Origin of the sequence: Streptomyces sp. NPDC127068 (genome assembly GCF_042724695.1) — a bacterium.
In the GTDB taxonomy this organism is placed as follows: domain Bacteria; phylum Actinomycetota; class Actinomycetes; order Streptomycetales; family Streptomycetaceae; genus Streptomyces.
The window spans coordinates 67,166-124,836 of the sequence record NZ_JBHXEN010000020.1; the positions used below are offsets into that span (position 1 = coordinate 67,166).

General features: G+C 72.9%; 49 protein-coding genes (1 of these 49 cut by a window edge). 33 read left to right on the forward strand and 16 right to left on the reverse strand.

The genetic code is table 11. The features are described from left to right. Nucleotides 1-144 precede the first annotated feature (144 nt). From ACFWIA_RS15070 to ACFWIA_RS15085, 4 genes are all read left to right on the forward strand, one after another. Nucleotides 145-1,974 carry an asparagine synthase-related protein gene (locus ACFWIA_RS15070; RefSeq protein ID WP_387004313.1) on the forward strand — a complete coding sequence of 610 codons (1,830 nt, stop codon included), beginning with the start codon at nt 145-147 and terminating at the stop codon, nt 1,972-1,974. 17 nt (nt 1,975-1,991) lie between these two features. After that, a complete protein-coding gene (locus ACFWIA_RS15075; RefSeq protein ID WP_387004316.1) occupies nt 1,992-2,249 on the forward strand; it encodes a PqqD family peptide modification chaperone in 258 nt (85 codons plus the stop codon). Next, nucleotides 2,246-2,671 (forward strand): lasso peptide biosynthesis B2 protein, encoded by a 426-nt coding sequence (locus ACFWIA_RS15080; protein WP_387004319.1) that lies wholly within the window; start codon nt 2,246-2,248, stop codon nt 2,669-2,671. The genes ACFWIA_RS15075 and ACFWIA_RS15080 overlap by 4 nt, the downstream gene beginning before the upstream one ends. A gap of 64 nt (nt 2,672-2,735) precedes the next feature. Beyond that, nucleotides 2,736-3,896: an LLM class flavin-dependent oxidoreductase gene (locus ACFWIA_RS15085; protein WP_387004322.1), complete on the forward strand. Its 1,161-nt coding sequence runs from the start codon at nt 2,736-2,738 to the stop codon at nt 3,894-3,896. Here the strand turns inward: ACFWIA_RS15085 and ACFWIA_RS15090 are convergent. Next, complete coding sequence (locus ACFWIA_RS15090) at nt 3,893-4,294, reverse strand: DUF5997 family protein (RefSeq protein WP_387004325.1); 402 nt, start codon at nt 4,292-4,294, stop codon at nt 3,893-3,895. The two genes, ACFWIA_RS15085 and ACFWIA_RS15090, sit on opposite strands and share 4 nt — an antisense overlap. A 58-nt stretch (nt 4,295-4,352) precedes the next feature. On the opposite strand from ACFWIA_RS15090, the gene ACFWIA_RS15095 reads away from it, so the two are divergent. After that, the gene (locus ACFWIA_RS15095) at nt 4,353-5,168 is read left to right on the forward strand and encodes a LysR substrate-binding domain-containing protein (protein ID WP_387004328.1); all 816 of its coding nucleotides are present in this window, start codon (nt 4,353-4,355) and stop codon (nt 5,166-5,168) included. A 79-nt stretch (nt 5,169-5,247) separates the two neighbouring features. Next, on the forward strand, nt 5,248-5,901 hold the full coding sequence (locus ACFWIA_RS15100) for an HAD family hydrolase (RefSeq protein WP_387004331.1): 654 nt from the start codon (nt 5,248-5,250) through the stop codon (nt 5,899-5,901). Nucleotides 5,902-5,934: 33 nt separating this feature from the next. Here ACFWIA_RS15100 and ACFWIA_RS15105 read toward each other — a convergent pair whose 3' ends face one another. From ACFWIA_RS15105 to ACFWIA_RS15120, 4 genes are all read right to left on the reverse strand, one after another. Further along, the gene (locus tag ACFWIA_RS15105; RefSeq protein WP_387004446.1) at nt 5,935-7,395 is read right to left on the reverse strand and encodes an MFS transporter; all 1,461 of its coding nucleotides are present in this window, start codon (nt 7,393-7,395) and stop codon (nt 5,935-5,937) included. A 234-nt stretch (nt 7,396-7,629) separates the two neighbouring features. Beyond that, on the reverse strand, nt 7,630-8,262 hold the full coding sequence (locus ACFWIA_RS15110; RefSeq protein WP_387004334.1) for a GNAT family N-acetyltransferase: 633 nt from the start codon (nt 8,260-8,262) through the stop codon (nt 7,630-7,632). Further along, nucleotides 8,255-8,878: a hypothetical protein gene (locus tag ACFWIA_RS15115; protein WP_387004337.1), complete on the reverse strand. Its 624-nt coding sequence runs from the start codon at nt 8,876-8,878 to the stop codon at nt 8,255-8,257. Before ACFWIA_RS15115 ends, ACFWIA_RS15110 begins: the two co-directional genes overlap by 8 nt. Then, nucleotides 8,868-9,467 carry a TetR/AcrR family transcriptional regulator gene (locus tag ACFWIA_RS15120; RefSeq protein WP_387004340.1) on the reverse strand — a complete coding sequence of 200 codons (600 nt, stop codon included), beginning with the start codon at nt 9,465-9,467 and terminating at the stop codon, nt 8,868-8,870. The genes ACFWIA_RS15115 and ACFWIA_RS15120 overlap by 11 nt, the downstream gene beginning before the upstream one ends. Nucleotides 9,468-9,980: 513 nt before the next feature. Here ACFWIA_RS15120 and ACFWIA_RS15125 point away from each other — a divergent pair. Then, nucleotides 9,981-11,453 (forward strand): tetratricopeptide repeat protein, encoded by a 1,473-nt coding sequence (locus ACFWIA_RS15125; RefSeq protein ID WP_387004343.1) that lies wholly within the window; start codon nt 9,981-9,983, stop codon nt 11,451-11,453. Continuing rightward, a complete protein-coding gene (locus ACFWIA_RS15130; protein ID WP_387004345.1) occupies nt 11,446-16,575 on the forward strand; it encodes a hypothetical protein in 5,130 nt (1,709 codons plus the stop codon). Before ACFWIA_RS15125 ends, ACFWIA_RS15130 begins: the two co-directional genes overlap by 8 nt. Before the next feature lie 34 nt (nt 16,576-16,609). Here the strand turns inward: ACFWIA_RS15130 and ACFWIA_RS15135 are convergent, their stop codons facing one another. Further along, the gene (locus ACFWIA_RS15135) at nt 16,610-17,530 is read right to left on the reverse strand and encodes an S-4TM family putative pore-forming effector (protein WP_387004348.1); all 921 of its coding nucleotides are present in this window, start codon (nt 17,528-17,530) and stop codon (nt 16,610-16,612) included. Nucleotides 17,531-18,261: 731 nt separating this feature from the next. On the opposite strand from ACFWIA_RS15135, the gene ACFWIA_RS15140 reads away from it, so the two are divergent. The 9 genes from ACFWIA_RS15140 to ACFWIA_RS15180 all read left to right on the forward strand — a co-directional run bounded on the left by ACFWIA_RS15140 (nt 18,262) and on the right by ACFWIA_RS15180 (nt 25,316). After that, complete coding sequence (locus ACFWIA_RS15140; protein WP_387004351.1) at nt 18,262-18,891, forward strand: hypothetical protein; 630 nt, start codon at nt 18,262-18,264, stop codon at nt 18,889-18,891. Next, nucleotides 18,888-19,496, forward strand: coding sequence for a toxin (locus tag ACFWIA_RS15145; RefSeq protein WP_387004354.1), 609 nt, complete (start codon nt 18,888-18,890; stop codon nt 19,494-19,496). Before ACFWIA_RS15140 ends, ACFWIA_RS15145 begins: the two co-directional genes overlap by 4 nt. Further along, on the forward strand, nt 19,493-20,680 hold the full coding sequence (locus ACFWIA_RS15150) for an MAB_1171c family putative transporter (RefSeq protein ID WP_387004357.1): 1,188 nt from the start codon (nt 19,493-19,495) through the stop codon (nt 20,678-20,680). Before ACFWIA_RS15145 ends, ACFWIA_RS15150 begins: the two co-directional genes overlap by 4 nt. Continuing rightward, on the forward strand, nt 20,673-22,073 hold the full coding sequence (locus tag ACFWIA_RS15155; protein WP_387004359.1) for an FAD-dependent oxidoreductase: 1,401 nt from the start codon (nt 20,673-20,675) through the stop codon (nt 22,071-22,073). Before ACFWIA_RS15150 ends, ACFWIA_RS15155 begins: the two co-directional genes overlap by 8 nt. A 60-nt stretch (nt 22,074-22,133) precedes the next feature. After that, the gene (locus tag ACFWIA_RS15160; RefSeq protein WP_387004362.1) at nt 22,134-22,502 is read left to right on the forward strand and encodes a VOC family protein; all 369 of its coding nucleotides are present in this window, start codon (nt 22,134-22,136) and stop codon (nt 22,500-22,502) included. Between the two features lie 3 nt (nt 22,503-22,505). Continuing rightward, the gene (locus ACFWIA_RS15165; protein ID WP_387004364.1) at nt 22,506-23,039 is read left to right on the forward strand and encodes a kinase; all 534 of its coding nucleotides are present in this window, start codon (nt 22,506-22,508) and stop codon (nt 23,037-23,039) included. 211 nt (nt 23,040-23,250) lie between these two features. After that, entirely contained in the window at nt 23,251-24,105 is an 855-nt protein-coding gene (locus ACFWIA_RS15170) for a metallophosphoesterase family protein (protein ID WP_387004367.1), read from the forward strand. A 51-nt stretch (nt 24,106-24,156) separates the two neighbouring features. Then, a complete protein-coding gene (locus ACFWIA_RS15175; protein WP_387004370.1) occupies nt 24,157-24,561 on the forward strand; it encodes a hypothetical protein in 405 nt (134 codons plus the stop codon). A gap of 110 nt (nt 24,562-24,671) precedes the next feature. Further along, nucleotides 24,672-25,316, forward strand: a complete 645-nt coding sequence (locus ACFWIA_RS15180; protein ID WP_387004372.1) for a dihydrofolate reductase family protein — start codon at nt 24,672-24,674, stop codon at nt 25,314-25,316. Between the two features lie 24 nt (nt 25,317-25,340). Here ACFWIA_RS15180 and ACFWIA_RS15185 read toward each other — a convergent pair whose 3' ends face one another. The 3 genes from ACFWIA_RS15185 to ACFWIA_RS15195 all read right to left on the reverse strand — a co-directional run bounded on the left by ACFWIA_RS15185 (nt 25,341) and on the right by ACFWIA_RS15195 (nt 29,270). Next, nucleotides 25,341-26,300 carry a threonine/serine dehydratase gene (locus ACFWIA_RS15185; RefSeq protein ID WP_387004374.1) on the reverse strand — a complete coding sequence of 320 codons (960 nt, stop codon included), beginning with the start codon at nt 26,298-26,300 and terminating at the stop codon, nt 25,341-25,343. 156 nt (nt 26,301-26,456) lie between these two features. Continuing rightward, complete coding sequence (locus ACFWIA_RS15190) at nt 26,457-26,831, reverse strand: hypothetical protein (protein WP_387004377.1); 375 nt, start codon at nt 26,829-26,831, stop codon at nt 26,457-26,459. A 195-nt stretch (nt 26,832-27,026) separates the two neighbouring features. Further along, nucleotides 27,027-29,270, reverse strand: a complete 2,244-nt coding sequence (locus ACFWIA_RS15195; protein WP_387004380.1) for an MMPL family transporter — start codon at nt 29,268-29,270, stop codon at nt 27,027-27,029. A 256-nt stretch (nt 29,271-29,526) separates the two neighbouring features. Here ACFWIA_RS15195 and sigJ point away from each other — a divergent pair, with 256 nt between their 5' ends. The 3 genes from sigJ (at nt 29,527) to ACFWIA_RS15210 (ending at nt 33,509) form a co-directional block, all read left to right on the forward strand. Further along, nucleotides 29,527-30,399, forward strand: a complete 873-nt coding sequence (gene sigJ, locus ACFWIA_RS15200) for an RNA polymerase sigma factor SigJ (RefSeq protein WP_387004382.1) — start codon at nt 29,527-29,529, stop codon at nt 30,397-30,399. A 70-nt stretch (nt 30,400-30,469) separates the two neighbouring features. Beyond that, nucleotides 30,470-31,624 carry an NAD(P)/FAD-dependent oxidoreductase gene (locus ACFWIA_RS15205; protein ID WP_387004385.1) on the forward strand — a complete coding sequence of 385 codons (1,155 nt, stop codon included), beginning with the start codon at nt 30,470-30,472 and terminating at the stop codon, nt 31,622-31,624. Between the two features lie 262 nt (nt 31,625-31,886). Then, a complete protein-coding gene (locus ACFWIA_RS15210; protein ID WP_387004388.1) occupies nt 31,887-33,509 on the forward strand; it encodes an ABC-F family ATP-binding cassette domain-containing protein in 1,623 nt (540 codons plus the stop codon). 5 nt (nt 33,510-33,514) lie between these two features. Here the strand turns inward: ACFWIA_RS15210 and ACFWIA_RS15215 are convergent, their stop codons facing one another. After that, nucleotides 33,515-34,198, reverse strand: a complete 684-nt coding sequence (locus ACFWIA_RS15215) for a TetR/AcrR family transcriptional regulator (RefSeq protein ID WP_387004390.1) — start codon at nt 34,196-34,198, stop codon at nt 33,515-33,517. Nucleotides 34,199-34,292: 94 nt separating this feature from the next. Here ACFWIA_RS15215 and ACFWIA_RS15220 point away from each other — a divergent pair, with 94 nt between their 5' ends. After that, on the forward strand, nt 34,293-35,030 hold the full coding sequence (locus ACFWIA_RS15220) for an NAD(P)-dependent oxidoreductase (RefSeq protein ID WP_387004393.1): 738 nt from the start codon (nt 34,293-34,295) through the stop codon (nt 35,028-35,030). 77 nt (nt 35,031-35,107) lie between these two features. On the opposite strand, the gene ACFWIA_RS15225 is transcribed toward ACFWIA_RS15220, so the two are convergent. Then, entirely contained in the window at nt 35,108-35,239 is a 132-nt protein-coding gene (locus tag ACFWIA_RS15225) for a hypothetical protein (RefSeq protein ID WP_387004395.1), read from the reverse strand. Between ACFWIA_RS15225 and ACFWIA_RS15230 the strand changes: the two genes are divergently transcribed. The 3 genes from ACFWIA_RS15230 to ACFWIA_RS15240 all read left to right on the forward strand — a co-directional run bounded on the left by ACFWIA_RS15230 (nt 35,226) and on the right by ACFWIA_RS15240 (nt 37,534). Continuing rightward, entirely contained in the window at nt 35,226-35,873 is a 648-nt protein-coding gene (locus ACFWIA_RS15230) for a sensor histidine kinase (protein ID WP_387004397.1), read from the forward strand. The genes ACFWIA_RS15225 and ACFWIA_RS15230 overlap by 14 nt on opposite strands. Nucleotides 35,874-35,979: 106 nt before the next feature. Continuing rightward, entirely contained in the window at nt 35,980-36,456 is a 477-nt protein-coding gene (locus ACFWIA_RS15235) for a response regulator transcription factor (protein WP_387004449.1), read from the forward strand. A gap of 190 nt (nt 36,457-36,646) precedes the next feature. Next, nucleotides 36,647-37,534, forward strand: coding sequence for a DUF4190 domain-containing protein (locus ACFWIA_RS15240; protein ID WP_387004400.1), 888 nt, complete (start codon nt 36,647-36,649; stop codon nt 37,532-37,534). 27 nt (nt 37,535-37,561) lie between these two features. Here ACFWIA_RS15240 and ACFWIA_RS15245 read toward each other — a convergent pair whose 3' ends face one another. Next, nucleotides 37,562-38,323: a metallophosphoesterase family protein gene (locus ACFWIA_RS15245; protein WP_387004402.1), complete on the reverse strand. Its 762-nt coding sequence runs from the start codon at nt 38,321-38,323 to the stop codon at nt 37,562-37,564. A gap of 228 nt (nt 38,324-38,551) precedes the next feature. On the opposite strand from ACFWIA_RS15245, the gene ACFWIA_RS15250 reads away from it, so the two are divergent. The 4 genes from ACFWIA_RS15250 to fabV all read left to right on the forward strand — a co-directional run bounded on the left by ACFWIA_RS15250 (nt 38,552) and on the right by fabV (nt 43,772). Then, nucleotides 38,552-39,439 carry a phosphotransferase enzyme family protein gene (locus tag ACFWIA_RS15250; RefSeq protein WP_387004405.1) on the forward strand — a complete coding sequence of 296 codons (888 nt, stop codon included), beginning with the start codon at nt 38,552-38,554 and terminating at the stop codon, nt 39,437-39,439. Nucleotides 39,440-39,571: 132 nt separating this feature from the next. Beyond that, a complete protein-coding gene (gene tap / locus ACFWIA_RS15255; protein WP_387004408.1) occupies nt 39,572-41,746 on the forward strand; it encodes a telomere-associated protein Tap in 2,175 nt (724 codons plus the stop codon). Between the two features lie 10 nt (nt 41,747-41,756). After that, entirely contained in the window at nt 41,757-42,314 is a 558-nt protein-coding gene (tpg, locus tag ACFWIA_RS15260) for a telomere-protecting terminal protein Tpg (protein ID WP_387004411.1), read from the forward strand. Between the two features lie 234 nt (nt 42,315-42,548). Then, entirely contained in the window at nt 42,549-43,772 is a 1,224-nt protein-coding gene (gene fabV, locus ACFWIA_RS15265; protein ID WP_387004414.1) for an enoyl-[acyl-carrier-protein] reductase FabV, read from the forward strand. Between the two features lie 23 nt (nt 43,773-43,795). Here fabV and ACFWIA_RS15270 read toward each other — a convergent pair whose 3' ends face one another. Beyond that, nucleotides 43,796-44,404: a hypothetical protein gene (locus ACFWIA_RS15270; RefSeq protein ID WP_387004417.1), complete on the reverse strand. Its 609-nt coding sequence runs from the start codon at nt 44,402-44,404 to the stop codon at nt 43,796-43,798. A 318-nt stretch (nt 44,405-44,722) separates the two neighbouring features. Here ACFWIA_RS15270 and ACFWIA_RS15275 point away from each other — a divergent pair, with 318 nt between their 5' ends. After that, a complete protein-coding gene (locus ACFWIA_RS15275) occupies nt 44,723-46,168 on the forward strand; it encodes an FG-GAP and VCBS repeat-containing protein (protein WP_387004420.1) in 1,446 nt (481 codons plus the stop codon). A 72-nt stretch (nt 46,169-46,240) separates the two neighbouring features. Here the strand turns inward: ACFWIA_RS15275 and ACFWIA_RS15280 are convergent, their stop codons facing one another. Beyond that, nucleotides 46,241-47,572 carry an MFS transporter gene (locus tag ACFWIA_RS15280; protein WP_387004423.1) on the reverse strand — a complete coding sequence of 444 codons (1,332 nt, stop codon included), beginning with the start codon at nt 47,570-47,572 and terminating at the stop codon, nt 46,241-46,243. Between the two features lie 71 nt (nt 47,573-47,643). Between ACFWIA_RS15280 and ACFWIA_RS15285 the strand changes: the two genes are divergently transcribed. Next, a complete protein-coding gene (locus ACFWIA_RS15285) occupies nt 47,644-48,690 on the forward strand; it encodes a GlxA family transcriptional regulator (protein ID WP_387004426.1) in 1,047 nt (348 codons plus the stop codon). Here ACFWIA_RS15285 and ACFWIA_RS15290 read toward each other — a convergent pair. Beyond that, complete coding sequence (locus tag ACFWIA_RS15290) at nt 48,687-49,682, reverse strand: GlxA family transcriptional regulator (protein WP_387004427.1); 996 nt, start codon at nt 49,680-49,682, stop codon at nt 48,687-48,689. The two genes, ACFWIA_RS15285 and ACFWIA_RS15290, sit on opposite strands and share 4 nt — an antisense overlap. Before the next feature lie 72 nt (nt 49,683-49,754). Between ACFWIA_RS15290 and ACFWIA_RS15295 the strand changes: the two genes are divergently transcribed. Next, nucleotides 49,755-51,113, forward strand: coding sequence for an MFS transporter (locus tag ACFWIA_RS15295; protein WP_387004430.1), 1,359 nt, complete (start codon nt 49,755-49,757; stop codon nt 51,111-51,113). Here the strand turns inward: ACFWIA_RS15295 and ACFWIA_RS15300 are convergent. Further along, complete coding sequence (locus tag ACFWIA_RS15300) at nt 51,040-51,522, reverse strand: GNAT family N-acetyltransferase (RefSeq protein WP_387004432.1); 483 nt, start codon at nt 51,520-51,522, stop codon at nt 51,040-51,042. The two genes, ACFWIA_RS15295 and ACFWIA_RS15300, sit on opposite strands and share 74 nt — an antisense overlap. Nucleotides 51,523-51,790: 268 nt before the next feature. Between ACFWIA_RS15300 and ACFWIA_RS15305 the strand changes: the two genes are divergently transcribed. Continuing rightward, nucleotides 51,791-57,373: a glutamate synthase-related protein gene (locus ACFWIA_RS15305; protein ID WP_387004435.1), complete on the forward strand. Its 5,583-nt coding sequence runs from the start codon at nt 51,791-51,793 to the stop codon at nt 57,371-57,373. Nucleotides 57,374-57,378: 5 nt separating this feature from the next. Next, on the forward strand, nt 57,379-57,671 hold the 5' portion of the coding sequence (locus ACFWIA_RS15310) for a sulfite reductase subunit alpha (RefSeq protein WP_387004452.1). 1,477 nt of this gene lie beyond the right edge of the window; only the first 293 of its 1,770 coding nucleotides appear in the window; the start codon lies at nt 57,379-57,381; its stop codon lies off the right edge, out of view.

A 57,671-nucleotide genomic window follows, 5' to 3' on the forward strand; every position in this document is an offset into this window, starting at 1 on the left:
GCGGCGGGGCCTGTTCCCTGGCCGCCTCCCCCGCCGCCGGGGCGGCCGGGGCCCACACCCGGGCGCACGGGACGGCGGCGCACCTCGCGTTGCGGTCCCGCCCCGGTGGGACCGCAACCGCCCCGCTCGGAGAAAGGCAGCCCCATGCCGTTCGTCATCCTCCCCGACAGCCCCGCGGGCGCGGCCGTCGGAGAACGTCTGACCACCCCTCAGGGCCTCGGTGCGGACCAGCAGGTACTGGCCCACGCCTCGGGCCGGCCCTGGATCGTGGGGGAGTGGGACCCCGGCGACCTCGTCCGTGTCCAGGCCGGACCCCGTCAACTGGTCCTGCTCGGCTGCGCCACGTCGGACACCGGCCCCCTCAGGGGCGCGCTCCGCGGCTACGACGAGCCGTCCGACCTCGACCGCCTCGCCCGCACCCTGCCGGGAGCCGCGCACCTCGTGGCCTCGTTCGACGGACACGTCCGCGCCCAGGGCACGGTGTCGGCACTGCGGCAGATCCACCACACCACCTGGTGCGGGGTCAGCATCGCCGCCGACCGGCCGGACCTGCTGGCCCGGATCACCGGAACCGGGATCGCCCACGACCTGCTCGCCCGCCATCTGCTGGCCCCCGTGACCCCCTGGCCCCTGGGCGAGGCCCCGCTCTGGCAAGGAGTCTCCTGCCTCCCCGGTGACCACTACCTCCACCAACTCCCCGACGGCACCCACCGCACCCGCCGCTGGTGGTCCCCGCCGGAGCCCCACCTGTCCCTGGCCCGGGACGGCGCCGCACTGCTGCGAGTACGGATCGCCCAGGCGGTGTCGCTGCGCACCAGGGCCGGCGGCACCCTCAGCGCCGACCTCTCCGGAGGGCTCGACTCGACCAGTCTGTGCCTGCTCGTCGGGGACCGGGGCCCCGCCCGCCTGGTGACCAACCGGTGGGAGGCGATGGACCCGGCCAACGACGAGGACGACGGTCACTGGGCACGCGAAGCGACCCGTGCGCTCCCCGCCGCCGAGCACGTCCTCACCCCCCACGACTCCGTGCCCTCGTGGTACGAGGACGTCACCACGCCCGCGTACGAACCGGAAGGCCCCTTCCCGTCCGTCCGCACCCAAGCCCAACAACTCGCCCAGGTGCGGCTGATGGCCGAACGGGGATCGACCCGCCACCTCACCGGACACGGCGGTGACGAACTGTTCACCGCGCTCCCCGCCCATCTGCACGCCTTCGCCCGCACCGATCCGCTGGCCGCCCTCCCTCACATCCGGGCCACCGCCGCCATGCACCGCTGGCGGATGCTGCCCACGCTGGCCGCCCTGGGGAGGGCCCCCTCCTACGGCGACTGGCTCGCCGGACTCGCCGACACGGTCACCGCCTGGCCGCCGCGGCTGGGCCGCCCGGAGTTCGGCTGGGGCACCCCCGTCCGCATGGCGCCCTGGGCGACCCCGGACGCCGTCGAGGCGGTCCGCACGGCGCTACGGGAACCCGGGACGGAGCCACTGGCCCCGAACCGGGCCCAGCACATGACCCTGGAACTCGCCCGTGAATGCGGCCGGACCATCCGCCGACTCGACCAGCTCACCTCCCGGCACGGCGTCCCCTGGCACGCCCCGTTCCTCGACGACCGGGTCCTGGAAACGGTCCTGTCCCTCCGGATCGCCGACCGCGCCGACACCTCCCGCTACAAACCGCCGCTGGCCGCGGCGATGCGCACGGTGGTCCCCGACGGGCTGCTCACCCGGGCCTCCAAGGCCGAGTTCAGCCGAGAGGCGTACGCCGGCCTCACCCGGCACAAGCACGCCCTCGCCGCACTCTGCGACGACCTCCACCTCGCCCGACTCGGCCTCGTCGACGCCGAAGCCGTCCGGACCGCGATCCTCGGACTGCACCCCCGCTCCCTCACCTTCGTTCCCCTCGACCGGACGCTCGCCTGCGAGACCTGGCTGCGCTCGCTGCCCGCCCGCTCGCGGCTCGCCCCGGCACCCTGACCCGCAGGAGGCGCACGATGTCCCTGACCCTGGCCGCACGGGTGACCCGCACCCACGTCGAAAACGGCAACGCGGTCCTCCTCGACCGCGGCAACGGCCGCTACTTCCAGCTCAACCCGACCGGCGCCACCCTCCTCACGCTCCTGCTGGAGCACGACCGGGCCACCGCGGTCGACCTCCTGGCCCGGCGCCATCCGCAGGCCGCGACCCGGATCGCGGACGACGTGGACGCCTTCGTCGCCCTCCTCGTCGCCCGCCGCCTGGTGACAGCATGAGCATGTCGACCGGCTTGGAGCGCCCGGCACACCGCCCACCGCCGACCCACCGGGCAGCCGCCCGCTGCGCCGTGCTTGTCGCCGCCGTACTCGTCCGGCTCTCACCCCACCGGATCGACGCGGTGCTGCGGTTGCTGCGCCGGGGCAGCCGGCCCGCCACCCGGAACCGGGCCCGCGCCGCCCGCGACGCGGTCGTCCAGGTCAGCGTGCGCTGTGCGGGACAGGGCTGCCTGCAACGTTCCGTGGCGACCGTGCTGCTGTGCCGCCTCACCGGAGCCTGGCCCACCTGGTGCACGGGCGTGCGCACCGAACCGTTCCGTGCCCACGCCTGGGTCGAGGCCGAGGGCGCGCCGGTGGGGGAGCGGGACGACATCCGGCTGTTCCACGTGGTGCTGACCGTCCCGCACCGTGACCCGGTCTGACCTCCCCGCCGCCCCGGCCTCCGCCGACGACCGCCGGCAGCTCCCCTCCACTTGGACGGCTCCCATGACCGACCTCCGCACGCCGACAGACCCCCGCCCGCCGCGCTTCGGCCTGCTGTTCAGCAGTGCCCGGAGCACCGGACAGTCCGATGCGACGGTGTTCACCCGTACCCTCGCCCTCGCCGAGGAAGCCCAGTCCCTGGGCCTGGACGACCTGTGGGTCACCGAGCACCACTTCTCCCGGACGACCCTCGCCCCCTCCGCCCTCGCCCTGGCGGCCTTCCTCCTGGGGCGCTGCCCCCGCATCCGGGTCGGTACCGCGGTCACCCTGCTTCCGCTGCACCCACTGGTCCACGTCGCCGAACAGGCCGCGCTCCTCGACCAGCTCTCGGGAGGCCGCTTCACCCTCGGCGTCGGGCGCGGCGCACCCACCACCGCCTACGAGGTCTTCGCCCGTGACCGCGAGCGCCCCGACCTCGGGGACTGTCTCGACCAGATCCGTTCCGCCTGGCGGTCCGGGAGCCGCCCGGGGGGAACCGCCCACCCCGCTGACCGGGTCACCCCGGCGCCCCTGACCTCCGGCGGACCCCCGCTGTACGTGGCGGCGGGGTCACCGGGAACGATCGCCGTCGCCGGTGCCCGAGGCATGCCGCTCATGATGCTCTTCGACAAGACGCCCGAGGCCAAGGCCGAGATGGTCGCCCTGCACGCCCGGGCGGCGGCTGCGGCGGGCCGGGTCGCCCACGGTCACGACCACGCCTTCTCGCTGCTCGTCCACGTCACCGACTCGCCCCGCCGGGCCCGGGAGCTGATGCTCGACCGCGCCCGCCGTCTGCTCCGGGCCCGCCCCCCGTCGGGGGCCGACGGGGGGCCCGAGCGGAACGAGGAGGGGGTGCGGCGGATGGCCGAGCGGCTCCTCGCCCACCAGGCCGTGGGGGACGTGGACACCTGCACGCGCCGGTTGCTGGGACACCTCAGGACCAGTGGCTGCGGCCGGGTCCTGTGCCAGGTCGAGGCCGCCGACGACGACGCGGCGACCGTGCGCCGCCTGCGACGGCTCGCCACCGAAGTGCTTCCCCGGGTGCGCCGTGCGCTCGCCCGGGACGCGCAGGACGCGTCGCCGGTGCACGTGGCGCGGGCGGACGCACGGGCGGACGACGGGGACGCGGACGGCGCGGGGGCGGATCGCGCGGGGCACGGGTGCCCAGCCAGGGAGGTCAGCTAGGAGAGGTCACCCTCCGCCGTCGCCTGCTCGCGCTGCTTCTCCTTGATCCGGGCCGTCTCCTTGCGGACCTCGGCCTGGGTGGAGCGCTCCTTCTGGAGCCATTCGGGCTGTTCCTGCTTCAGGGCGTCGATCTGCTCGGTGGTGAGCGCCTCGCTGACGCCGCCGCGTGCCAGCCCGGAGATGGACACGCCCAGCTTCGCCGCGACCACCGGCCGCGGGTGGGGCCCGTCGCGCCGCAGGTCCCGCAGCCACTGCGGCGGATCGGCCTGGAGGGCGTTGAGCTCCGTACGGGAAACGGAACCCGCGCGGAACTCGGCGGGCGTGGCCTCAAGGTAGATGCCGAGCTTCTTCGCCGCGGTCGCGGGCTTCATGGCCTGGGGGGTCTGGTGCGACGTCATGGTGTCCAGGGTAACCAGCGGGCGAGGCGCCCCTGACCACGGCCGTTATCCTGGCCCGGTGACAGACTCGCAGGCCCCCTCCTCCTTCCGGCTCGCCTACGTGCCGGGAGTGATCCCCGCCAAGTGGGTGCGGGTCTGGACCGAACGGCTCCCCGACGTTCCGCTGACCCTGGTCCCGGTGTCCGCCGCCGACGCGCCGGCGCTGCTGCGGAACGGCGGTGCCGACGCGGGGCTCGTGCGGCTGCCCGTCGACGGGGAGGACCTCAGCGCGATCCCGCTCTACACCGAGACCACGGTGGTCGTGGTCCCCAAGGACCACGTGGTGACCGCGGTCGACGAGGTGTCCTGCGCCGACCTGGCCGATGAGCTCGTCCTGCACCCCCAGGACGACACGCTCGACTGGGAGCGGCTGCCGGGCCGCGCCGCGGAGGAACGTCCGGCCACCACCGCGGACGCCGTGGAACTGGTGGCGGCGGGTGTCGGCCTCCTGATCGTCCCGCAGTCGCTCGCCCGGCTCCACCACCGCAAGGACCTCACCTTCCGCCCGGTCCCGGACGCCCCCGAGTCGCGCGTGGCGCTGTCCTGGCCGAAGGAGGCCACGACCGACCTGGTGGAGGAGTTCATCGGGATCGTCCGCGGGCGCACCGTCAACAGTTGGCGGGGGCGCGGCGGCGCCGCGCGGACCCCGGAGGAGCCGTCCACCGGGGGAACGGCCCGCCGCGGTGCCGCGGCGGGGAAGCCCGCCGGCCGGGGCACCCGCACGGGCTCCGGCAGCAAGGGCGGCAAGGGGACCAAAGGCGGCGGTCGGGGCAGCCAGGGGGCCAAGGGCAGCCGGGGCGGCGGCAAGGGCGGCCGGCCCCGTCGACGGGGCTGACCGTCCACGGCTCCGCCCGCCCCCGACCGTGAAACGAAGGCGCCTACCGGGAACGGGAGATCGCTGATAGGTGTACCGCATGGCGAACACCCCAGCCGTCCCGTCCGACCGCGCCTTCGACGCCGTCCTGTGCGACCTCGACGGCGTGATCCGCTTCTTCGACCACTCCGTGGTGACGCGCTTGGAACGGGAAGCGGGACTCCCCGAGGGCACGACGGCGGCCGTCGGATTCGCACCGGAGCACGACGAGCCGCTGCTGCTCGGCCGGATCACCCGGGCGCAGTGGGCCGAGTCCATCGCCGGTGCGCTGGCCTCGCGGGTGCCCCGCCCCCGGGCCGAGGCCCTGGCCACCGCCTTCACCGAGGCCGACTTCTGGGCGGACGAGCAGGTGGTGGGAGTGCTGCGGCTCCTTCAGGGGCGGTGTCCCCTGGTCCTGGTGACCAATGCGACCGTCTGGCTCGACGGCGATCTGACGGCCATGGGGTTGACGGACCTCGCGACGTCCGTGGTGAACAGCAGCCTGGTGGGCATGGTGAAACCGGACCCGGGCATCTACCGGCTCGCCGCCGAGCGGGTGGGCGCTCGGCTGGACCGTTGCCTCTTCGTGGACGACCGGTCCGAGAACGTCGACGCCGCGATCGCCCTGGGCGCGACGGGAGTGCTCTACCGGGAGGTGGCCGACCTGGAGCAGGCGCTGGCCCCGTTGCTGCGCGACGCCCCCTCCCGCCCGTAGGCGAGTGCCTCCCGGCTGACGCACGGGAGCCCGTCAGTGGCTGCCGGTGGCCCTGAAGTTCTTGGGCACCAGCCACAGCACGAGTACGGTCACCACGGCGACGATCCCCGCCGAGACGTACGCGGTGGTGGTGAGCGCCTGGTCGAAGGCGCTCCGCGCCGTTTCCAGCAGCCGGCTGCCCACCGGACCGCCGAGTGCGGCGGCGGACTCCGCGGCGCCGCCGATCGACTCGCGCGCCGCCTCGGGCGCGGCCCCGGGCATCAGATCGGCGTAGAGCGCGCCGTGGATCGACCCCAACAGCGCGACCCCGAGGCCGACCCCCAGTTCGTAGGAGGTCTCCGAGACCGCGCCCGCCTGCCCGGCCCGCTCCGGGGGCACCGCGGAGACGAGCACGGAGGCGGAGGTGGTGATCGCCAGACCGTCGCCGAGGCCCAACGTCACCAGGAACACGGCGACGTAGACGTACGAGGTCGGTTCCGGGGAGAGCGCCAGCAGCAGGAACCCCGCGAGCATGCCGAGCAACCCGGCACCCATGACCGGCCGCACCCCCACCGCGTGCATCAGCCGGGGCGCGGCCAGCGATCCGACCAGGGTGGCCAGGGCCACCGGCAGGGTCCGCAGGCCCGCCTCGAACGGCGAGTAACCGTGGACGTACTGGAGCCACAGGGAGACGAGGAACAGTGCGGCACCGGCGGCCAGCATGGCCATGAGGGTGGCCAGCGCGGCGGCGGTGAACGGATGGCTGCGGAACAAGCGCACGTCCAACAAGGGGTCCGGTAGCCGGAGTTGGCGGAGCACGAAGACGGTGAGCACCAGTGCTCCGAGAATCAGGATCACCACCCCGGTGGCGGCCGGTCCGTTCTTGGCGACGTGTTTGATGCCCCAGGCCAGCGCCACGATGCCGACCACGGAGAGCACCGCACTGGCCCAGTCCAGCGCATGCGTGCCGGCCGCCTTGTACTCGGGCAGCAGCCAGATCCCGGCGGCCACGGTGACCACGACGACGGGGACGTTCACCCAGAAGGCGGCTGACCAGCCGTACTCCTCCACCAGGAGGCCGCCTACCAGCGGGCCGATCGCGGCGCCCGCGCCCGCCACGGCGGCCCAGAAGCCGATCGCCAGGGCCCGCTCGTGGGGGTCGGTGAAGATGTTGCGGATCAGGGACAGCGTCGAGGGCATCACCATCGCCCCGCCCACACCGAGCAGCACCCGGCCCGCGATGAGCTGGGTGGGGCTGTCGGAGGTGGCCGCCAGTACCGAGGCCACGCCGAACAGCACGAAACCCGCGAGGAACAGCCGCTTGCGTCCGAACCGGTCACCGATGGCACCGGTGGTGACGAGCAGACCGCCGAGCACCAGCCCGTAGACGTCGATGATCCACAGCTGTTGGAGGGCGGAGGGGCGCATGTCGTCGATCAGGGACGGCAGGGCCACGTTGAGGATGGTGGCGTCCATCGCCACCAGGAGCAGGCTGGCGCACAGCACCGCGAGCATCGCCCACCGGGTCGACCGGGAACGAACCGGCCCGCCGGCGTCAGCAGGATCACCGGGGTCAGTGGGGTCAGTAGGGTCAGCCACGGCACGTGCCATCCCTTCACGGCCCGGAAGCGTCCGGGTACGGACGTACCCGGACGCGACGGCGAACGTTCGAGACGGAACGCTCCGCTTCCTCCTGATATAGGTCGATCGGGATCACTGCGCAACGCGAGCCCCGTGGGGTGAGGCCGCTCAACCGCCGTCGCGGAGGTGCGGTCGCCACATGGCCACCGTGGTGAGCGGGCCGACGCCCAGGTGTCGCAGGGTGGTGAAACCGAAGCGGTGGTACAGCGACTCGTTCGCCGGATCGGCGGTGGTGAGGAAGACGCCGTCCGGCGCGGGGAGCGTGCTGAGGACGTGGTCGAGGAGGCGCCGGGCCGCCCCCCGGCCGCGATGGTCGGGCACCACCCCGATGAACTCCAGGGTCCACGCCCCGGCGGGCGTCTCCTCCTCGGTGACCTGGAGGTACTTGAGCGTGCGGCCGAGCGCTGCCGGTCCGCAGCGCAGCGCGGTGCGCGCCACCCAGGCGGTCCGCGCCCCGACGGAGGGCGCGGTGTGCGGGGCGGTGAGGACCGCCGCGGCCACCGGACGTCCCCGCTCGTCGACGAGGGCGAGCCGCCGGGCGCCGGGCAGCGTGGCGTGCGTGGCCAGCGTCGAGGCGAACCAGCGCTCCCGCACCGGTGTGGAGGTGCCGCAGATCCAGTGCGTCGCCGGTTCCCGGGCGAACGCAGCGGCCAGGACGGAGACGCAGTCGCCCACGGTGGCGGAGCCGTCGAGTTCCCGGCGCGCTCCCTCCTGCTCCTGGAAGGTGTCGCCCTCAGCCATCACGCCTCCGCAGCGGAGCCTCGGGCACCAAGTGGCACACCAGCAGCTTGAGGAAGAACAGCGGCGCGAACCACAGCAGCGCCGCGGGCACCGTGAGCCAGAAGACGTTGACGAGCACCGCCGCCATCCACGCCCCCATCGCCACCGGGCGTTTGAGGTGCACGGGGGCGAACTCGACGGCAGCGGCGCCGGCGAGGAGCAGCGCGGCGTTGCCCAGCATCCAGCCCGCGTCGCCCTCCAGGACCACCGTGCCCAGTACGGCCAGGTGCAGCAGATGGGCTCCGACGAACAGGAGCCGGGCCCGCCGGACGCCCGGTGCCTGGCGGTGGTACCAGCGCTTGGCGGCGTTGGTCGCGTTGGTGAGGACGCCTCCGACGAGGTCCAGCCCGGCGAGCGCCACGACGACGAGTTGGACGGTGGACCAGGACTCGCGGAGGCCGGAGGCGGCAGGGGACCAGAGGCCGGCCGCGAGCAGCACCGCGCAGAGCGCGCCCCCGCCGAGCTCCACGGCCGATTCCGAGCGGGACTTCCCCGGTCCCATGAACCGCTCCAGCCACCCCGCCGCGCCCTCGGGCGTGGGCGGGATGTGCCAGTCGGTGTCGAGGTCAGTGCGCACGTCCGCCCGCCTCCCGTCCCCACAGTCCCCGCAACAGGGTCCACACCTGTGCGCGGTCGGGTTCCCGGCCGGCCGCCAGCCCGGTGAGGGTCCACTCGTCAGCGGCCGAGAAGGTGGCGATGGTCAGGGTGACCAGCAGGTCCTGGTCGACGTCCGTGCGGATCACGTCGAGCCGTTGCCCGTCGGTGACCAGTGCGCCGAACCAGTCCCGCCAGGCCGTTCCCCCGTCCTGGGCGACCGCGGCCGGCGCGAGCGCCAGATCGTCGGGGTGCTCGACGAGGTGTCGGGAGAGCGTGTCCGCGTCCACCTCCAGTCGTGCCCAGAACGCCGGGGCGTCCGCGACGGGCGTCCAGGCGCCGAGGGCCCCGAGCAGACGTGCCAGCACGTCGTCGAGCACGGCCGTGAGCAGGTCCTCGCGGCCGTCGAAGTAGTGGTAGGCGGCGGTCTTCGAGATGCCCGCCGCTTCGATGATCCGGTTGTACGAGGCGTTCTGCGGCCCGTGCTCCGCGAAGTGCCGGCGTGCGACGGCGAGGATCGCGGCCCGCTGTTCCGGGGGTAGGCGGTGGAACCTGGGAAGGGGTGGAGTCATGAGATCAACAGTACACACCATGGGGGTGTACTGCCAGTACACCCCCATGGTCTTTCGAGGTGGACGGACCCCGGGACCGCTGTCGTGCCCTCCTCCGCCGGGCTGCCGCGCACCGAGGGCTCCGTGCGACCGCGGGCGGGCGCCCCGCCCACCGGGCCGCGCCCGTGCACCCTGCAACGGCACGTTAGGGACGTCGACGCCTGGGTAGCACCCCACAACCCGGCGGGGACACGACCGGCGTCCCGCACCGAGGGACCCGGGGACAGGGGGACGACAGTGGCCATGGGCACGCCTGGAAAACGCGGAGACGGCGGGGGCGACGAGGACAGCGGGGGGCGACCGGGGGCCGCCGAGCCCGCCCGGGAGGGTGCGAACAGGGCAGGGGATCTCGCGACCAGAACGGCGGCGGCGGAGCGACTGGGGCAACAGGGCGAGACCGCCCGCGCGGTGCACGAGTTCGGTGCAGTCCTCGCGGAGTGGTTACGAACCGGAGACCCCCTCCACAAGGACCCGGTGAAGATCCGTCTGCGCCTGGTGCACTGGCTGGTGGCGCACCAGGAACACGACCGGGCCAGGGCACTCCTGGAGGAACTGCTCTCGCTCCAGATCCGGGCGAAGGGCGAGACCAGCGGTGAAGCGCTCGCCACCCGCGGCAGGATCGCCGACCTCCTCGTCCACACCGGTGACTCCACCCGGGCCGTGACCGAGCTGCGCGCGATGCTCACCGCCCACCTCGACACGGTGGGCCCGGACCATCCACGGACCCTCGCCACCCGACGCAGACTGGCGCACGCCCTGCACGACATCAGTGCGCTCGTCGAGGCGGCGGCGCAACTGGACGAACTGAGCCGGGCGTACGGCCGCGCCGGCAACCGCGAGAAGGAAGCCGCCCTGCGCGCCCGCGCGGAGCGCGTCGCGGCCGAGGCGTCCGGCGGCGTCACGCCGCCGGCGCCGGAGGACGGCGCCCCCGCCCCCGACGACCTGGTGGCCGCGCTCGCCGCGCTCGCCCCCGACGACCCGCAAGCGGACGACCTGTTACGGCGGTCCGCCGACGCGACCGGGGCCGCACCCCCCGTCGTCCGCGCCCTGGACGACCTGGTCGCCCGCTGGAGCGCCGTGCTCCCGGTCCACACCCCGCTCCTCGTCACCGCCCGGCTCGCACGCGCCGAGGTCAAGGGCCAGTTGGGGCAGCGGTCCACCGCCGCGGAGGAAATCGCCGACCTCGCCGACGTACTGCGGCAGCACCCCGAGGTCGCACCGACGCGGCTCGCGGCGGTCCGTCGCCGTCTCGCCCACTGGCAGGAAGCGGCCGGAGACCACCGCGGCGCGTCCGCGACCATCGAAGCCGCCCTCGAAGCCCAACTCCGGACGTCCGACCCGGCACACCGCAAGGTGCTGTCCCTCCGGGCCCGGCTGGCCACGGTCCGGACCGCGAGCGGGGACCACGTCGGCGCCGTCGTCGAGTACCGCATCCTCATCGCCGCCGCCACGGCCGCCCACGGCCCGACCTCCCGCATCGCCCTCGACTTCCGGACACGGCTGGCGACCGCGCTCACGGCGGTGGGGGACTCCGCGGGGGCGCTCACCGTACTGCGGCAGGTCCTGGAACACCGGACCGCGCTGCGCGGCCCGGACAGCAGCGAGGTCGCTGCGGCCCGCCGCAACCTGGCCGTCGCCCTCGTCGCGGCCGGTCGGCGCCCCGAGGCGGTGACCCTGCTGGCCGACACCGCCACCGAGTACGAACAGCGACTCGGCCCCGCGCATCCGCACTCCCTCGCGGCCCGACAGCAGTTGGCCGTCGTCCGGCACGACGGGGGAGACCTCCCGGGCGCCCTGGCCGACCTCACCCTGGTCGTGGCGCGCAGACAGCAGGTCCAGGGCGGTGCACACGCCCAGACCCGGACCGCCGAACGGCTGCTGACCGAGTGGACGGCGACGGCCGGGGGCGCGGCCCGGGCGAGGACGCAGGGGAGGCCCCGTGGATGACCTCAGAGACCCCGGTGACGCCGGACTGCGTGAACTCCTCACCGAGGGGGTCGCCCGGAAACTCAACGAGTACTGGGCCGAACGGGGCGCCACCGTCCGGGCCCGCGCGGAACGCTGGGACCGGTCCGGCTTCAGCGGGGCGGTCCTCGTCCAGATCGTCGTCACCCACCGGGACGGCCGCGACGAACGGCTCGTCGTCAAACTCCTGCCGTCCCCCCGGCAGGCCACCGAGGCCCAGCGGCACGACGAGGCCCGACGGTCCGTCCCGGAGGAGTTCGCCGCCGCACACCTCGTTCCGCAGCCCTACCCGTCCCTCGACGTCGGGGACGGCAACTGCCTGATGTTCCAGGGGTTCCCCGCCAGCACGGACGAGGTCGTGCCGCTCGGCGAGGTCGACCCCGCCTTCCTCCCCGACACCTGTGGGGAACTGGTCCGCCTGCTCCTCGGCGGCTGGAACCCGACGCCGGGGTCGCTGAGGTTGCGCTCCACCACCGTCGGCGCCTACCTGGCCGAGGAGTTGGCCGAACTCCTGCCCCTGGCGGTGCGGGAACACCAATGGCCGGACGGGGTGGGAACGTTCGCCCACACCGGCCCCTGGGTACGGGAGCACGACGGCAACACCATCCTCCCCAACCCCTGCCGCCTCATCGAGCAGGGCAGCGAACCGGGCGCACGGGGCCTGGACTTCCCGGCCGGACGCTCACACGGAGACCTCCACCTGGGCAACGCCCTGGTCGCCGTGCGCGGTGGCCGCCCGCTCGCCGGTCAGCAGTGGCTCATCGACCTGGCCGACTACCGGGAGGAAGCCCCGCTGGGCCGTGACATCGCCGCCCTGGTGCTGTCCGTGGCACTGCCCAGGGCGGCCCGGATCGACCCCACCTCGGGCGAGGCCGACGAACTGATCCGGCTCGTCGTGGACCCACTGGGCGAGCCCGCCACGAGCGTCGGCCGCGGCATCGACACCACGATCCGCGCGATCACCGAGGAGTGCCGCACCCTCCTGCGCGGCCGGGTCGACCTCTGGACCGGCTCCTACCTGTGGTCGATCGTCGCCCGGGCACTCGTGCACACCTCCTTCACCTCCCTGGGCCCCGCCCGGTGGTGGTTCGCCCGGCTGGCCGCGCACGCCGCCGGCGCCGCCCTGGCACGCCACCCGGAGCCGAGCACCCCCGGTGACCTCGTCCAGGAGGTCACCCCGTCCGCACGGGCGACGGCACCCGTCCGCCCACGACTCCTGCACCGGCACGCCGAGGTCGTGGCAGCCGTGCGGGGCCGCATGCTCCTGGAAGACGAACTGCCCTGGCTCTCGACGGGCAAGCTGCCCGGCCCGCAGGACCTCGTCCCTCCGCACACGACCACCGGGCTGCCCACCGGCGTGCTCCTCATCGGAGCCGGCGGCACCGGCAAGACCCGATGGTGCCTGGAGGCCGCCGCCCGCGCCGAGGACAACGGCGTGCCTGCGTTCTACCTGGGCGGCGCGGACGGAGGCATCCCCGCCCAGGCGGCCCTGTCCACCGGACACCTGGTCGACGAACTGACCGACCGGGTCACCCGGGCCTGCGCCGCCACCGGGGCTTCCACGGCCCTGCTGGTCATCGACGGCATCGACCGGTTCCCCAGCCTCGACCTCGTCGGACTCCGCGACCTCCTCAACGAACGGGCGTACGGCGGACTCCGGGTGACCCTCCTCGCCGCCACCCGCCCGGGCGGCATCGTGTACCAGGCCAACCGCCGGGGCATCGACGTGCTCTTCCCGCGGCAGCACCGCATGCCCTCCGAACCGGCCTTCCGCAGCCGCTTGCTGCGGCACGTGCTGAACGGGGCCGTCGACCCCACCACCCGCCAGCGCTACGGAGGCACCTCCGCACTGCGCGCCAGGCTCCACGACTCCCTCGGCGACCCGCTGCCGCCCGCCGTCCCCCTCGTCTGGGCCCCGCTGCTCACCGCCGCGCGCTCCGCGGACGAGGTGCCGGACTCCCTGTTCGACGCCCTCGGCGCCCATCTGTCGGGCCGCCCCGGCGACCCGGTGGCGTCGCTGGCCGCCGTGCTGCCCGCGGGCGCGGCCCTCGCCGCCGCGCCCCTGGCCCGCGACCGTCTCACCGCGGTGGTGGCCACCGCCCTCACCGCGACCGCCAGGGGTCTGGGCACCGCCGCCCCCACCAGCGCCTCCGCCCTGGTCTCCGCCCTGCTCGACTGCGGCCTGCTGCACCAACAGAACTCGGCGGAGGGCCAGGAGTTCCTGGTCACCCCGCACCGCACGGCCGCCGACCAACTCCTCACGCAGATGGCCCGCACCGGGCCGGGCGGCCCCGGCCTGGGCATGGCGTTGGACGCCGCGGCGGCGGACCCGGTCGCCGTCGCCCACACGGCCTGGTCCATCAGCGTGTCGCACGCCACCGCCGACGAAACGACCCGTGGGCACATGGTGGAGCAGTGCACCGGGTGGATGGACGAACACGCCGCTGCCCTCGGACACCTGCTCGCCGCGTCGACCCTGGCCGCCGCGGGCGCCCTGGAGGTCCTGCTGTACGTGCGGCCCTGGCACCGCATCACCAAGGTCTACTGGACCCAGCTCGCCCAACCGTGGTTCGCCCGCGAACAGTCGACCCCGGCCGACCCGCTGCTCCTGGCCCGCGGCCTCTACCAGGACCGCAACGAACTCCGGGAGACCCTGGTCGACACCGCCCTGGGCTGGCTGGAGCAGCACGCCGGTGAACCCGCCGCCGAACAGGTCCTGCGCTGGCTGCTCCGCCGGCACCGGGAGATGCGGGGCCCGCTCCGGGACCAGGGCCTGAGACATGCGGACACCTTCCTGGCAGCCCACCCCGACCTGCGCCCCAACCACGTGCTCGCCGCCGCCCTGGTCCAGACGTCGGCGGACCCGGAGCGCACCCAGCCCCTGGCCGATCGCGCACTGGAGGAGACCGAGGCGGCGCCCGGAGCGGTGAGCAACGCGCCCGTGCTGGCGGCCGTCCTGTCCCGACGCGACATCGACGAGCGCACGTTCGAGCGGGCCGTCGAACTCGGTGCCGACCACCTCGCCCGGCACCCCCTGGAGCCCACCTCCAACGAGGTCCTCAAGTGGCTGCTCAGCCGGCGTGACGTTCCCCCCGACGTGCACCGCCAAGCGGCAGGCACCGCCCGCCGGTGGCTCCTGGCGAACGGCGACAACCCCCAGGCTTCACACGTCCTGTCCGGTGTGTTCCTCGACCGGCGCGGCCGGACCGACGATCAAGTGCAGGCCGCACGGCTGGCCGTGAGCTGGTTGGAGGAGCACTACGCCCGGCGTTCGGCGATCTGGGTCCTCACCGACCTGGTGGCGGAAGCGGGCGAGCTGATACCCGACGACTGCGGGAACCGGCTGGCCGCGGCGGCCCAGCGGTGGCTGCGTTCCTGGCCCGACGAGGCGGTCACCCCCGCGACCATCAGCCGGACCCTGGACCTGGTCCGCAAGCGGAGCCGGCGACCCGCCCGGGTCGTTTGGCCGGGGCCGAACGGCGAGCCGCCGACCGCCGGGGAACGCCCGGCGTCCCGGGAACGGTCGCCGGAGGCGGTCGGGCTGGCCAGCGCCATGGGCACCTGGCTCAAGGACCACGGCTCCACCTATCCGGCGTTCGCCGTGCTCGGGTCCCTGCTGGCCCTGCCCGACGGCGCGCCGCGCACCTCCCCCTCGGTGGTCCGACGGGCCCTGGATTGGCTGGACCTGCACCGGGCGAGCCCCAACGCCACCGTGGTGCTCCAGCCGTTGCTCAGCCATGCCGACCTCCGCAGGGACGAACGGTCCGCGACCTGCGAGTACACCCTGGCCTGGCTCGACGCCAACGCGACCCACCCGACCGGCATCCACGTGACCCAACGCCTCCTCACCACCTTCAAACGCCTGCCGCCCGACGGCGAGCAGCTGAGGCGGGGCATCGGCCATGCACTGAAGCAACTGGAGCACCTGGCGAGGACGCCGAAGATCCCCCCTGCGTCCCGCAACCTCCACGTGCGCCTCCTACGGGCCTGCCTGACCCTCGAACTGGACGCGGAACAACGGGAAGAACTCCTCGCACACGGCTGGAGCCTCTACGCGCACGGGGACCTCGACGTCAGCAAGCCCCTGATGCTCCAGTCCTTCCTGTCGCTGCGCCGGTCCGCCGCCCCGGACCAACGGACGGCGGTGGAGAAGTCCCTGGAATGGCTGGGCGCCCACGGCGACGCGCCCTCCGCGGTCTACGTCCTCAAGGGCTGGGCGGCCCGCAAGGACCTCGTCACCACGGACGACGAGCACGCCGGGTTCGCCGCCGCCGTCCGCGGCTGGCTCGGGGAGCACCCGAGCAACCAGTACACCGGCGGACTCGTCCGCCTCCTGCTGGACCGGACCGACCTGGACGGGGACACCCTCGGGGCTGCCGTCGCCGCCGGGGCCGCCTGGGTCCGTGCCGAACCCCCACCGCCCGTGGAGGAGACCGCGGCCCTGCTCCAGGAGTTGCTGCCCCGGCTGGAGGGGGCCGAGGGCCATGCGGCCGTGGTGGCCCGTGCGTTCACCCTGCTGAACGGGGCGCTGCCCTGGCAACGCGAGACCCAGGTCGTGGAAGGGCTGCTGCGCTGCCCGGCCCTGGACGCCGCCCGGATCCCCACGGTGATCGACCAGGCGTTGATCACCGTGGGGGACTTTGCGGGGGAGCAGACGGTGGGACGGTTGCTCCAGCGCCTCGCGGAGCGCCCGGACCTCACCGAGCAGCAGGTGAAGGTGGTGATGGATCACGCCCGGACGTGGTGGGACCGGCACCACGCGGTGCCCTCGGCCCCCTACCTCGCGCAGGCGATGTTCGCCCGACCGGAGCACCTCACCGGTCTGCTGGGACACCGCACCTGGCAGCAACGCATGACCGACGACCTGGTGGCCTGGTTGGCCCTCAACGAGCAGCGCGGTTCGCTCCCGTGCGCGGTACGCCTGCTGGCGGGCCGGCCCCTGTCGGTCTGGCAGGTCGAAGAGACCGTACGGCGCGGCAGCGCTTGGCTGGCCACCCACGGCGCACACCGGTCGGCGCAGGACGTGACGGAGGTGGTGGACGCCCTGGGAGGCCGGGGCGAGGGCACCGAACCCGAGGGGGACTCCGCGCGCCCCCGGCCCTGAGGCGCACGGGGGCACGACGCGCGGCCCCGGCTCGTCACTCCTCGGCGCCTCCGGCGGCGGCCCGGCGCCGCAGGTCGGCGAGGTCGGCGGCGAAGTCGGCACGGTCGGCTTCCAGGAACCGCCGGAAGAACCAGTTGGGCACCCGCGCCTGACCGAGCCGGGTGTGCAGCAGGACGTCCTGGACCTGTCGCGCCCACGCCAGCAGCGCGGGCAGCTCGGCCGCCGGCGCCCCCGCCGCGGCATGGCGTTCCACCTGCTCGCGCAGGAGGGCGTAGGCGTGCTCCCGCGCGGTGACCGTGTCGCGCTGCGACCGGTAGACGTCGACTCCGAGCAGCAGCAGTCCGAGCGAGGGGACGAACCAGTCGGTGAGCACCGAAGTGATGCTCATGTCCCTGACGATGCCGACGCCCACTCCGCCGGCACACCAGAGCACGAGCACCCAGGCCACCACGGTCGCGTACCGCCGGCGGATGCGGGAGCCCCAACCCAGGTTCTGCAGTTGGCAGGCGAACACGTCCCACGGGGACGGCAGGTCACCGATCTCGTAGTAGTCGCGCAGCCGGTCGTCGGAGCCGCGGAAGCTCCGTGACAAGCGGCTGATCTCCTGGGCGGAGGGCGGTGCGCCGGCCACGAGCGGGTTCCACGGCAGTCCGAACATCTCGGTGTCGAAGAGCTCCTGGAGCACGGCCGCCCGGTGGAACTCGTTCCCGGCCCACTGGCTGGCCCACGCCGCGTAGAGGAGCGCCCACACCAGACCGGCGAGGGACACCGTGGTGCCGGCCGCCGGGACGGCCAGGGTGACCAGGGCACCCGCGGCCAGCAGGAACGACACAGTGCGGTGCCACGCCTCGATCCGTTGGGCCCGCCGGTGCGAGACGTCCGCGGCCCGCAGGAGGCGTAACGCCCCGGACTCGTTCTGACGCCGGCCGATGCCGCTCGACGCGGAAGAACCCACACTGCCCCCTGGCCTCGTCGAGGGCGGTGCTCCGCCGCTCCGGGTCGAATGGCTACCCACCCTGACCGAGGGGAAGCCGCGCGGGGCGCACCGCGTGACGGCGCCGGGCGAACCGCCGTGGCTACGGGGCCGGAAGGACCGTCCAGGAGGGTTCGCGGCATGCCGGGAGCGGCGCCGGACAGTGCCCGGGGCGGTCGGGCTCGGTCAGACGGGAGCGGATCATCGTGGTACCTCCGACGGGGCGGGCGAGGGTGGGCGAACCGGGCGCGGCGAACCGCTCCGGGATGCCGCCCCCCATAGACGGCACCCCGGGGCACGCCGACTCCACCGCGGCGGGTGCTGGGGTCACCCCGTGCGACGGCGGATCCGGCTCGGTCGTCCCGCGCGTGGCGACGCTGCCGCCACGACGGTGGAGCGGGCGCACGGCACCCCTGCGGTGCCCACCCGGGTCGGCGGCCAGCGCAGGCTGTGGTCGGTGCCGCCCGATCTCCGGGGTGTGAACAAGTGCGCATCTCCACGCGGTTGCTGCGGGACGGAACGCCGCCCGGAAGCCAACGCGCCCGGTTTCCCGGACGATTCGCTTCCACTGCCGGGGATATTGCTATGCGCCGACGCAAGGTGTCAACGATAGTTTTCGGCTAGGAAACGATCGTTGAGGGGCCTGGGGCGGCGCGGTACCGTGTCGTGTGCGCACGACACCCCTATCGATCCCGATCCCTGGGAGTACCTCGGTGGAACCAGTCCCGTCGCTCTCCGCGACGCTTGAGCGCCTGGAAGCGCTCATCGCAGCGCGGGGGTTGAAGAGGCCGGAACTCCTCGACGTCGCGGAACTGGCGGCCAGGACGGCACTGGCCGAGTCCGAGGTCCGTGTCCTCCTCGACGGCGGCAGTCCGCCGGCGGACACGGTCAACGACCGGGTCCGCACCCGGATCAGGACCCTGGCCGAGATCAACCTGCGGCGCACCGGGAGGAAGATGTCGGAACTCGTCGCGGAGATCTCCAGGCGCCTCGGCGTCTCCGAGTACTGGGCACGCCAGGTGTGCGACGGCAGGAAGGTGCCCAGCGTCGAATTCCTGCACGGCCTGGTGGAGTTCTTCGGGGTCGACGGGGGAGAGGCGTTCTTCACCGCTCAGGCCGACGAGGCGCTGAACCGGGTCCTGCAACCCCTCCTGCGCACCCTGGAGGATCCCGCGGCGGACCCCGTGCAGGCACTGATGGACCGGTACGGAGTGAAGTCCACGGACCTGCGGACGTACGGGTTCATGACCCGCGAGCAGCTGGAACGGCTCTTGGAAGGGGTCCTGAGGTCGGTGCTGCCCGAAGAACCGGAAGGAATCGACCGAGGCGGCACGGTCCGATGAGCACCAGGGCGATGAAGGCCCTCCTCGTCGCGTTGGGCAAGGAAGCGGCGAAGACGGTACGGCGACCGGCCGACCCGGAAACGGTGATGCACGAGTTCTGCCGCGCCATGAGCGTCCGCCGGGGCAAGCCGGTGCAACTCGTCTTCCGCGCCTTCCCCTCCGACATCCCGGTGTCCGGCATGCGCCTGGACTGCGGTGAACGCTCCCTCGTCGTCGTCGACGAGGGCACCGTGCCCGAGGCGCAACTCGTCATCCTCGGGCACGAACTGTGGCACGAGGAACAGGGCGACCACGGCCACGGTCACGGCCTGCCCGCCGCGGGCCGTACGCTCGGCACCGGACACGACCTGTCACGAGCCGTCCAGCGGGCCGCCGAAGAGGTGCTCGCCGCCGAGGAAGTCCCCCGCGAGGCGCTGCACGTGGTGGCGGCCCGCTCCGACTCGACCGATGAACACGAGGTCGACGCGGAGACGTTCGGCCTGCTCTTCGGCCGTGAGGTCCGCACCTGGATGACGGGCCGCCACGCGGAGGGTCCCGTCACCATGACGACGGTCGAAGGCCGGATCAACCGCTCGCTCATCAACCGCCGGGGACGCATTCTGTGACGGTCCCCGCCTTCCACATCCCCTACCTCCTGCCCACCGCCCTGCTGCTCATCGCGGTGGCCCTGAAGTTCCCCACCTTCGTGCGCGCCTGGCGGGACCCCGACATCCGGGCCACCACCCTGCTCCTCGCCCTGGCCTCCGTGGTCTACGTCATCATCACCCCGGTCAACATCCACCGGCTCAACGAGTTCACCGGCATCCCGAACATCGCCTCGCCCAGCGCCTATTCGTTCCTGACGGCGTCCTGCGCCACCAGCCTCACCATGATCACGCGATGGCGGGAGGAAGCGAGCGAGAGCCGGCAACGCAGAATGCGCCGCATCCATCTCATCTACGCCGGAATCACGGTCGCCCTCTGGGTGACCTTCCTCCTCGCCCACGCCCCCGCGGAACGCATCTACGACCTGGACACCTACTACGCCAGCACCCCGTGGATGCGCGAACACATCCTCCTCTACCTCGCCGCCCACACGGCGTCCTGCTTCGTCGCCTCCTCCATGCTGTGGAAGTGGTCGCCCGCAGTCACCAACCGCTGGCTGAAATCGGGCGTCGTCCTCCTCCAACTCGGCTTCGCCTCCGGCCTGGTGTACGACGTGATCAAGCTCTGTGCCATCGTCGCGCGCTGGTGCGGCACGGACTGGGACCATCTGAGCACCCGGGTCGCGCCGCCCTTCGCACTGCTCCAGGGAGTCCTGACGGCCATCGGATTCATCGTCCCCCAGATCGGACCCTTCCTGCTCCGGCGGGCCCGCGACCGGCGCGACCACCGGGGCCTGCTCCCCCTGTGGCGGGCGCTGCGGACCGCCACTCCCTCCGCGGCGACCGCCCGCCTCGGCCGCTGGGCACCCCTGGACCTCCGGCTGCTCCAGCGGGAGCAGCAGATCCACGACGCACTGCGGCTGCTCGCCCCCCACATCGACCGCGAACTCCACCGCCTCGCCCATCAACTGGCCCGCTCCGACCACGACGAGGACCGGGCGATCGGCCTCGCCGGCGCGGTGGCCGTCACCGTCGCCATCGAACGGCACCGTGCGGGCCACCGCTGCCCCACGGACCCCGTGCAGGTCAACGCGGACGTCAGCAACCACATCCACGACATCTCCCGAGCCATGCACCACCCCCGAGCCATCGACACCCTCCGCCGACGGGTGTCCCGCAGAGAAGGCGTGAACACCCATGCGTGACAGAGCAACGGCCCGCCGCCCCACGGCCCTCGTGATCGGGGCCAGCGCGACGGGCCTGTTCGCGGCCACCGCACTGGCCGAGTTCGCCGACGTGACGGTCGTGGAACGCGATGTGCTCCCGGACGGCCCCGAGCCCCGCCGCGGAGTCCCCCAGGCGCGCCACGCGCACGTGGTGTGGAGCGGCGGCGTCAAGGCGTTCAACCGCCTGCTGCCCGGCCTCGTCGACGACATCGTCGCCCACGGCGGCCGACTCCCGCGCATCATGGGCGACATGGTCTCCCGCGCCCCGAACGAGATATGGTTCCGGCGCTTCACGGCCACCCCCCACCGCAATCTGGTGTGCTCCCGGGACCTCCTCGACTGGGCCCTGCGGACACGGGTCCTCGCCGACCCCAGGGTGACGCTCCACCAGCACACCACCGTCCTCGGCCTGACCGGTGACCGCACCCGTGTCACGGGCCTGCGCGTGCGCAGCGCGGACCAGGAACAGGTGCTGACCGCCGACCTCGTCGTCGACGGCTCCGGCCGTGGCTCCCACGCCCCCGCATGGCTGGAGGCCCTGGGGCTGCCCACGGTCACCGAGCGCCGGGTCAACGCCGGAGTCACCTACGCCACCCGGCTCTACCGAGCCCCCGGCACCACCGCGGGCATCGCCTTCCCCCTCGTCAACGTGCAGGCCAATCCCGCCAAGGCACCCGGCCGGGGCGGCATCATCCTGCCCATCGAGGGCGGTCGCTGGATCGTCACCCTCGCCGGCACCCGGGGCGGTGAACCCACCGGCGACCCCGCCGGCTTCGTGGACTTCGCGCTCGGCCTCGACGACCCGGTCATCGGCGAACTGCTCAGGGAAGCGACCCCGCTGGGCGACGTGGACACCACCAGGGCCACCGCCAACCGCCGCCGCTACTTCGAGAAGATGAACCCCTGGCCCGACGGCTTCACCGTGCTGGGCGACGCCATCGCCGGATTCAACCCCGTCTACGGCCACGGCCTCACCGTCGCCGCGCAGAGCGCCCTCGCCGTGCGCGACACGCTCGCCAGCACGCCGCTCACCGCCCCCGGCACCGCCCGCCGACTCCAGCGCGCCGTGGTCCGCCCCGTCTCCGCCGCCTGGGACCTCGCCGTCGGGCAGGACGCCTTCTACCCGGGTGCCGCCGAAACGCCCCCCACCCCCCTCGAACGGTGCCTCGCCCGCTTCGTGGACCGGGCCGTCGCCACCGGGGCCCGCAGCCCGCGCGCCCTCGGCGCCCTGCTCGACGTGATGAGCCTGGAGCGACCGGCGACCCGCCTCCTCTCGCCCGACATGCTCATCCCCATGCTGCTCGGCCCCAAGACCCCGCACTTGCCCGGCCCCCCACTGGCGGACGCCGAACGCGACGCCGCCCTCCCCTAACACCGGACCCGCAGCGGATGTCGGCTGGCGGGCGGGGACCGGTCCACGGTAGGAAGGCGCATGCTGAGAATCGGATCCACGGTGTTGGGCGTCTCGAACGTGCCGCGTGCCGCAGCCTTCTGGACGCAAGCCCTCGGGTACGTCCCCCGGGAGGAGATGACGGACGACTGGGTGGTGCTGGTCCCCACGGACGGGAACGGTCCCCAGCTGTCCCTGGGCCGCAGCCGCACCCCGGTGCAGAGCCACCCCCGGGTGCACCTGGACCTGTACGCGCAGGACGCGGCCGACCAGGCGGCGGAGGTCGACCGGCTGCTGTCCCTCGGCGCCCACCGGGTGGACTGGGACGCGTACCCGCCCGACCCCGACTTCGTGGTGCTCGCGGACCCGGACGGCAACCGCTTCTGCGTCATCGACACCAGCCGCGACTGACCGGTGCCGGACACCTCCGCACCCCGGCTGATCGTGCTCCGCGGCAACAGCGCCTCCGGCAAGTCGTCCGTCGCCGAGGGCCTGCGCGCCCGGTTCGGCCGCGGCCTGGCCCTGGTCGGTCAGGACAACCTCCGCCGCACCGTCCTGCGGGAACCCGACCGGCCCCACGCCCCCAACATCGGCCTGATCGACCTGACCGTGCGCTACGCCCTGGACGCCGGCTACCACGTCGTCCTCGAAGGCATCCTGTACGCCGACCACTACGGCGACATGATCGCCGCACTGCACGCCGACCACCGCGGCCGGACCCACGCCTACTACCTGGACGTCCCGTTCGGGGAGACCCTCACCCGACACGCGACGAAACCGGAGGCGCTCGCCTACGGGGAGGCCGAGATGCGCGACTGGTACCGACCGCTCGACCTGCTGCCCGGTGGCATCGAGGCCCTCGTCGACGCCGACAGTTCCCTCGACCAGACGGTCGACCGCGTCCTACGGGACAGCGGCCTGGCCCGACGCCACGCCCCGGAAAGCTGACCCGAGCAGCCGTCCGGCGTCACAACGGCCCCGACGCCGCGGCCACTTCACCCGATCGGCCGCGGAGGAGGAACACGTAGAGTGTGCTGCACACCTGCCGTCCCCGCCCGGGGACGAGCGACGGGGCGGCGCGCCTGGACACCAGGACGCAGAGCGGGAACGGGGGAACGGTGTACGAGGATGCCCAACACGGTTCGATGGAGCCGCTGACATGAGCCTGCTAGCCATCAGCGACCTCCACGTGCGCTACACCGAGAACCGGGACATCGTCGAGGGACTACGGCCGGAGTCGGACGACGACTGGCTCGTGGTCGCCGGAGACGTCGCGGAGACCTTCGAGGACGTCGTCTGGGCGCTGCGCATCCTGAGCGAGCGTTTCGCGAAGGTCATCTGGACCCCCGGCAACCACGAGCTCTGGACCCCGCCCAACGATCCCGTCCAGCTCCGGGGCGAGGAACGCTACCGCCACCTCGTCGACACCCTGCGCGGACTCGGCGTGGTCACACCGGAGGACCCGTACGAGGTCTGGCAGGGCGCCACCGGCCCGGTCGCGATCGCCCCGCTGTTCGTGCTCTACGACTACACCTTCCGGCCCCCCGGCACCTTCACCAAGGCCGGAGCGCTCGAAGTGGCGCACGAGGCCGGTGTGGTCGCCACCGACGAGTACCTGCTGCACTCCGACCCCTACCCCAGCCGTGAGGCGTGGTGCCGCGCCCGACTGGACTACACCCGCGACCGGCTGGACCGGATCGACCCCGAACTGCCCACCGTGCTCGTCAACCACTTCCCCCTGGTGCGCGAGCCCACCCGCGTGCTGCGCTACCCCGAGTTCGCGCTGTGGTGCGGCACCGAGGCCACGGCCGACTGGCACACCAAGTACCGCGCGGCGGCCGTGGTCTACGGACACCTGCACATCCCGCGCACCATCCACTGCGACGGAGTGCCGCACCGCGAGGTGTCGCTCGGCTATCCCCGCGAGTGGCGCAGTCGGCCGACCGCGCCCGCCGGACTGTGCCGCATCCTCGCCGGGCCCGCACCGCGGACCGACCGCGTCGCACCCGCCTGATCCGAGCCGGCAGCCGACGCGGGACCGTGCCCCGCGGACTACCGTGAGTGCATGGAATCCGAGGTCAGAACGTTCCCTCCGCACCCCGTCCGGGGTGTCCGGGCCGTCTACGCGCGCCAGAGCAGTTGCCCCTCCGATTTCGCCGAGGTCACCGTGGACTTCGAGCCCTGGGAAGACGGCATCGTGTGCGAGGTGGCCGCCGACCTCACCACCCACGGGGACCTCGGCCCGGACGAGCTGACCGCCTACCGGACCGCGCTCGCCGCGGGCGTCCGCGAGGAACTGGCGGAGCTGGGCAGCACCACCCCGGCATTGGCGGTGGTGCTGCGCGGCATCCGGATCCACGAGGTGGATTCCCGTCCGGGGTCCTTCCGGGCGGCCGGCCGCATCGCCGTCCGCACCGCCCTCGCCCGGGCCTACGGGCCGCCCCCGCGGCCGAAGCGCCGCCGGACCTGACCCGCCGGACGCCGGCGCCCCCGATCGGTCGCGGACCCGGCGATGAGTTTTCCCGGCCCGGACGGTCTCACCCTCGTCAACACCCGCACCAGAGGAAGGCGAGCAAGAACGTGCCCCAGCTACTCAGAGTGCAGAACTTCAACGTGTCGAGCGACGGGATCGGCGCCGGTGAGGACCAGAGCCTCGAACGCCCCTTCGGCCATGTCGATCCCGGGCGGCTGTTCGCCTGGGCCGGTGCCACGGCGAGCTGGCCCATGCGCACCGACCCCGGGGGCAGCCGGGGCCTCGACGACTACTTCACCCGTGACTTCGCCCGCAACATCGGCGCCGAGATCATGGGCCGCAACAAGTTCGGTCCCCAGCGCGGCCCCTGGCAGGACCACGCGTGGCAGGGCTGGTGGGGTGACGAGCCCCCGTTCCACACTCCGGTGTACGTCATGACCCACCACGAGCGCCCTTCGTTCACGCTCTCCGACACCACGTTCCACTTCGTCGGCGGCGACCCCGCCACGGTCCTCGACCAGGCCCGGGAAGCGGCGCAGGGCAAGGACGTCCGACTCGGCGGCGGGGCGACCATCATCCGGCAGTTCCTCGACGCCGACCTCGTGGACACCCTGCACGTGGTCGTCTCACCGGTGGAGCTCGGGTCGGGAGTACGCCTGTGGGAGTCCCCCGACGAACTGCTCGACCGGTTCCACCTGGAGGTCGTGCCCAGCCCGAGCGGGGTGACGCACCACCTGTTCTGGCGCAGATGACCACCACTCGGGGTGGCCCCTGCGTCACCGCAGGTGGAAGCGGTCCGCCCAGGACATGACGTCCGTGGTGGTCGCGTTGCCGCCGCAGAGCACCAGCCCCAGCTTCGCCCCGTCGCCGACGCGGTCCAGCACCTGCCGGGCCGCCGGAAGGAGGCAGCCCGCGGCCGGCTCCGTCCAGACCTTCGCATGGTTCGCGAGATCGAGGGTGCCCTGCACCGCCTCGGCGTCCGACACCACGACTACGTCGGTGACCAGGGCGGACACATGGTCGTAGGTGAGCTGCGAAACGGCGGGCGCGCTCAGCGTGGAGACGATCGAGGACAACGCGACGGGCACGGGGCCGCCCGCGGCCAGCGCCGCGGACATGGACCGGGCGCCGTCCGTCTCCACGCCCCAGATCCGCACCTGGGGCCGCCGGGCGCGCAACGCCACCGCGACACCGGAGACCAGAGCGCCACCCCCGACGCTGACGAGGACGTCGGTCAGCTCACCGGCGTCCTCCGCGAACTCCAGACCGACCGTGCCCTGGCCCGCCACCACCACCGGATCGTCGAACGGATGGACCAGGGTGAGCCCCTCGCCCTGCAAGCGGGTCATGAGCGCGAACGCGGCGTCCATGGTGTCGGCCAGCCGCACCGTGGCCCCCGCGGCTTCGGCGATCTCCACGGCGCGTGCGGGTGCCGACCGCGGCATGACCACGGTCGCCTTCACGTCCAGCACCTCGGCCATGACCGCGACGGCGATCCCGTGGTTGCCGCCGCTCACCGCGACCACCCCGGCGGCGCGGTCCGCCTCGTCCAACGCCAGCAGCTTCGCCGCCGCTCCCCGCGCCTTGAAGGAGCCGGTGCGCTGCAACAGCTCCAGCTTGGCGGTGACCGGAACGCCGAGCAGCGCGGACAGGCCCGGGGCGGCCACGGTCGGGGTGCGCAGGACCTGCCCTGCGATGCGGCGGGACGCCTCTTCGATGTCCGAGATGTCGATCACGGCTGTGCCCTTCTGTGCGGGTCCCCGGCGGGCGACGGAAGGGGGCGACCCGGCCGGCGGGCTCGCGCGAGTCTCCCGCAGAGACCTACGGACCGTAGCACCGCCCAGCGGCGATCGAGGGCGCCCCCGACGCGCTGAGCAGCGCAGACGCTCCCTTCAGGGTCGGGACCACGCGGTGCAGCCGGTGTCCGCTCCGGCCGCGCCCGCACAGACCCGATAGGTGAGCACCGGTGCGCTGGCGCTGGTGCTCTGCTCCCCGCACCCGGTGGTGACCCCGTTGGCGTCGGCGATCGTCGCCGTCACCAGGTTCCCGGAGCTGCTCTTGAACGTGTAGTGGGTCCGTACGCCCCAGTTGTCGCTGAAGGTGTCACAGGCGTACACCCGTAGACCGTCGCTGCCCGCGCCTCCGTACCCGCGGGTCTGACCGTTGACCTGCACGGTCTGCTCGCCGGCCGAGGCCGGTGCCGCCGTGAGCAGCACGGTGCTCGTCGCGGTGACGGCCGTCAGTAGCGCTCGGGTCGTTCGTCCCATGGCTCCATCCCCCTGATCGTGCGATGCGTCACCGAGAGCTTGGCACCGGGCGCCCCCGCCGAACCCCCGGTGCCGGGCAGGTCACCCGGATCCCTGATCCGCGGGACGGTTGTTCACCTCCCCGCCGGGGTGGACATCCCGCAGTGCCCCTGGACCGTCATCACCGGCCGGCGAGCAGCGACCGGCCCGGGCGGCTCAGGTGCGGCTGCGGGGGACCACCGCATCCGGGTGGGCCCGGTGCCCGGGCGCCGGCTTCGGCGCATCGGACTCGCGCAGACCGATCCGCCCGTGCAACCGCCGCAGCGGCCCCGGCGCCCACCAGTTGGCGCCGCCCGCCGGCCGCATGAACGCGGGTACCAACAACCCCCGCACTACCGTGGCGTCCATGAGCACGGCGAGCGCCAGCCCCAGGCCGATGGCCTTGAGATAGGTGATGCCCGAGGTCATGAAGCCGGCGAAGACGATGGCGACGAGCAGCGCCGCGGCCGACACCAGACTGCCGGTGCGGCCCAACCCCCGGGCCACTGACCCGACGGGGTCACCCGTTCGCTCGTACTCCTCCTTGATGCGGGAGAGCAGGAACACCTCGTAGTCCATCGAGAGCCCGAAGGCGACGCAGAACAGCAGCATCGGGACGCTCCACGTGATCGTGCCGGTCACCGTGAAGCTGCCGATGAAGCCGTCCAGACGACCGTCCTGGAAGCCCCACACCAGAACGCCGAAGGTGGCACTCAGACTGAGCAGGTTCAGCACCAGCGCCTTGATCGGCAGCAGCACGCTCCCCGTCAGCAGGAACAGCAGGACCAGTGTGCTGCCGCCGATGACGGCCAGGGCCCAGGGCATCTTCGACGTCAAGGAGTGCAACGAGTCCTCCAGGACCGCGCCGGGACCGGTGACCTGGACGGGGAACGGCGCCTGCGCGGTGCGGATCTCGTGCACCAGCGCCCGCCCCGCGTCGTCCGTCTCGGGCTCCTTCGGGACCACCTTCAGATAGGCGGACCGCTCCGCGACGAAAGCGGCCGAGGCGGCACCCGGGGGAGTGCGGCGTTCGCCGTGCGCATAGCCGCCCGCATAGGTGTCGACCCGTGCCACGCCGTCCAGCCGGGACAGCCGCTGCGCGTAGGCGCCGACCTCGCCCACGGCCCCCGCGGGGTCGCCCACCTCGCGCAGCACCACCAGCGCGGCGTGGTTCTCCTGGGAGGCGTACCCGTTGCGCATGACCTCACCGACCTGGAAGGAACTGGCGGTCGACGGCAGCACGCGTTCGTCGGCCAGGCTCAGCTTGAGGTGCAGGAACGGCGCCCCGAGCAGCAGGAGCAGGGCGACGGCGGCTAGACCGACGGGCAACGGGAAGCGCATCACCGCCGTGGCCGTACGGTGCCAGAAGTTCTCCTCCTTCCGGGGCCCGGACCGTCCGGGCACCCGGAGGCTGTCGATGCGCGGACCGAGGACCCTCAACAGCGCCGGCAGCACGGTCACCGAGGCCAGTGCGGCGATCAGCGCCACGGGAATGCCGGCATAGGCGAAGGAGCGCAGGAAGGAGAACGGGAAGACCAGCAGGCCGCCGAGCGCCAACGCGACCGTCACCGCGGAGAACGCCACGGTGCGGCCCGCCGTGCGCACACTGGTGAGCAGGGCCGTGTCGGTATCGGCGCCGCGCGCCCGTTCCTCGCGGTACCGGCTGATGACGAACAGGCTGTAGTCGACGGCGAGTCCCAGCCCCAGCCCGGTGGTGATGTTCATCGCGAAGACCGACACTTCGGTGAACAGGGTGAGTACGCGCAGCACGAAGAAGGCGCACGCCATCGTCAGGGCGCCGATCACCAGCGGCATCGCGGCGGCGACCACGCCACGGAAGACGAAGACCAGGACCACCAGGAGCACCGGCATCGCGAGTGCCTCGGCCTTGAGCAGGTCCGCCATCGTCCGGTCGGTCATCTCGACGCCCGCCTTCGCGGTGCCGCCCTGCCGGATCTCCACCCCTTCCACGGTGCCCTGGTACGCCCCGCCGCGATCGGACATCCACCTCTGGACGTGGTCCTCGGTCCCCTTGACCCAGGCCAGGACCAGGGCACTTCGGGAGTCCGCGGCCCGCAGCGCCGCCGGCCGGCCCGCCGACCAGTACGAGTACGCCTGGTGGACGTCGGGTTCCGCGGCCAGACGTTCCGTCACCCGTGCGGCGGCGGTGGCGACCGCCGGGTCGTCCACCCCCCGTTCGTCCTCGACGAGCAGCACCAGATTGGGTTGACCCACGTCGAACCGGTCGGCCAGGAACGCCGCCGCCCGGGACGACTCGGTCCCCGGGTCCGCGTAGCCGCCGGCCGAAAGTCTCGGGAACGCGGTGGCGCCCACGGCGGCGGCGACCACGAACAGCAACAGGGCGACGCGCAGGAAGCGCCTGCGCTGCCGTAGTACGGCCCGGGCCAGTGACTGGAGCATGTCTGTCTCTCCTCGGAGTGTTCCGCCCCCGCCCACCGGATGACCGGTGCCCAGGGGCCCGTCGAGCGGGGCGCCTGTTCAGGGGGCACGGTCGTGCTCCCCTCGGGGCGCTTCCAGGAGGTCGACGGAACGAGGTCCCCCGTTCGTGACATCGAGAGCACGGGCCGCGGCTCCAGCGGCCGTTCGGGGACGTCGGCCCGCCGGACGGAACCTAGAATCGGACGGGATCACGCACGCACGGGGCAGGGGGGCAAGAGTGGAGCCGACCAGTGCGCTGGCGGACGCCGACTGGGCATCGCACCGCCCCGCGGTCTTCGGGGCGGCCTACCGGATCCTGGGCACCGTGGCCGAGGCCGAGGACGTCACCCAGGAGGTCTGGTTGCGTGCCGCCGCGGCCGACCTGTCCGAAGTGCGCGACCTACGGGCCTGGTTGGTGACCGTGGCCGCCCGGACCTCGTACAACGTGCTGAAGTCGGCCCGGGTCCGACGCGAGTCCTATGTCGGGCCCTGGCTCCCCGAGCCGCTGCTGACCGGACCCGACGTCGCCACCCAGGTGCTCGTGGACGAGTCGGTGGGCACCGCGATGCTGGTCGTGATGGAGCGGCTCACCCCCGCCGAGCGGGTGGCGCTGGTGCTGCACGACGTCTTCGACTTCCCGTTCGCCCGGATCGCCGAGGTGCTGGGCGGCACGCCCGCCGCCAGCCGGAAGCTCGCCTCCCGTGCCCGGGCACGGATCGCCCAGGTCAAGGAACGCCCCCGGGCGTCCAGAGCCGAAATGGAACGCGTCCTCGGGGCGTTCAAAGCGGCTGCCGAAGCGGGGGACATGGCCGGGCTCGTCGCACTGCTGGACCCCGGGGCGGTCTACGTCGGTGACGGCGGCGGTCGGGTCGCCGCCGCCCGCAGGCCGGTCCTGGGCGCCGGGCCGATCGCCCTGCTGGCGGTCAGACTGGTCAAGATCCGTCGCCCCGACGCGATCCGGATCGTCGAAGTGAACGGATACCCGGCCCTGGCGACCTACCGTGCAGGCCACCTGCTCTGGCTGGACACCGCGGAGATCACCGACGGGCGGATCACGGAGCTCCGGAGACTGGCCAACCCCGAGAAGCTGGCCCGCATCGGTCACATCTGAATCCGCTGTCTTGTCTCCCTGTCGAACCCTCCGAATCCTCGGAGGGGCCGGAGCGGAGAGGGACGACACGATGGCCCACGTAGTGATCATCGGAGGCGGTTTCGCGGGCGTGTGGAGCGCGGCGGGGGCGGCGCTGGTCCGCGGTGACGCGGACCTGCGCATCACGCTCATCGCGCCGAACGCACACCTGGTGTTGAGGCCGCGGCTCTACGAACCGGCGCCGGACCTGGCCAAGGTCGAGCTGAGCCGGATCCTCGAACCGATCGGCGTCGAGCACCTGCGGGCCTCGGTGAGCACGATCGACACCGGCCGTCGCGTCGTGGTGGCTGCCGGCCGGGAGATCTCCTACGACCGCTTGGTGCTCGCGGCGGGCAGCAAGCTCATCCCGCCCCAGGGCCTGCCCGGCGCCGAACGACTCTTCGACATCGACACCCTGGACGGGGCCCGCCGGCTCACCGACCATCTGCGTGACCGGGCGGACCACTCCGTCGTGGTCGTCGGCGCCGGATTCGTCGGACTGGAGGCCGCCACCGAACTGGCCGCCCGCGGACGGGTGTTGCTGGTGGATCGGTCGGAGGCGGTCGCCGAGCGACTCGGCCCGGGCCCGCGGCCGACGATCGAGTCGGCCTTGGACGAGTTGGGCGTCGAACGCCGCCTCGGAACGACGGTGACGCAGGTCGGCGACGGCTACGCCGTGCTCTCCGACGGCACCAGGGTCCCGGCGGACGCCGTGGTCTGGTCCGTGGGGATCAGGGCCAGTGAGCTCACCCGGCAGATCTCCGAGGAGTTGGACCACCTCGGCAGGGTGCCGGTGGACCGACACCTGCGGGCGCTTCCCGAGGTGTTCGTCGCCGGAGACACGGCCGCCGCGGCCTTCGACTCCGAGCACACCGTGATGCAGGCGTGCCAGCACGCCACCCCGCTGGGCAGGGTGGCCGGCTACAACGCGGCGGCCGATCTGCTCGACGTGCCGCTGCGCGACTTCACCCCGGGCCCGTACGTCACCTGCCTGAACCTGGGGAGCGCCGGTGCGGTCTTCACCCGGGGCTGGGACCGCAGGGTGATGGCCTCCGGCGCCGAGGGCGCGACCGTCAAGAAGTGGATCAACGAGCAGATCCACCCCCCGGTCGACGACGCCGCGGAGATCCTTGCCGCCGCCGACCACGTCCACCTCGACATCCCCTTCTTCCCCCTCCCCGACGAGGAGACCGCTTCCGCCGTCTGAACCCCGCACAAGGGCCGCCCGGCCCCCTCACGGCCTGCTGAGTCGTGAGGGCCGGGCTGCTAACATCGCTGTCATGGCACGAGGTATCTGGTCGCAGAAGGTTCGATCCGCCCGCTGACGGCGGCGCCTTCTCCCTGCTGAATCTGCGCTCGCCGTTCCGGTTCCCGCCGGGCGGCCCTTCCGCTTGCCCGGCTCCACTGCGAGCTGCGGAGCACCGTTGAACCTCCCTCCGACCACGTCGACCCCTCCGACCCACGAAGCCGTGTCCCTGCCCGTCGAGGCGGGCGCCGGCGCGCACATCCGCATCGAGGGCGTCACCGTCACCCGCGGCGCCCGACGCGTCCTGAACGACGTCTCGCTCACCGTGTCCGCCCGGTCGCGGACCGCCGTCGTCGGCGAGAACGGCCGCGGCAAGACGACCCTCCTCCACGTACTCGCCGGGCTGATCACACCCGACGGGGGCACCGTCCACCGGGCCGGCACGATCGGCCTGGCGCGACAGGAACTGTCCGCGCACGGCGGCGAGACCGTCGGCACCCTGACCGCCCGGGCGTTGACCGCGTCGCTGGCCGCCCTCGACGCGCTGGACCGGGCGGCACGCGCCCTGACCGCCGGTGACCCCGCCGCCGACGACCGGTACGCCGCCGCGCTCGAATCCGCCACCCGGCTCGACGCCTGGGACGCCGAACGCCGCGTCGACGTCGCACTCGAAGCCCTGGGCGCCCCCACCGACCGCGACCGTCCCCTGACGACGATGTCGGTCGGACAGCGCTACCGGGTCAGGCTGGCGTGCCTGCTCGGTGCCCGACACGACGTGCTGCTGCTCGACGAACCGACCAACCACCTCGATGCCGCCGGGCTGGACTTCCTGACCCGCAGCCTGCGCGAGCACCACGGCGGGCTCGCCGTCGTCAGCCACGACCGGGCGCTGCTGCGCGACGTCGCGAACCGGTTCCTCGACCTCGATCCGACCCGCGACGGGAAGCCCCGCCGGTACACCGGGAGTTACGACTCCTGGCAGGACGGCAGGCGCCGCGAGCGGGAACGCTGGGAACAGGACCACGCGGAGCAGCAGACCGAGCACCGTCGACTCCAGGGCGCGGTCTCGCAGGCCCGGGACCGGCTCTCCACCGGCTGGCGACCGGACAAGGGAACGGGGAAGCACCAGCGGCAGTCCCGTGCACCGGGCGTCGTCCAGGCCCTGAACCGGCAGCAGGAAGCCCTGGAGGCGCACCGGATCGACGTGCCGGAGCCGCCACCGACCCTGCGGTGGCCCGACTTCGGCATCCGTCCGGGTGCGCCACAGGTGCGGGCCCACGGTGTCACCGTCGCCGGGCGGCTGGCCGGTCCGGTCGACCTCACCCTCGACGGCGGTGACCGGCTGCTCGTCACCGGACCGAACGGTGCCGGGAAGTCCACGCTGCTCGCGGTGCTGGCCGGTTCGCTCGAACCCACGGCCGGGCACGTCGTGGTGGCGCAGGGGGCGCGGATCGTCCGGGTCACCCAGGAGACCGCCGCGCAGGACCCCCGACTCACGGCCCGTGAGGTGTACGCCGACCAGGTGGGACGGTGGGTGGCCCGCGGTGTGCTGCGGGACGCCGACGCCCTGCCGCTCGGCGGGCTCGGGCTGCTGGACGCCGAGGCCGCTCGCACTCCGGTCGGGCGGATGTCGCAGGGGCAGCAGCGGCGCCTCGATCTGGCGCTGGCGCTGGCCGGGCGGCCCGGACTGGTGCTGCTCGACGAGCCGACCAACCATCTGTCGTCGGCGCTGGTCGACGAACTGACCGACGCGATCCGCGCAACGAGCGCCGCCGTCGTCGTCGCCACGCACGACCGCCAACTACTGCGGGACCTCGCCGACTGGCCGCGTCTGGAGGTGGGCTGACCGCCCTACGCGCGGGCGTCCTCGTCCGGGTGCAGGGCGTCGAGGATCAGGGCGAGGCCGAAGGCGAACTCGTCGGCGTAGTCGTAGCCGGGCTTGAGGGCGTGTTCGATGGCGAGTTCGGTGAGGTGGGGGTAGGCGTCGGCGGGCATGTCGCGGAGGATGGCGCCCGCGACGTCCTCCAGCTCCGCCGCCCCGTTGAACGGCAGGCTCAGCTCCTGCATCACGAAGCCGTACAGGTAGCTGTCGATCAGCGAGAAGGCGTGCGCGGCCATCGCGACGGAGAAGCCCCCCGCGCGCAGCGTCCCGATGACGGCGTCGTGGTGGCGCAGGGTCGCCGGGCCGGGCCGGGCGCGGGAGTCCAGCAGGCCGACGGCCCACGGATGGCTCCGGAGCACGGTGCGTACGGAGTGCGCGCGCAGCCGCATGGCGCTCTTCCAGTCCACGTCGTGCGGCGGTAGGGCGATCTCGCTGAACACGGCGTCCACCATGCCGTCGAGGATGTCGTCCCGGCTCGCGACGTGGTGGTAGAGCGACATGGCTTCGACGCCCAGCGGCTGGGCGATGGCCCGCATGGTGAGCGCGGCCGTGCCCTTCTCGTCCGCCACCGCGACCGCTGTGCGGATCACGCGGTCACGGCTGAGCGGGGTGCGTGCCGCCCCCTTGCGCCGGCCCTGGCCCGCCTCGCGCATCTGCCGTCCCCTTCCCGACTCCTTGACTGCCTTACGGCATAAGGTTACGTTCCCTTACGACGTAAGGTCAACATTGCGGCGAAGGGGATGCGCCATGGGCACGGATCGGGTGAAGAAGGTCTGCATCATCGGGGCGTCGGGGAAGCTCGGCCAGTACCTGGTCCGACACGCGCTGGAGCGCGGCTACGAGGTGGTGGGCGTCTGCCGGGAACGCAGCGTGCCGAAGCTGGCCGGGTTCGCAGGACGGATGACCGTCGTCCCCGGACCCACGAACGACCCGGAAGTGATCCGGCGGGCGGTCGCCGGGTGCGACGGGGTGCTGACGGTCCTGGTGCCCTGGGGCGTGCAGCAGTACGCATCGGGCACGGCGCAGGCGGTGCTCGACCACGCCCGGCCGGACGCCCGTCTGGTCTTCTCCTGCGGCTGGCACATCACCCGCGACGGCAAGGACACGTACTCGCGGACGTTCACGGCAGCCGTCCGGGTCGCCGCCCTCCTGGGCAAGCTGGTCCGCGCCGTCGAGATCGACGACCAAGTGGAGGCGTGTCGCCGGGTGTTCGCCAGTGACACCCGGTGGACCGTGGTGCGCGGCAGCACCTTGGAGGAGGGCGAGAGTCAGGGCCTGCCCGTGTGGAGCCGGCGGGTGGGCGATCCCGTACTGGCGAGCAACCTCACGCGCCGGGTGGACTTCGCGCTGTTCATGGTGGCGGCGCTCACCGACGACGCGCTCGTCCAGGAGGCCCCGGCGATCGTCGGCCGCTGCACCCCGAGCGCCCTCGCCCACGGCCCCGGGGCGGGTGCGCGGGGACGGCTGCCCGGAGACCGCCCCTGACGAACCGTGCGCTGCCGCCCCCCCCGTAGCGGCAGCGCCGGGCCCCGCCCCACCGGGACGTCCACAGACCGGACGGGTCACATGCCGGCCAGTTGGCCGCCGTCCACGAGATGGGTGGAGCCCGTCTGGAAGCCGAAGTCGGCGGAGGCCATGCCGAGGGCCGCGGTGGCGATCTCCTCCGGCAGCGCCATCCGTTTGAACGCGTCCACGCTCCGCGCCGCCTTCTCCGCCTTCAAGCGCGCCCACTCCGCGTCCGAGACGCCCGCGGGCCGCCATCGCGAACTGGCCCGGCACCTGGCCGGCCGGCTCGACGAGGCGGAGGCGCTGGCGAGACTCCGCGACGAGCGGGTACGCCTGTCCGAACGGGCCCGCATCGCCCGGGAGATGCACGACGTCCTGGCCCACCGCCTCAGCCTGCTCGTGCCGCACACCGGGGTGCTCCAGCGGCGCGCGGACGAGGTGCCGGAGCCGGTGCGCGAACGGCTCGCCCTGCTCCGCGACGTCGGTGCCGGCGCGCTGGACGATCCACGCGACCTGCTCGGAGCACTCCGTGATCGCGAGAGCCCGCCGCCGCTGACACCGACCGGGGACGACCTCCCGGGCCTGATCGAGGAGGCGAGGGCGGCCGGCACCCCGGTGCGGTCCCGGGTCGATGCGCTGACCGGGGTGCCGGTGGCGGTACGGCTGGCCGTGCACCGCATCGTCCAGGAGGCCCTGACCAATGCCCGCGAGCACGCCCCCTCGCAACCCGTGGAGCTGACGGCGGACCGGCACCGGACGGTCACGGCGGCTACGGTCTCATCGGCGTCGCCGAACGGGTCACCGCCCTGGACGGTGCGTTGACGGCCGGCCGCACGGATGACGGCCGGTTCCTGCTCCGGGCGCGGCTGCCGCTCGTCGCCCGCCCGGCGGGCGGCACCAGGAAGGGGGCCGCATGGGAGTCGGCCCACTGATCAGGGTCCTCATCGCCGACGACGACCCGTTCGTCCGGGCCGGTCTGAGTGACCTCCTCAGGACCGACGACGGACTCGAACTCGTCGGCGAGGCCCCTGACGGACGCGCGGCGGTGGAACTCGCCCGGCGGACCCGTACGGACGTGGCCCTGGTCGATATCCGCGTGCCGGTGATGGGCGGCATCGCAGCGACCGGCGCCCTGCTTTCGCCGACGGTCACCCGTACCGTCATCAGCCGTTTCCACCGTCCCGACACCGCACGCACCCGGGCCGCCCGCAGGGCCGTCGCCCGCTTGACGGCCCGGGAGCGCCAAGTGCTGGACCTCGTGGCGGAGGGGCTGACCAATGCGGAGATCGCCGGCCTGTTGCAGCTGCGCGAGTCGACGGTGAAGGCCCACGTCAGTCGCATCCTCACGGAACTCGGCGTGACGAACCGGGTCCAGGCCGCCCTCGTCGCCCGCGACGTGCTCTGAACCGGCCGGCTCCCCCCACCCCGGCTGCCCGGCCGACGACAGCGCGCGGCCCGCCGTGCGTCCGCCGCCGGCGAAGTCCACGGCGCTCCGGGGCCGCCGGCTTCCGATTCCGTAGCCAGTGTAAGGAAACCGTAAAATCGGCTGGTAGGGTCATCGATCCGCCTAATCCACCCTGTCCGAAGGACTTCGCATGACCATGCCCGCGCCACCCGGCGACCAGAACCCCAAGGGCCAGGAACCGACTGCCGGGGGTCCGTGGGGCTCCGGACCGTGGGGGCCGTCCGCGCCGCACTGGGCGTACCCGATGGCGCCTCCGCCGCCGCGCAACGCCATGGGCATCGCGGCCCTGGTGCTCGGCGTGGTCGGCGTGCTCCTGGGCCTGGTCGTCATCCTCTTCTGGATGTCCTGGCTGCCCGCCCTGCTGGCCCTCGTGTTCGGCTGCATCGGACTGGGCCGCGCCCGCAAGGGGCTGGCCACCAACCGGGCGATGGCGCTGGCCGGTGTGATCCTGGGCGTGGTCGGTCTGCTGATCTCCGTCGGCGGCGGGGTGCTCACCGTGACGACGCTGAACGAGGTCACCGACGACGCCCGTGAGGAGGCCGTGGCCGCGGAGGCGTCGACGGCCGCGGAGGAAGCGGCCCAGGAACGGGAGCGGCGCAAGGAACGTGAGGAGGAGCGGGCCAGGCGGTTGTCGTTCGGGGAGACCTACACATTCGGGGACGGTCTGAAGGTCACGGTCGCCAAGCCGAAGCCGTTCGTCCCCGATGCCTACGTGGAGGGCCATGCGAAGGGCAACGAGGCGATCGAGGTGACGGTCACCGTCGTCAACACCGGCCCGGAGCGGGTCTCGGTCGAGACGGGGCTGCCCACCGTCATGGACGCCGACGGCGTCTCCGCGGAGCTGGTGATCGACGGAAGCGGACGTCAGAAGATCATCACCGGTCATGTCCTCCCCGGCAAGCAGGCCGTCGGCAAGTACGCCTACTCGCTGCCCCCCGACGCGTCCGACGAGGTCGAGGTCCAGTTCAGCCCCGACCTGGAGCGTTGGGCGGATGCGTACTGGTCCGGCCCCAACTGATCTGCTGGTGCCGCCAGGGGCCGGGCCTCAGGGAGCATGGTCGCGGCCGTCCCGCGGACCGAAGGCCGCGAGGGCGTCCGCATCGGTCGCGCGGGCCCGCAGGAAGTAGTCCGCCCACGCTCCGACCTCGGGATAGGACGAGTCCCGGCAGACCCGGACGACGGCCGCGTCGACGTCGAAGTCGGTGACGCGCAGTTCCACGCCGGGGCCCAGCAGGGCCCAGTGCGCTCCGGCCCGGCCGTAGGGCATGCCGACGCTACCGGGGTTGATCACCAGCCGGCCGTGGGCGAGGCGGACGAACGGCATGTGGGTGTGGCCGCAGACCACGGTGCGGACGTCGCTGTCGAGGCCGTCGAAGACCTCCGCCCAGCGGTCCAGGCGGGAGTCGACCAGGACGACCTCCTCGTCGTCACGGGGAGTCGCATGGCAGAACAGCACCTTCCCCAGACCGCGCACCGACAGCGACACCGATGCCGGCAGCGAGGCGAGGAGGTCGAGGTGGTCCTCCCGGAGCTGCTCGGCCGCCCAGGGGGCGATCGGATCGGGGACGGCGCCGCCTCCTCCCCGCCGACACTCCAGCAGCTCGCGGTCGGCGTTGCCGCTGACCCAGACGACGCGCTCGCCGAGGCCGAGCAACAGGTCCAGGACCCGGGCGGGCTGCGGTCCGGCCGCGACGTCACCGGTGACCACGAGGCGTTCGGCGGAGCTGACGTCGGGTTCGGCCAGGACGGCCTCCAGGGCCGGGAGGACTCCGTGGACGTCGGACAGGACGGCGACTCGGTTCAGCATGGTGGCCACTGTGCGGGGAAGGCCGCCGAGGAGCGAGGGTGTTCGCCGGACGCGTAGTGCAGGTGACGGCCGTTTCCGATGCGTCGACCTGTCTCCACGCAGGGCGAGCGACGCTCAGCGAAGGGCGAACGACGGCCCCTGACGGTGTGCCGAGCCGCACCGGTCGGTGCCTGAGCCAGGGCGGGATACTGCCCCTCGCTCCTCCCTCATCCATGCCAGGATTCGCGGGTGGAGACCATCGACATCCCGCGCGCGATCGCGGCCGCGACTTCGATCGCCGCATCGCTCGACCTGCCGGCCCACGACGCGATCGTCCTCCACCACTCGAACCGGCTGGCGCTGCGGCTGACGCCGTGCGACGTCCTTGCCCGGGTCGCCCCTGTGGAGCACGGGGCAGCACCGTTCGAAGTCGAGCTCGCCCAACGGCTCGCCCGGGTCGGATGCCCGACGGGGCGCTTGGAACCCCGGGTGAACCCGTTGGTGCACACGCGCGACGGCTTCGCCGTGACGCTGTGGACCTACTACGAACCCGTGACGCCTCACACCTCACCGGTCGACTACGCCGAGGCGCTGGAGCAACTGCACGCCCGCATGCGCGAGGCCGACGTGCCGAGCCCACGGTTCACGGATCGCATCACGGAGGCCGAAGAGGTCGTCGCCGACCCGCATCTCTCGCCGGCGCTCGCCGACGCGGACCGCGCGTTCCTCCGCAGCAGACTGGCCAGCCTGCGACGGGCGATCGAGGTCCGCGGCGCCGCCGAGCAGCTGCTCCACGGCGAGCCGCATCCCGGCAATGTGGTCGCCACGAAGAACGGCCCGTTGTTCATCGACCTGGAGACGTGCTGCCGTGGACCCGTCGAGTTCGATCTCGCCCACGTCCCCGAGGCGGTCGGCGCGCACTATCCGCACGTCGACCAAGGGCTGCTGGACGAGTGCCGGCAGCTCGTGCTCGCGATGGTCGCGGCTTGGCGCGGGGAACGTGGCGACCGGCTTCCGAACGGGAGGCGATTCGGAGAGGAGTTGCTGCGCTCGCTGCGCCGAGGTCCTCCTTGGCCGACACTCGACACGGTCGCCGGGAGACTGGACGGTCCGGAGAACTCGCCGAAGGCGACGTGACGGCCTTCCTGCGACCGATCATGTGCAGGGCCCGCCGAACGGAACCCCTCCGCCTCGCGTACGCCGAACGTACGCCATGTGTCCGCTCAAGGGATCTCAAGGGATAGGGTGCCGTCGGGAGGTAGGTAGTCCATGTCTGAATTGTTCGACGCGGTCGACGCACTTCTCGCGTCCCGGGCCGCACTCCCCCCGCCCGAGGAGCGCCGACGACTGCGACGCGCCCACGGGCTGACGGTCGATGAGATCGCGCAGGCCCTGAAGGTGCGCAGGGCCACGGTCAGCGGCTGGGAGTCCGGCAAGACCGAGCCGCGGCCCCCGGAGCGTGACGCCTACGCGCGTCTGCTCGAAGGACTCGCCGGGCTCTATCCCGCACCCCCGTCCGAGACCGCGCCCGTCCCGCCACCGCAGCCACGGTCCCTGCCCGCGGACCCGGTCCCCGAAGCCGCGGTGACGGCCGACCACGGGAGCACCAGGACCCCTCCTCCCGCGCCCCCGACGGCGACCCCACCCCCGTCGCGGCGTCCGCCGACGGAGGAGCCCGCGCCGGCCACACCGCCCGCGCCCGGCACCCCGCAGACGCCCCCGAAGTTCGAGAACGGGCCGCTCGCCGTCGTCGACGTCGACGACGGCCAGGTGCTGGCGTACTGCGTGGGCGGCCTGGTCCTGGACGTACCGGCGAAGTCGGTGGCCGGTCTGGTGGACTGGACGCTTCGCGAGGCGGGGCTCGGCCAACCGAGGCTGTCGGGGCCGGGCAAGGACGCCGACCCGCTGCTCGTGCTCACCACGGCCGCATTGGAGCGCTACGGCCTCCCCACCGCCCTCACCGAGGACGAGCGGCTGACCGGACGCCTCCCGGAGGGGCACAAGGTCCTCAAGCAGCTGGCGCGCGCGGATTGGAAGCTGACGAAGCGCGGGTTCGGGCCGTGGGCGCGGATCTACCGTGCCGCCCAGGGTTCGGAGCGCGCGTGCGTTCAGTTGTGCATCCCCTCGTGGCAGGCGCTCGACCCCCGACACTGGGGGCGGGCCGGTCAGTTGCCGCCGGCGGAACTGGCCCGGCTCCTGGGCGTGTACGCGGCTCGGGTGGTGACTCCACGCGGCTCCACCGCCGTCACGGGCCTGGAGCTGATGACCGCCCTGCACCCGCCGACCCGTGCCTCGGCCCCCGATGAGAACGGCACACGGCACTCCGAGCACAACCCCGGCTCGCTCGGGAGGGAACCGGTCGACCCGGCGCCCTGCGAAGCCCCCGACGGGCACCCGCTGCTGGCGGACCTGCCCCGCTTCCACGTCCGCGGTTCCGGGGAGAAGCTGTTCGAGGAGGCGTACGACTGGGCGCGCCCGCTCACCGACGACGAGTGCCTGCACCGCAACCTCGTCGGCATCGACGTGAACATGGCCTTCGCGGCAGGAGCGAACGGGCTGACCGTCGGCCTCGGCGCGCCCACGCACGTCGAGGAGCCGACCTTCGACCCGAAGCTCCCGGGAAGCTGGCTGGTGGACCTGTCACACGTCGACCTGTCCCGCGTGAAGGTCGGCAAACAGTGGGCGCAACTGGACGGCGCCCTGCTGCCCAGCCCGTTCACGGCGAAGGGCGAACACCCGGAGGGGCCGTCCTGGTACGCGACTCCGACCGTCGCCTACGCGGTGGAACTCGGGTACGAGGTGCGTCCGTCCCAGGCGTGGGTGCGGCACGAGAACGGTCGCTACCTGGACGCCTGGTACAACCGGCTGCGGGACGCCTACCTCGCCACGATGGCGGACCTCGGGGTGCGCGCCGACCTCGCGCCGGAGGAGTTCCTGGCGGCGATGGAGGGCTACCGCGACCGTGACCCGGAGCTGGCGATCGTGGTGTCCGCGGTCAAGGCGACGGTGAAGGGCGGACTGGGGAAGCTCCGCGAGCGGCCCCGGGGCGAGGGTTGGCGACCCGGTCAGCCGTGGCGGGCCCTGTCCCGCCCCACCTGGCGGCCGGACATCCGCGCGGCCGTGATCTCCCGCACCCGGGTCAACCTCCATCGGAAGATCGTCAAGCATGCGGCGTTCACCGGGCAGTACCCGATCGCGGTGCTGTCCGACTGCGTGGTGTACGCGGTCAACGGTGAGGGTCCGCTGGACTTCCTCCCGTACCGGGACGGCAAGCCGCTGCCGGGGGGATTCAAGCTCGGAGTCAATCCCGGCCTGGTCAAACACGAGGGCACGCAGAGCACCTTGTGGGGTGAGGGCGTGCGCGAGCAGTTCGGCGCGCCGGAGCTCAACCTCGCCCGGTACATCAAGGACGGCACCGTCACCGACCAGGACAACGGAGAGTAGGTAGACCGCGATGAGCATGTTCGGGGACGGCCTGGAGCAGGCCGTGCAGAAGGCGTTCACCCGCCCGATCCCGAAGAGCGCGGGCACGCAAGTGCGGTACCTGGTCAAGCAGCTCAAGGGCACCAAGGCCGTCGCCCGGCTGCTGAGCGTGTCCCAGCGCACCGTGGAACGGTACGTGAAGGACCAGATCAAGACCCCCCGCAAGGAACTCGCCGCGCGTCTGGAACGCGAGGTGCGCGCCCGGTGGCAGCCGCAGATCCGCGCGAAGGCGCGCGAGAGGGCGGCCCGCACCAGCGGCATCGTCATCGACACCCGGGCTCGACTCGGCTACACCGCGCCCATCGGCTCGACCGACCAGGACCGGATGCGGCACCTGACCGTCGCCCTGCCTCCGCAGTACGCCGCCCGTCTCTTCGACGCCCAGGCGCACGGCGCCAGCGACCAGGAGTTGCGGGGGATCGCCGCCGAAGCCCTCAGGGACGTGTACTTCCAGGACCACGGCCGCCGTGCCGGAAGCCTGGAGGAGGTCCGCTTCACCGACGTCGAGCACGTGGAGTTCGACCTGTAGGAGCCCGGAAGTCGACGGTCGGGGTGCTGCGACGCACCCGCCGGCCCCTGGACCAGGACGCGTGACCCGGTACGACGACGTGCCGCCGAAGTGGTGGAACACGCCAAGATCGGCTCGTGATCGTTGTCCCCGGCGGGTCCGCGACCCGGGTCCGACCTGTCGCAGACTGGCGGGACGCGGCGGCCCGGCTCGGCCGCCCGTGTCCCTGTCCCCGCCGAACCAAGGGCGACCATCGTGAGCGAGCGTGTCCTCACCCCGCGCAACCGGGGCTTCCTCTTCCTCGACTCCCACCCGGCGGGCTGCGGGCAGTCGGTCGCCGACATGTGGCAGGCGTGTCCCGCCCCCGACCCCGCCGGTGTTCCCGAGGGTGACGAGGGGCCGGTGGCCCTGATCGTCGGCTCCTCGGCCGGATACGGCCTGGCGGCCACCCTCGCCGGGCTCAAGCGTGCCGGCATCCGCGGCGTCCTGGTGTCCTTCGAGAAGGCCCCCACGGCACGGCGCACCGCCACGGCCGGCTGGTACCGCACCGCCGCGACCGCGGGCCTCGCCCGGGGCCTCGGGCGGGACCTGGTCTTCCTCAACGGCGACGCGTTCTCCGACGCGATCAAGGACCAGGTCGCCGACCTCGTCGAGCGGCGGTTCGGCGGCAGGCTGGACCACCTGATCTACTCGGTGGCCGCGCCCCGACGCACCGACCCCGACACCGGCACCACCTACGCGTCCGTCCTCAAGCCGATCGGCCGGGCGAACCGCACCAAGACGCTGCTCTTCGACGACCAGGGCGTACCCGAGGTCCGGGAGGTCGAGACCGGGCCGGCCGAGGGCGATGACGTCGAGCAGACCGTCGCCGTGATGGGCGGCGCGGACTGGGAGCGGTGGATCGACCACCTGGACGGTCGGGGCCTGCTCGGCGACGGCTTCACCACCGCCGCGCTGTCGTACATCGGATCGCCGCTGACGGCGGCGATCTACCGGCAGGGCACCATCGGCGCCGCCAAGGCCCACCTGGAGGCCACCGCCCGCACCCTGAACGAGCGGCTCGCCAAGACCGTGGGCGGGAGGGCCGTGACCTCCGTCAACGGCGCCGCCGTCACCCAGTCCTCCACCGCCATCCCCGGCATCGCACTGTACACCGGCCTGCTGCGCGGCGTCCTGGGAGCGGACACGGTGCCGCCGGTCCACCAACTCGCCGCCCTGTGGGACCAGCTCACCGGTGCCGCTCCGCTCGCTCTGGACGAGGAGGGACGGGTCCGCCTGGACCGCTGGGAACTCGCGGAAGAGGTGCAGACGGCCGTCGCCGAACGCTGGGCGGCCGCGACCACGGACACCATCGCCGACCTGGCCGACCTCGCGTGGTTCCGCGCCGAAGTCCAACGGCTGTACGGATTCTCCGTGCCGGGCGTCGACTACACCGCGCCGGTCGCCACCGACGTCCCCTGGCCCGACGACACGCACTGACCCGGGATCGACCCCGGCACCGGTCACGTCTCCCGGGTGTACGGACTCCGCTCGGTCCGTTGCTGTCGACGTGCCAGGTCGACCTGCGAGCGGATCGAGGCGGCGAACAGCCCCTCGGGGTCGCCGTCGGGCCCCGCGAGGCCGAGGGTCAACGTGGCCACCTGGGAGGCGAGAACGGTGATCACGTCCGCACTCCCTTCGGGGCCGCGCGCCAGGACGAGAGCACGCACCACCTCGTCGAGCCGATCGAGCGTGGTGTCGTCGCCCAGGGCGAGGCCGAGCCGGTCGGCCAGGATGTGGCGGACGACCGCCACGGCATCGCCGAGGGACTCGTCTATCCCGAACTCGTTCCGGGCCGTGCGGCTGGCGTCGAGGACGGCGGGCGCGGGAACGAGCCGGTCTTCCGGGATCAGCCCCTGCTGCGTCCACTCCTCGTACGGCGGCGGCCCGGCCGCGTCCCGTCTGGCGCGGTGGTGTTCGGTGGGATAGCCGGCAGGGGAGCGGCAGGCGCGACCGTCGGCCGAACGGCAGACGGGGCACTCCACGCGCCGGTACCAGGCACGCACCCTGCGGATCGTCTCTCCCGAGCGGCACTGGCGCCGCCACTGCCCCCACTGTTCCTGCTGGCTCATCTTCCCTTCCCCCTCCGAAAGACGGTCCTCTGAAAGATCGTCATTCCCTCATCTTCGCCCGCCGCCCGGTCACGTCGCAGCCGAAGCGCGGTTCCGGCCGTGGAGGCGGCGGCCCGCGCGACCGGTCAGGTGCGCGATCGGCCGCCGCCCTGACCTCCGCCGTGCGGACACCGGTGTGCGGGCGCCAGTTCTTGAACTCTCACGCCTTTTCCTCTTTTTTCGCTTTTCCCTACAACCCTCATGTCTCGTCGGGGGTCCTCTTGACGCCGTACGGCCAGGACGCCCGGGAAGGCGTCCCCCACTGCAGGAGACCTCCGTATGCACCAGCGCACCAGACTCGCCCTCGCGACGGCCGTCACGGCCGCGCTGACGGGCGGGTTGCTCACCTTCACGGCCGGTCCGGCCGCCGCCGCACCCCTCGCCGCCTCGGACGTGGACTTCAACGCGGACGGTTACGCCGACGTCGCCGTCTCCTCCAGCGCCGCCACCGTCGCGGGCCACAAGGCCGCGGGGCAGGTCGTCATCGTCTACGGCGGTTCCCCGGGCGCCGGTCGGGTCGCGATCAGCCAGAACACCCGCGGTGTCCCCGGCAGCGCCGAGAAGGAGGACCGTTTCGGCGGCGACCTCGCGTACGGCGACTTCGACAACGACGGTTACGACGACCTCGCCGTCGGTGCCCTCGGCGAGGACCTGGGCAGCGACAAGGACGGCGGCACCGTCGTCATCCTGTGGGGTTCCGCCTCGGGCCTCAAGGGCGGCTCGACCGTCGCCGACCCGCGCCCCACCAAGCACGACCGCTTCGGCCGGTCCCTGGAAGCGGCCGACTTCAACGGCGACGGCAAGGTGGACCTGGCGATCGGCTCCCGCGACTCCGCCACCGTCGACGTCCTGCGCGGCGGCTTCAACCGCGCGGCCAAGCCCGCCGGCCGCTACACCGTCACCCCGGCGATCTACGACGGCGGGGGCAACGGGGTCATCAACCTGCACTCCGGCGACGCCAACGGCGACGGCCGCGAGGACCTGATCGTCAACGGGTACGCCGAGCCCGACGGGTACAACGCCAACTACTGGCTGCCCGGTTCGGCGCGCGGCGTCACCACCTCCGGCGCCCAGAAGCTTCCGGCGGGGATCATCACCGACGTCGGCGACACCGACAACGACGGCATCCAGGACGTCGTCCTCGGCATCCAGTGGGACAGCGGCATCCCCGGGTCCGCACTGGGCGGCCGGGTGCTGATCGCCAAGGGCACCCGCTCGGGACCGGCGCACGGGCAGCGGCAGTCGTTCACCCAGAACACCAACGGGATACCCGGCAGCAGCGAGAAGCAGGACGCCTTCGGCATCGAGGTGGACCTCGGTGACGTCAACGGGGACAAGCGGCTCGACCTGGTCATCGGCGCCCCGGGCGAGGACCTGCCGGGCGGCAAGGACCAGGGCACGATCACCGTCCTGTACGGCGCGGCGGGCGGCTCGGGCATCAGCACGGCGGGCGCCCGCACCTTCAGCCAGAACACGGCAGGTGTCCCCAACCACGACGAGACGGGCGACGCGTTCGGCGGGGACGTCCACGTGGACGACCTGAACGCGGACGGCCGCGGCGACGTACTCGTCGGAGCGCCGGGCGAGGACGGCGGAAACGGCGCGGTGTTCGCCCTGCGCTCCCACGCCGACCGCACGCTGACCGCTCCCGCCGGCATCTACGTCACCAGCGTCGGCATCTCCACGGCCGGCTCCCCCCACCTCGGCAACAACATCGCCGACTGAGCCGAACGTCCCGGACGGCCCCCGCCACTGGTCGGGGCCGTCCGGGGCGGTCCGCGCCGGCTGCGGGTGCGCTCACTGCCCGGGCGGCCCGCCCGGTGCCCCCGGCTCGCCGCCGCCCGGTGGCACGGCGCGGCGCAGCGTGCGGATCGCCGGGACCGCGAACAGCGCCGCGGCGCCCGCCAGGCCGGCGCCCGCCGACACCAGCAGCAAGTGCTGCGGGGAAGCGAGGGCGAGGGCCGGTCCGGCCAGTATCTGGCCGAGCGCGATGCCGGACACCGAACCGGCCAACTCGTACGCGGAGACCCGGTTGAGCACCGCGGGCGGGGTGTGCGTCTGCACGCTGGTCGCCCACATCACCGACCAGAACGCCAGGGCGCCGCCGCCGAGCGCGTGGCCCGCCAGGAGCACCGGCAGCGCGGTGCCGAACGCCACGCAGAGCGGCAACACGGTGTACAGCGCCATCGCCACCGTGCCGGCTGCCAGCGGCCGGGCCGGTCTGAGCCGCATGGCCAACAGGCCGCCGAGCACCGTTCCGGCGCCGAGGAAGGAGACGGCCAGCCCGTACGCGTTCGGGCCGAGCCGGTCACCGACCAGCGCCGAGCTGAGCGGCACCAGCGGGCCGAAGAGCAGCACCCCGTAGACCACCCAGATCAGGATCACGGCCCACATCCAGGTGCGGGCGCGGAACTCCTGCCAGCCCTGGCGCAGGTCGCGACGGAGCGAACTGCCGGTGCGGGCAGCGGCGTCGGTCGGGGCGTCCGCGGACGCGACGGCCGGGGCGAGCCGGATGAGCGCCAGGCACAGGGCGCTGAGCGCGAAGGTGCCGGCGTCGATCGCGTACACAGTGCCGGCATTGGTCAGCGCGATCAGGAGCCCCGCGCAGGCCGGGCCGAGCAGGTGGGCCAGCGCGTCGGCCACCTTCAGCGTGGCGTTGGCCCGCTGCGGTTCACCGGCGACCAGGGGCACCATGCCGTTCGTCCCCGGCAGGAACATCGCGACGGCCGCACCGGCCAGTGCCGCCATGGTCATCAGCAGCCAGAACGGCGGCGTCCCGACGAAGAACGCGGCTGCCAACACCCCCTGGGTGAGCACGCGGACGAGGTCCGCGCCGACCATCATCCGGCGGGCGCCGAACCGGTCGGCGAACACCCCGCCGAACAGGACCAGGACGACGAACGTCCCGGTCCAGGTGCCGAGGACGAAGCCGACCCCGGAGATCCCGTACAGCGCACCGACGGCGAGCGCGGTGGCCACCGGCATCATCGCGTCGCCGAACAGCGAGACCGTGCGGGCGGTGAAGAAGAGCGTGAAGCGCCGGTCCCACAAAGGAAGTCGGGTGGGCGGCAGGGCGGTCGGCGGATCGGTCCGGGGCGTCTGGGGCGTTCGTGCGTGCAAGGTGGTCACCCCACCGATACTGGTTCGGCCCCGTCGGGCACCCCAGTGTCCGAGACGACACGATGGGGTACTTTCCCGCCATGACGCTTCGTTCGCTGCCGGAGCCCCCGGCGCTGCACCGGGTGGTGGCCCTGCTGCACCCCCCGCAGTCGACCTTCCTCCTGGCCTGCGCGGCCGAGGTGTTCGCCGACCACGGCCCGACGGTCCCCGCCCGCTACGCGTTCGAGGTCTGCACCGAACACCCCGGACCGGTGCGCACCCGGGCCGGCTACGACCTGCTGGTCACGGCGGGGCTGGACGCACTGGAGGGCGCGGACACGGTGTTGGTCCCCGGCTGGCAGTCGGTGTCCGGTACCGAGGTGCCGCCGGCGGTGGTCGCGGCGGTCCGCCGGGCGCACCGGCGCGGCGCGCGGGTCGTCGGCATCTGCTCGGGTGCCTTCGTGCTCGCCGCCGCCGGGCTGCTGGACGGTCGGCGGGCCGCCACCCACTGGGCGCTGGCCGACGACTTGGCCGTCCGGTTCCCGCAGGTCCGGGTCGACCCCGCCGTGCTCTACGTGGACCACGGCGACGTCGCCACCAGTGCAGGATCGGCGGCCGGCGCGGACCTCTGCCTCCACCTGGTGAGCGCCGACCAGGGCGCCGCGTACGCCTTGCGGATCGCCCGGCAGATGGTGATGCCGCCGCACCGCGAGGGCTGCCAGTTGCAGTACGCCGAACTGCCCGCGTCCGGGCCGGTCGCCGACTCGCTGGCACCGCTCCTCGACTGGCTGGCCGAGCGACTGGACCAGCCGATCAGCGTCGCCGAGATGGCGGTCCGTTCCCGGGTCTCGACGCGTACGCTGACCCGGCGCTTCACCGAGCAGTTGGGCATCAGCCCCGGACGCTGGCTGTTGGCCCGGCGGATCGCCGCCACCCGGGCGCTGCTGGAGGAGACCGACCTGCCGGTGGAGACCATCGCGCACCGGGTCGGCCTCTCCTCGGCCGTCAACCTGCGCCGGCGCTTCCACGAGGCCCTGCGCACCACGCCCGCCGCCTACCGGCGCGCCTTCCGGGTGGACGAGGCCGGTGAGGGCCGCCGCACTCCGGCTCCCGGGGCGTTCGCTCCGGGACGGGCACCAGCGGTCTAGGTCGGCGTCTCCCGCCGGGGTGTGCCGCGGAAGGTGGTGCGGTACGCGCGCGGTGACACGCCGAGGGCTTCCCGGAAGTGTTGCCGCATCGCCGTTCCGGTGCCGAAACCGGCGCGGGCGGCGATGCGGTCGACCGGTTCGTCGGTGCGTTCCAACAACCGGCGTGCGTAGTCGAGCCGTTGCCGGCCGAGCCACTGCATCGGCGTGACACCCGTCTCCTGCCGGAAGCGGCGGTTGAGGGTGCGCACGCTCATCGCCGCGTGCCGCGCCAACTCGTCCAGGGTGAGCGGCTCGTCCAGCCGCTGGAGGGCGTAGCTCCGGGCGGGGGCCGTGGCGGAGTCGTCCTCCTGCTGGACCGGCCGGTCGACGTACTGCGCTTGGCCGCCCTCCCGGTGGGGCGGCACGACCGTGCCGCGGGCGACGGTGTTGGCCACCTCGGCCCCGTGATCGCTGCGGATCATGTGGAGACACAGGTCGATGCCGGCCGCGACCCCGGCCGAGGTCAGCACACCCCGGTCGTCGGTGTACAGGACATCGGGATCGACCTCCACCTCCGGGTACAGCGCCGCCAGTTGGGCGCACGACTTCCAGTGCGTCGTGGCCCGGAGCCCGGCCAGCCGGCCGGCCGCGGCCAGCACGAACGAGCCGGTGCAGATCGAGGCGATGCGCGCGTGTGCGGGAACGCCTTCCAGGGCCGCCCGTACCGCGGGATCGAGGTGACCCCTGGTCTGCGGCCCGTAGTCCTCGACGGCCGCCGGCACGACGACGGTGTCCGCCGTCTCCAGGGCCGCCGGGCCGTGCGGGACGTTGATGCTGAAGTCGGTGTCGGTGGCCACTTCTCCCGGCGCGGTCGCACAGGTCACCACCGAGTACAGCGACCGGCCGTCGGGCCCGGTCGCCGTCCCGAAGAGCCGGTGCACGATCCCGAGTTCCATCGGCAGCAGCCCGGGACGCACCAGCACCACCACCTGATGTGCCTTCGTCTCCGTCATGGCCAGATTCTTTCACTCGCTGTCCAGCTGGCCAGTGGTGGGTGTCGTGAGCGCGAAGAAGGATGGCCAACCATGCGAGTCACCCCCCGAACCCATCGCAGGACCTTCGGCCACCGCGCGTGGTGGGTCGCCGTCGCCGCCGGCCTGACGATCGTCGTCGCCGGCGCCTTCGCCACCCTGCCCGGCATCCTCCAGGCACCACTGGCGGAGGACTTCGGCTGGTCCCGGGGCTCCATCGGCCTCGCCGCCTCGGTGAACATGATCCTCTACGGGGTCACCGCCCCCTACGCCGCAGCGCTCATGGACCGTTTCGGCATCCGGCCCGTCGTCACGGTGGCGCTCGCCGTCGTCGCGGCCGGTGCCCTGCTCACCACCGTGATGACCACCGCATGGCAGTTCACCCTGCTCTGGGGCCTGCTCGTCGGACTGGGCACCGGCTCCCTCTCGATGACGTTCGGCGCCACCGTCGCCAACCGCTGGTTCACCGCACACCGCGGCCTGGTCACGGGCGTCCTCTCCGCCGCCAGCGTGCTGGGGCAGATGGTCTTCCTGCCCGCCCTGTCCTGGACCGTCGACCACCACGGATGGCGACCCGCGCTGGTGACCCTGGCCCTCGCCGCCCTCGCCCTCGCTCCGGTGGCCGTCCTCGCACTGCGGGACCACCCGGCCGACACCGGTCAACGCCCCTACGGCAGCGACGTCTTCGTCCCCAAGCCGCCACCGGTGGCCGGCGCCGCCCGTCGCACGCTCACTGTCCTGCTGAACGCCGCGCGCACCACCCCGTTCTGGCTGCTCGCCGCCGCGTTCGCCGTCTGCGGCGCCTCCACCAACGGGATCATGTGGACCCATTTCGCCCCCGCCGCGCACGATCACGGCATGCCGGTCACCACCGCGTCCACGCTGCTCGCCCTGATCGGCGTCTTCAACGTCGTCGGCACCGTCGCCGCCGGCTGGCTCACCGACCGGATGGACGCCCACCGGCTGCTCGCCGTCTTCTTCACCCTCCGCGGGTTGCTCCTCGTCGCCCTTCCGCTGATCATGGCGGCCACCGTCAACCCGCCGATGCTGGCCTTCGTCGCCCTCTTCGGTCTGCTCGACCTCGCCACCGTCCCGCCGGTCATCGCCCTGTGCCGCCGTTACTGGGGCGAGGACAGCGCCATCGTCTTCGGCTGGACCAACGCCGCCCACCAGCTCGGCGCCGCGCTGGCCGCCGTCCTGGGCGGCGCCGTTCGTGACGCCTTCGGCACCTACGACCCCGTGTGGATCGTCCTCGGCGCCGCCTGCGCCGTGGCCGCACTCCTCTCCCTCGTCATCCCTCGTGCGCCGCGGACCACCCCCGGCCCCGGTGCCCACGGGGTCAGCGCAGCCTCCGGGCCATCACCTGCTCCCGGGTCACGCCGTCGGACAGCACCTCCCCGAGCGCTTCCGTGAGGACGAACCCGTGGCGCCGGTAGAGGGCGAGGGCGTGCGCGTTCCCGGGGATCATCGAGAGCTCCAACATGGTGGCGCCCGACCCCCGGGCCCAGGTCACGACCTTCCCGATCAGTCGGTCTCCGACCCGCTGACCCCGCGCCCGGGGGCTGACCCACAGCGACCTGAGCGCACGCGTCCCGCCGTCCCCGGGGAGGCCCCGGACCATGCCCACGGGCAGCCCGTCGCGCAGCGCGACGACATGGAGGGAACCGGGGACGGTCAGGCTCGCGCGCCACTGCTCCCGGGCGCTGCCGTGCCAGTCGGCGATGCGGGACTTGAACGCGTGCGGCGCATCGGTCAGGGCGGCGACCCGGACCTCCTGCCACAGCGGCCAGTCACCCTTCGTGATCGTACGGAGAGTCACCATGCAGGGGAGTGTGCCGCACCGAGCCGGAAACAGTAGTGCATGCAGGGGCGCCACCGGCCGTGAGAGGAGACACGTGCAGGTCATGGTTCCGCAGACGCGCCGTTCCCGATAAAGTGGCGCGTACACCCTTGCGGAGGCGGTTAGGCAAGCCTTACCGTTCTCATCCGCACCATTCGGGGCTCGACCGTCTCTTCGGTCCGCCCGCGGCGAGCGCTTCACCGACGCAGCCTGGCCGTCCGCTGCCGGAACACTCGCCGACAGGACCCATGTGAATCACTCGACCCCAGGTCTATACAGCCCTGCCCGCGAACACAGTGACTGCGGCGTCGGCTTCCTCACCCGCCTCGACGGGGAGCCGAGCCACGACGTCATCCGCAAGGGCGACGAAGCGCTCCGCGCCATCCCGCACCGCGGCGGCCAGTCCGCCGAGGGCGTCGGGGACGGCGCCGGCGTGAGCGTCGACCTGTCGGTGGAGTTCTTCGGTGCGGTCACCGGCGAAGCGCTGCGCGCCGGACACTTCGGGGTCGCGAACTGCTTCGTTCCGACCGACGCCGCCCGCCGTGACGGTGCGGTGGACCTCGTCGGCCGGAGCATCGCCGAGCAGGGGTTCGACGTCCTGCTGGTCCGTGACGTTCCGGTGGACCACAGCGTCGCCCGACCGGCCGCCCGCCAGTATCAACTGCCCATCGTGCAGTGGGTGTTCCGCGCGCCCCAGGGCTGGGACCGCACCGAGGTCGACGCAGCCGCCAACCGCGCGCTGCTCGCCGTCGAGGCCGTCGCCTACGCCGAGGACGCCTACGCCGGGCTGTACCCGCTGTCGCTGAGCGCGCGGACCCAGGTGCTCAAGGGACGCCTCAACTCCGGCGAGGTCATCGGGTACTTCCGCGACCTCTGCGACCCGCGGCACTCCGTCCGCTCGCTGTACTTCCACACCCGGTTCTCCACGAACACCGAACCGCACCCGACCATGGCCCAGCCGTTCCGCCTCATGGCGCACAACGGCGAGCTCAACACCGACCGCAAGAACCGGCTGTCCGACGAGGCCCTCGCCCGGGCCCGCACCCGCAGCATCGTGCGTCCGCCGGGGCAGTCGGATTCGAGCCGGCTCGACCAGACCCTCCAGAGCCGGGTGTTCGACGACGGCCTGGACATCGTCGAGGCCGTCGTGTCGCTCATGCCGCCCGCGTGGGAGAACGACCACACGCTGCCCGTCCCCGTCCGGGACATGCTGGAGCACTTCTCGCTCTACGAGGAGAAGAACGACGGCCCGGCGGCCGTGATCTTCAGCGACGGCGACGTCATCGGCGCCCGGCTCGACCGGCTCGGCCTGCGTCCGCTGCGCACCGTGGAGACCGCCGAGTACCTGATGGTCGCCTCGGAGGCCGGCCAGGTCACGTTCCCCGACGAGGAGGTCGTGCACCGGGGCCGCATCGAGGCCGGCGGCATGCTCGTCGTCGACCACCGCACGGGCCGCCGGATGCGCACCCGTGAGGTGCTCGACGCCCTCGCCGCCCGCCGCCCGTACTCCGAACTGCTCGCGGCGGCGCGGGTGAACCTCGACGACCTGCCGGCACCCGACTACGAGCGCGGCACCACGACGCTCGGGTACGACGGCGACCTGACGCTCCCCGGCCGGTACGTGGCGTACTCGCTGAACCAGGAGAGCTTCCGCTTCATGCTCGACCCGATGCTCGCCAACGGGTCGGAGCGGATCTCGGCGATGGGGTACGGCAACGCCATCAACGCGCTCAGCGACACCGAGGGCGGCATGGCGAAGTACTTCTCGCAGCGCTTCGCCCAGGTGACGAACCCCCCGCTCGACAGCATCCGCGAGGCCGACGGCATGAGCATGCGGATCGCGCTCGGCCCCAAGCCCGACGGCACCGGGAACACCAGCGGCCGGCAGCTCGTGCTGTCCTCGCCCGTGCTCGGCCACCTGGACATGGTCCGGCTGCGCGACCAGCGGATCGTGCCGCTGGAACGGTTCGACATGCTCTACGTCCCGGTGCTCGGCGACGAGAGCGCGAACGCCGACGCACTCCGGTCCGCACTGGAACGGCTCTGCGAGGACGTCGAGCGGTTCGCCACCGAGCGCGGCGGCATCGTCGTCCTCAGCGACCGGGCCATCTCGTCGACGCACGCTCCGCTGCCGGTGATCCACGCCGTCGCGGCGGTGAACCAGCACCTCATCGACACCGGGCTGCGCCTGCGCGTGTCGATCGTGGCGGAGAGCGGCCAGCTGGCCTCCTCGCACCACGTCGCGACGGCGCTCGGCTTCGGCGCCTCGGCGGTCTACAGCCTCAGCGCCCGACTGCGCGCCGAGGAGAAGTACCCCAGCGCGCCGGCCCCCGCGGGGGAGGTCACCGCGACCGACCGGGCCCTGGCGAAGTTCCGCAAGGCGGCCGAGAAGTCCCTCGCCAAGACCATGGGCCGCGTCGGCCTGTGCACCGCCGAGAGCTACGTCGGCGGCGAGTTCTTCGAGCCGAACTACCTCGACACCCGCGACGACGTGTTCGCCCGGATCTTCCCGCACATGGAGGCCCCGGTCGGCGGCGTCGGGTTCGCCCGCATCGCGCAGACCGCCACCGACTGGCACGAGCGGGCCCGCACGGTGCAGACCGAGCAGCAGATCCCGCTGCTGGGCCTGTTCAAGGAGCGCTCGGACGGCGCCGGCCACTCGTTCGGCGTCACGGCCGTACGCGGTTTCGGCGGCATGACCGAGGAGCCGCCGAAGTTCGGCCGGCAGGACGACCCGGACGCGCTCCGGCTGCTCACCCTCGGCCAACTCGACGACGCGTTCGGCATCACCGAAGCCGCCTACCAGAACACCGGGTACGACGCGCTCAGCGACGCCGAGATCGACGCGTTCCGGATCACCCCCGGGTACCGCTCCTTCCTCCGGACGACGCACGAGGAGCGCTCGCGCCGCCCGGCCGCGCTCCGCGACGTGCTGGCGCTGCCCGCGGACGTCACCGGGCTGCGCACCCCGGAGGACTTCGCCCGTGAACTCGGCCGGTTCTCCACGACCGGCAACGAGAGCGTCACCGTCCGTGGCGTGGCCGTGTCCATGGACCCCACCGACACGGAGAAGGCCACGGCCACGGTCACCGAGCGGCGGGAAGGCACGGTGACGGCCCGGCTGCGCCTCACCTCCCCGGGCCCCGACGACGCCCAGCGGCACGCCGCCCTCGCCGACGGGCTCGCGCTCGCGCACCCGGGCGAGGTCGAGACGCTCGACGCCGGCCCGGACGGCGTCCTCGTCGCCGCCGTCGGCACCGCTGCCCAGCTGCTCGCGCTCTTCGCGCACGCGCCCGACAGCGTGCCGCTCGACGAGGTGCAGCCCGCGCACGAGATCACCCGTGCGCTGGCCTCCGGCGCGATGAGCCACGGCGCGCTCGTGGCGACCGCGCACGAGGCCGTCGCGCACGGCACGAACATGGTCGGCGGCATGTCCAACAGCGGCGAGGGCGGCGAGCACCACTCCCGGTACGGCACCATCCGCGGCTCCCGGATCAAGCAGTTCGCCTCCGGCCGGTTCGGCATCTGGGCGGGCTACCTCGCCGACCCGATGCTCGAAGAGCTCGAAATCAAGATCGGCCAGGGCGCCAAGCCCGGCGAGGGCGGTCAGCTCCCCGCGCCGAAGGTCACCGTCGACATCGCCGCCGCGCGCGGCGGGACCCCGGGCATCGAACTGATCTCCCCGCCGCCGCACCACGACACGTACTCCATCGAGGACCTCGCGCAGCTCATCCACGACTGCAAGGCCGCGCGGGTACGGGTCATCGTGAAGCTCGTGTCCTCGGAGGGCATCGGCACCATCGCGGTCGGCGTCGCCAAGGCCGGCGCGGACGTCATCAACGTCGCCGGGAACACCGGCGGCACCGGCGCCGCCGCCGTCACCAGCCTCAAGTACGCCGGCCGCTCGGCGGAGATAGGCGTCGCCGAGGTGCACCAGGCGCTCGTCGCCAACGGCCTGCGGCAGAAGGTCGTCCTGCGCTGCTCCGGCGCCCACCAGACCGGTGGCGACGTCGTCACCTCGGCGCTGCTCGGGGCCGACAGCTTCGAGTTCGGCACGACCGCGCTGATGATGCTCGGCTGCGTCATGGCGAAGAACTGCAACGTGAAGTGTCCCGCCGGGCTGACCACCAACCCCGAGGCGTTCGAGGGCGACCCGCGCGCCCTGGCGCAGTACCTGCTCAACATCGCGCACGACGTCCGCCAGATCCTCGCCCGCGCGGGTCTGCGGTCCCTGCGCGAGGCCCGGGGACGCACGGACCTGCTCCAGATGCTCGACCACCCCGCGAGCGTCGGCCGCCTCGACGTGCGCCGGCTGCTCGCGCGCGTGCCCGAGAAGGTCATCGCGGACCCGGAGTACCTGGAGAAGGACTTCACCACCGACGACGCCCTCATCGAACGGGTCCGCGCCGCACTCCTCGACCGGCGCGAGCCGACCGCGCTGATCGAGGGCGTCCGCCTCGCCAACAGCGACAAGTCCGTCGGCGGGCAACTCGGCATCGACGTCGAGCGCCTCCTCAACCACGAACTCGACGCCGAAGACCTGGCCGGAGCACCCGCGGTCGTGACCGACGACCGTGGTCGCCGCCGGCTCGTCGACGGCGCCGTACGGATCCGCACCACCGGCTCCGCCGGCCAGTCGTACGGCGTGTTCTGCAACGACGGCATCACCCTGGAGCACACCGGCACCGCGAACGACGGCGTCGGCAAGAGCCAGAGCGGCGGCCGGATCATCGTCCGCGCCCCCGGCGGCGGCAGCACCGAACGCGGCGGCAACGTGCTCGTCGGGAACTTCGCGCTGTTCGGCGCGACCGGCGGCCGGACGTTCGTGCAGGGCGAGGCCGGCGACCGGTTCGCCGTGCGCAACTCCGGCGCCACCGCGGTCGTGGAGGGCGTCGGAGACTTCGGCTGCGAGTACATGACCGGCGGCACCGTGCTCAACCTCGGCGGCTTCGGCAAGGGCCTCGGCAACGGCATGAGCGGCGGGTTCCTCTACCAGTACGACCCCTCCGGCGAGTTGCCGGGCCGGGTGAGCGCCGACTCCCTGCGGGTGTTCCGGGTGACCGACACCGAGCACGGCGCCTTCCACGAGGAAGCCGTGCGACTGCTCCTGGAGTGGCACGTGGAGGCCACCGGCTCGCCGCTCGCGGCCCGGTTGCTCCACGACTGGGACACCGAACGCCAGCACCTGTACTGCGGGATGCCCAGGGCGCTGCTGCTGTACCAAGACGCCTCCGAGATCCTCGCCGCGGCCACCCGGGCCGAGCTCCTCGACGAGCTCGCGACGTCGATCGCGACGGACAAGCTCCGTGCGTTCAAGGTCGACTACCGCGACCGCCGCACCGTGCTCGGCGGTCGCGCCCCGGCCCTCGGCGACCCGGGCGGCGACGACATGTTCTCGCTGCTGTCCTCGTACACGGTGCTCGGCGTCGCACAGGACCTCGCGCTCAAGCGGGTGCCCGGAGCGAGCGGCCCGGACGACCCGCGGGTCGCCGAGGCCGTCCGCAACCTCGTGCTGACCGAGGACTTCTTCGTCAAGCAGCGCGTCGTCAAGTACCTGCGCGGCACGCTGGAGCGGTTCGACGACGACGAACTCGCCACGCTCATCGCCGTCAAGCGCCTCGACGACTACAAGCGGGCACTGAACCAGCGCAACAACCTGAGCGTGGACGCTCCCGGCACCTACGGCTGGATCCTCCACCAGAACAGGAAGAACGCCGGCCGTGTCCGGGCCGCCCGGTTCGACGAACTGCTCGCGACCGCGGCCCTCACCGACCTGGCCGACCTGGCCGTCCGCCACCTCCCGCAGGCCCCGACCGAAGCGGTGACCACGTGACACTCATGTCCCCGACCGGGTCCCTGATCCCGGCCGACGCGCCGTTCTCCGCCGAACAGGAGGCGTGGCTCGCCGGGTTCATCGCCGGCATCGCCGCCGCCGGACGCCGGGAGACCGCGGCCGGCGACGCGCCCACCGCCACCGTCGACGTCCTGTTCGGCACCCAGACGGGCAGCGCCGAATTCCTCGCCGGCGAGGTCGTCGCCGGGGCCCGTACCCGGGGCCTCGGCGGGACCGCCACCGAACTCGACGCGATCACGCCCGAGCAACTCGCCGGAATGTCCCACCTGCTCATCGT

Coding starts and splice junctions, on each gene's coding strand:
- ACFWIA_RS15160 (WP_387004362.1), top strand. CDS start 22,134: ATGCTGAGAATCGGATCCACGGTGTTGGGCGTCTCGAACGTGCCGCGT.
- ACFWIA_RS15075 (WP_387004316.1), top strand. CDS start 1,992: ATGTCCCTGACCCTGGCCGCACGGGTGACCCGCACCCACGTCGAAAAC.
- ACFWIA_RS15245 (WP_387004402.1), bottom strand. CDS start 38,323: ATGCTGAACCGAGTCGCCGTCCTGTCCGACGTCCACGGAGTCCTCCCG.
- ACFWIA_RS15105 (WP_387004446.1), bottom strand. CDS start 7,395: ATGCTCGCGGTGCTGTGCGCCAGCCTGCTCCTGGTGGCGATGGACGCC.
- ACFWIA_RS15120 (WP_387004340.1), bottom strand. CDS start 9,467: ATGACTCCACCCCTTCCCAGGTTCCACCGCCTACCCCCGGAACAGCGG.
- ACFWIA_RS15205 (WP_387004385.1), top strand. CDS start 30,470: ATGGCCCACGTAGTGATCATCGGAGGCGGTTTCGCGGGCGTGTGGAGC.
- ACFWIA_RS15215 (WP_387004390.1), bottom strand. CDS start 34,198: ATGCGCGAGGCGGGCCAGGGCCGGCGCAAGGGGGCGGCACGCACCCCG.
- ACFWIA_RS15240 (WP_387004400.1), top strand. CDS start 36,647: ATGACCATGCCCGCGCCACCCGGCGACCAGAACCCCAAGGGCCAGGAA.
- ACFWIA_RS15190 (WP_387004377.1), bottom strand. CDS start 26,831: ATGGGACGAACGACCCGAGCGCTACTGACGGCCGTCACCGCGACGAGC.
- ACFWIA_RS15070 (WP_387004313.1), top strand. CDS start 145: ATGCCGTTCGTCATCCTCCCCGACAGCCCCGCGGGCGCGGCCGTCGGA.
- ACFWIA_RS15170 (WP_387004367.1), top strand. CDS start 23,251: ATGAGCCTGCTAGCCATCAGCGACCTCCACGTGCGCTACACCGAGAAC.
- ACFWIA_RS15300 (WP_387004432.1), bottom strand. CDS start 51,522: ATGGTGACTCTCCGTACGATCACGAAGGGTGACTGGCCGCTGTGGCAG.
- ACFWIA_RS15145 (WP_387004354.1), top strand. CDS start 18,888: ATGAGCACCAGGGCGATGAAGGCCCTCCTCGTCGCGTTGGGCAAGGAA.
- ACFWIA_RS15110 (WP_387004334.1), bottom strand. CDS start 8,262: ATGGCTGAGGGCGACACCTTCCAGGAGCAGGAGGGAGCGCGCCGGGAA.
- ACFWIA_RS15295 (WP_387004430.1), top strand. CDS start 49,755: ATGCGAGTCACCCCCCGAACCCATCGCAGGACCTTCGGCCACCGCGCG.
- tpg (WP_387004411.1), top strand. CDS start 41,757: ATGAGCATGTTCGGGGACGGCCTGGAGCAGGCCGTGCAGAAGGCGTTC.
- ACFWIA_RS15100 (WP_387004331.1), top strand. CDS start 5,248: ATGGCGAACACCCCAGCCGTCCCGTCCGACCGCGCCTTCGACGCCGTC.
- ACFWIA_RS15175 (WP_387004370.1), top strand. CDS start 24,157: ATGGAATCCGAGGTCAGAACGTTCCCTCCGCACCCCGTCCGGGGTGTC.
- ACFWIA_RS15090 (WP_387004325.1), bottom strand. CDS start 4,294: ATGACGTCGCACCAGACCCCCCAGGCCATGAAGCCCGCGACCGCGGCG.
- ACFWIA_RS15155 (WP_387004359.1), top strand. CDS start 20,673: ATGCGTGACAGAGCAACGGCCCGCCGCCCCACGGCCCTCGTGATCGGG.
- ACFWIA_RS15195 (WP_387004380.1), bottom strand. CDS start 29,270: ATGCTCCAGTCACTGGCCCGGGCCGTACTACGGCAGCGCAGGCGCTTC.
- tap (WP_387004408.1), top strand. CDS start 39,572: ATGTCTGAATTGTTCGACGCGGTCGACGCACTTCTCGCGTCCCGGGCC.
- ACFWIA_RS15270 (WP_387004417.1), bottom strand. CDS start 44,404: ATGAGCCAGCAGGAACAGTGGGGGCAGTGGCGGCGCCAGTGCCGCTCG.
- ACFWIA_RS15080 (WP_387004319.1), top strand. CDS start 2,246: ATGAGCATGTCGACCGGCTTGGAGCGCCCGGCACACCGCCCACCGCCG.
- ACFWIA_RS15285 (WP_387004426.1), top strand. CDS start 47,644: ATGACGCTTCGTTCGCTGCCGGAGCCCCCGGCGCTGCACCGGGTGGTG.
- ACFWIA_RS15085 (WP_387004322.1), top strand. CDS start 2,736: ATGACCGACCTCCGCACGCCGACAGACCCCCGCCCGCCGCGCTTCGGC.
- ACFWIA_RS15220 (WP_387004393.1), top strand. CDS start 34,293: ATGGGCACGGATCGGGTGAAGAAGGTCTGCATCATCGGGGCGTCGGGG.
- ACFWIA_RS15290 (WP_387004427.1), bottom strand. CDS start 49,682: ATGACGGAGACGAAGGCACATCAGGTGGTGGTGCTGGTGCGTCCCGGG.
- ACFWIA_RS15275 (WP_387004420.1), top strand. CDS start 44,723: ATGCACCAGCGCACCAGACTCGCCCTCGCGACGGCCGTCACGGCCGCG.